This window comes from Ruegeria marisflavi (assembly GCF_025673445.1).
GTDB classification, from domain to species: domain Bacteria; phylum Pseudomonadota; class Alphaproteobacteria; order Rhodobacterales; family Rhodobacteraceae; genus Ruegeria_B; species Ruegeria_B marisflavi.
Map to the genome: position 1 here is coordinate 1 of NZ_JAOVQN010000011.1, position 54,414 is coordinate 54,414.

The 54,414-nt window shown below is 60.4% G+C and carries 56 protein-coding genes, 1 tRNA gene and 2 pseudogenes (1 of these 59 only partly in view); 26 read left to right on the plus strand and 33 right to left on the minus strand.

What is annotated here, in order from left to right; genetic code table 11:
* Positions 1-415 (plus strand): hypothetical protein (locus tag OEZ49_RS11730; protein ID WP_263388487.1); only part of this gene is annotated, 415 nt, incomplete at its 5' end.
* Between the two features lie 14 nt (positions 416-429).
* The gene (locus OEZ49_RS11735; protein ID WP_263388488.1) at positions 430-951 is read left to right on the plus strand and encodes a cyclin-dependent kinase inhibitor 3 family protein; all 522 of its coding nucleotides are present in this window, start codon (positions 430-432) and stop codon (positions 949-951) included.
* A gap of 31 nt (positions 952-982) precedes the next feature.
* Here the strand turns inward: OEZ49_RS11735 and OEZ49_RS11740 are convergent.
* From OEZ49_RS11740 to OEZ49_RS11775, 8 genes and pseudogenes are all read right to left on the minus strand, one after another.
* Positions 983-1,687 (minus strand): annotated as a pseudogene (locus tag OEZ49_RS11740) (IS6 family transposase).
* A gap of 9 nt (positions 1,688-1,696) precedes the next feature.
* A pseudogene (locus OEZ49_RS11745) lies at positions 1,697-2,278 on the minus strand (transglutaminase N-terminal domain-containing protein).
* Between the two features lie 260 nt (positions 2,279-2,538).
* On the minus strand, positions 2,539-3,072 hold the full coding sequence (locus tag OEZ49_RS11750; protein ID WP_263388489.1) for a hypothetical protein: 534 nt from the start codon (positions 3,070-3,072) through the stop codon (positions 2,539-2,541).
* Positions 3,073-3,148: 76 nt separating this feature from the next.
* Positions 3,149-3,286, minus strand: a complete 138-nt coding sequence (locus OEZ49_RS11755) for a hypothetical protein (protein WP_263388490.1) — start codon at positions 3,284-3,286, stop codon at positions 3,149-3,151.
* A 128-nt stretch (positions 3,287-3,414) separates the two neighbouring features.
* On the minus strand, positions 3,415-4,215 hold the full coding sequence (locus tag OEZ49_RS11760; protein ID WP_263388614.1) for a transglutaminase-like domain-containing protein: 801 nt from the start codon (positions 4,213-4,215) through the stop codon (positions 3,415-3,417).
* Positions 4,216-4,255: 40 nt separating this feature from the next.
* Positions 4,256-5,065, minus strand: coding sequence for a hypothetical protein (locus tag OEZ49_RS11765; RefSeq protein ID WP_263388491.1), 810 nt, complete (start codon positions 5,063-5,065; stop codon positions 4,256-4,258).
* Positions 5,062-5,448: a hypothetical protein gene (locus tag OEZ49_RS11770; RefSeq protein WP_263388492.1), complete on the minus strand. Its 387-nt coding sequence runs from the start codon at positions 5,446-5,448 to the stop codon at positions 5,062-5,064. Before OEZ49_RS11770 ends, OEZ49_RS11765 begins: the two co-directional genes overlap by 4 nt.
* Entirely contained in the window at positions 5,445-5,732 is a 288-nt protein-coding gene (locus tag OEZ49_RS11775) for a hypothetical protein (RefSeq protein ID WP_263388493.1), read from the minus strand. Before OEZ49_RS11775 ends, OEZ49_RS11770 begins: the two co-directional genes overlap by 4 nt.
* A gap of 299 nt (positions 5,733-6,031) precedes the next feature.
* Here OEZ49_RS11775 and OEZ49_RS11780 point away from each other — a divergent pair, with 299 nt between their 5' ends.
* The 3 genes from OEZ49_RS11780 (at position 6,032) to OEZ49_RS11790 (ending at position 7,272) form a co-directional block, all read left to right on the plus strand.
* Complete coding sequence (locus tag OEZ49_RS11780; RefSeq protein ID WP_263388494.1) at positions 6,032-6,457, plus strand: hypothetical protein; 426 nt, start codon at positions 6,032-6,034, stop codon at positions 6,455-6,457.
* Positions 6,454-6,867 carry a hypothetical protein gene (locus OEZ49_RS11785; protein WP_263388495.1) on the plus strand — a complete coding sequence of 138 codons (414 nt, stop codon included), beginning with the start codon at positions 6,454-6,456 and terminating at the stop codon, positions 6,865-6,867. The genes OEZ49_RS11780 and OEZ49_RS11785 overlap by 4 nt, the downstream gene beginning before the upstream one ends.
* A gap of 216 nt (positions 6,868-7,083) precedes the next feature.
* Positions 7,084-7,272 (plus strand): hypothetical protein, encoded by a 189-nt coding sequence (locus OEZ49_RS11790; protein ID WP_263388496.1) that lies wholly within the window; start codon positions 7,084-7,086, stop codon positions 7,270-7,272.
* A gap of 58 nt (positions 7,273-7,330) precedes the next feature.
* Here the strand turns inward: OEZ49_RS11790 and OEZ49_RS11795 are convergent, their stop codons facing one another.
* Complete coding sequence (locus OEZ49_RS11795) at positions 7,331-8,065, minus strand: Crp/Fnr family transcriptional regulator (protein ID WP_263388497.1); 735 nt, start codon at positions 8,063-8,065, stop codon at positions 7,331-7,333.
* Between the two features lie 133 nt (positions 8,066-8,198).
* On the opposite strand from OEZ49_RS11795, the gene OEZ49_RS11800 reads away from it, so the two are divergent.
* The 3 genes from OEZ49_RS11800 (at position 8,199) to OEZ49_RS11810 (ending at position 10,173) form a co-directional block, all read left to right on the plus strand.
* On the plus strand, positions 8,199-8,462 hold the full coding sequence (locus OEZ49_RS11800; protein WP_263388498.1) for a hypothetical protein: 264 nt from the start codon (positions 8,199-8,201) through the stop codon (positions 8,460-8,462).
* A gap of 95 nt (positions 8,463-8,557) precedes the next feature.
* Positions 8,558-9,730 carry a fatty acid desaturase gene (locus tag OEZ49_RS11805; protein WP_263388499.1) on the plus strand — a complete coding sequence of 391 codons (1,173 nt, stop codon included), beginning with the start codon at positions 8,558-8,560 and terminating at the stop codon, positions 9,728-9,730.
* 104 nt (positions 9,731-9,834) lie between these two features.
* Positions 9,835-10,173: a Na+/H+ antiporter NhaA gene (locus OEZ49_RS11810; RefSeq protein ID WP_263388500.1), complete on the plus strand. Its 339-nt coding sequence runs from the start codon at positions 9,835-9,837 to the stop codon at positions 10,171-10,173.
* Between the two features lie 84 nt (positions 10,174-10,257).
* Here OEZ49_RS11810 and OEZ49_RS11815 read toward each other — a convergent pair whose 3' ends face one another.
* Positions 10,258-10,965 carry an IS6 family transposase gene (locus OEZ49_RS11815; RefSeq protein ID WP_263388501.1) on the minus strand — a complete coding sequence of 236 codons (708 nt, stop codon included), beginning with the start codon at positions 10,963-10,965 and terminating at the stop codon, positions 10,258-10,260.
* On the opposite strand from OEZ49_RS11815, the gene OEZ49_RS11820 reads away from it, so the two are divergent.
* Both OEZ49_RS11820 and OEZ49_RS11825 read left to right on the plus strand, forming a co-directional pair.
* Positions 10,964-11,230, plus strand: coding sequence for a hypothetical protein (locus OEZ49_RS11820; RefSeq protein ID WP_263388502.1), 267 nt, complete (start codon positions 10,964-10,966; stop codon positions 11,228-11,230). The genes OEZ49_RS11815 and OEZ49_RS11820 overlap by 2 nt on opposite strands.
* 91 nt (positions 11,231-11,321) lie before the next feature.
* A complete protein-coding gene (locus tag OEZ49_RS11825) occupies positions 11,322-11,696 on the plus strand; it encodes a nuclear transport factor 2 family protein (protein WP_263388503.1) in 375 nt (124 codons plus the stop codon).
* On the opposite strand, the gene OEZ49_RS11830 is transcribed toward OEZ49_RS11825, so the two are convergent.
* The gene (locus tag OEZ49_RS11830; RefSeq protein WP_263388504.1) at positions 11,693-14,959 is read right to left on the minus strand and encodes an adenylate/guanylate cyclase domain-containing protein; all 3,267 of its coding nucleotides are present in this window, start codon (positions 14,957-14,959) and stop codon (positions 11,693-11,695) included. The genes OEZ49_RS11825 and OEZ49_RS11830 overlap by 4 nt on opposite strands.
* Before the next feature lie 396 nt (positions 14,960-15,355).
* Here OEZ49_RS11830 and OEZ49_RS11835 point away from each other — a divergent pair, with 396 nt between their 5' ends.
* On the plus strand, positions 15,356-15,988 hold the full coding sequence (locus tag OEZ49_RS11835) for a tyrosine-type recombinase/integrase (RefSeq protein WP_263388505.1): 633 nt from the start codon (positions 15,356-15,358) through the stop codon (positions 15,986-15,988).
* 202 nt (positions 15,989-16,190) lie between these two features.
* Here the strand turns inward: OEZ49_RS11835 and OEZ49_RS11840 are convergent, their stop codons facing one another.
* Positions 16,191-17,900 carry a winged helix-turn-helix domain-containing tetratricopeptide repeat protein gene (locus OEZ49_RS11840; protein ID WP_263388506.1) on the minus strand — a complete coding sequence of 570 codons (1,710 nt, stop codon included), beginning with the start codon at positions 17,898-17,900 and terminating at the stop codon, positions 16,191-16,193.
* A gap of 89 nt (positions 17,901-17,989) precedes the next feature.
* On the opposite strand from OEZ49_RS11840, the gene OEZ49_RS11845 reads away from it, so the two are divergent.
* Positions 17,990-18,547 carry a hypothetical protein gene (locus OEZ49_RS11845; protein WP_263388507.1) on the plus strand — a complete coding sequence of 186 codons (558 nt, stop codon included), beginning with the start codon at positions 17,990-17,992 and terminating at the stop codon, positions 18,545-18,547.
* 678 nt (positions 18,548-19,225) lie between these two features.
* Positions 19,226-20,686 (plus strand): ADP-ribosylglycohydrolase family protein, encoded by a 1,461-nt coding sequence (locus tag OEZ49_RS11850; RefSeq protein ID WP_263388508.1) that lies wholly within the window; start codon positions 19,226-19,228, stop codon positions 20,684-20,686.
* 15 nt (positions 20,687-20,701) lie between these two features.
* Here OEZ49_RS11850 and OEZ49_RS11855 read toward each other — a convergent pair whose 3' ends face one another.
* The gene (locus tag OEZ49_RS11855; RefSeq protein WP_263388509.1) at positions 20,702-21,433 is read right to left on the minus strand and encodes a DUF5681 domain-containing protein; all 732 of its coding nucleotides are present in this window, start codon (positions 21,431-21,433) and stop codon (positions 20,702-20,704) included.
* Entirely contained in the window at positions 21,430-22,731 is a 1,302-nt protein-coding gene (locus OEZ49_RS11860) for a site-specific DNA-methyltransferase (RefSeq protein ID WP_263388510.1), read from the minus strand. The genes OEZ49_RS11855 and OEZ49_RS11860 overlap by 4 nt, the downstream gene beginning before the upstream one ends.
* A 397-nt stretch (positions 22,732-23,128) precedes the next feature.
* On the opposite strand from OEZ49_RS11860, the gene OEZ49_RS11865 reads away from it, so the two are divergent.
* Together OEZ49_RS11865 and OEZ49_RS11870 are read left to right on the plus strand one after the other, a co-directional pair.
* A complete protein-coding gene (locus OEZ49_RS11865; RefSeq protein WP_263388511.1) occupies positions 23,129-23,635 on the plus strand; it encodes a DUF2924 domain-containing protein in 507 nt (168 codons plus the stop codon).
* Positions 23,632-25,311 carry a recombinase family protein gene (locus tag OEZ49_RS11870; RefSeq protein ID WP_263388512.1) on the plus strand — a complete coding sequence of 560 codons (1,680 nt, stop codon included), beginning with the start codon at positions 23,632-23,634 and terminating at the stop codon, positions 25,309-25,311. Before OEZ49_RS11865 ends, OEZ49_RS11870 begins: the two co-directional genes overlap by 4 nt.
* Before the next feature lie 305 nt (positions 25,312-25,616).
* On the opposite strand, the gene OEZ49_RS11875 is transcribed toward OEZ49_RS11870, so the two are convergent.
* Positions 25,617-25,706: transfer RNA gene (locus tag OEZ49_RS11875), tRNA-Ser, on the minus strand.
* Positions 25,707-25,913: 207 nt separating this feature from the next.
* Between OEZ49_RS11875 and OEZ49_RS11880 the strand changes: the two genes are divergently transcribed.
* The 8 genes from OEZ49_RS11880 (at position 25,914) to OEZ49_RS11915 (ending at position 33,090) form a co-directional block, all read left to right on the plus strand.
* A complete protein-coding gene (locus tag OEZ49_RS11880) occupies positions 25,914-26,783 on the plus strand; it encodes an SPOR domain-containing protein (RefSeq protein ID WP_263388513.1) in 870 nt (289 codons plus the stop codon).
* A 17-nt stretch (positions 26,784-26,800) separates the two neighbouring features.
* Positions 26,801-27,967: a D-alanyl-D-alanine carboxypeptidase family protein gene (locus OEZ49_RS11885; protein WP_263388514.1), complete on the plus strand. Its 1,167-nt coding sequence runs from the start codon at positions 26,801-26,803 to the stop codon at positions 27,965-27,967.
* Entirely contained in the window at positions 27,964-28,599 is a 636-nt protein-coding gene (gene tmk, locus OEZ49_RS11890) for a dTMP kinase (protein WP_263388515.1), read from the plus strand. The genes OEZ49_RS11885 and tmk overlap by 4 nt, the downstream gene beginning before the upstream one ends.
* Positions 28,596-29,717, plus strand: coding sequence for a DNA polymerase III subunit delta' (locus tag OEZ49_RS11895; protein WP_263388516.1), 1,122 nt, complete (start codon positions 28,596-28,598; stop codon positions 29,715-29,717). The genes tmk and OEZ49_RS11895 overlap by 4 nt, the downstream gene beginning before the upstream one ends.
* Positions 29,714-30,529 (plus strand): TatD family hydrolase, encoded by an 816-nt coding sequence (locus OEZ49_RS11900; protein ID WP_263388517.1) that lies wholly within the window; start codon positions 29,714-29,716, stop codon positions 30,527-30,529. The genes OEZ49_RS11895 and OEZ49_RS11900 overlap by 4 nt, the downstream gene beginning before the upstream one ends.
* On the plus strand, positions 30,526-31,326 hold the full coding sequence (locus OEZ49_RS11905) for an MBL fold metallo-hydrolase (RefSeq protein WP_263388518.1): 801 nt from the start codon (positions 30,526-30,528) through the stop codon (positions 31,324-31,326). The genes OEZ49_RS11900 and OEZ49_RS11905 overlap by 4 nt, the downstream gene beginning before the upstream one ends.
* 71 nt (positions 31,327-31,397) lie before the next feature.
* Entirely contained in the window at positions 31,398-32,342 is a 945-nt protein-coding gene (locus tag OEZ49_RS11910) for an AEC family transporter (RefSeq protein WP_263388519.1), read from the plus strand.
* A 103-nt stretch (positions 32,343-32,445) separates the two neighbouring features.
* Entirely contained in the window at positions 32,446-33,090 is a 645-nt protein-coding gene (locus OEZ49_RS11915; protein WP_263388520.1) for a CbiX/SirB N-terminal domain-containing protein, read from the plus strand.
* A gap of 20 nt (positions 33,091-33,110) precedes the next feature.
* On the opposite strand, the gene OEZ49_RS11920 is transcribed toward OEZ49_RS11915, so the two are convergent.
* The 7 genes from OEZ49_RS11920 to OEZ49_RS11950 all read right to left on the minus strand — a co-directional run bounded on the left by OEZ49_RS11920 (position 33,111) and on the right by OEZ49_RS11950 (position 41,213).
* Complete coding sequence (locus OEZ49_RS11920; protein ID WP_263388521.1) at positions 33,111-34,388, minus strand: peptidoglycan-binding domain-containing protein; 1,278 nt, start codon at positions 34,386-34,388, stop codon at positions 33,111-33,113.
* Between the two features lie 437 nt (positions 34,389-34,825).
* Entirely contained in the window at positions 34,826-35,854 is a 1,029-nt protein-coding gene (locus OEZ49_RS11925) for a GGDEF domain-containing protein (protein ID WP_263388522.1), read from the minus strand.
* The gene (locus OEZ49_RS11930; protein ID WP_263388523.1) at positions 35,851-36,438 is read right to left on the minus strand and encodes a heme NO-binding domain-containing protein; all 588 of its coding nucleotides are present in this window, start codon (positions 36,436-36,438) and stop codon (positions 35,851-35,853) included. The genes OEZ49_RS11925 and OEZ49_RS11930 overlap by 4 nt, the downstream gene beginning before the upstream one ends.
* 86 nt (positions 36,439-36,524) lie before the next feature.
* Positions 36,525-38,303 (minus strand): DUF4153 domain-containing protein, encoded by a 1,779-nt coding sequence (locus OEZ49_RS11935; protein WP_263388524.1) that lies wholly within the window; start codon positions 38,301-38,303, stop codon positions 36,525-36,527.
* Between the two features lie 92 nt (positions 38,304-38,395).
* Positions 38,396-39,955, minus strand: coding sequence for a trimethylamine methyltransferase family protein (locus tag OEZ49_RS11940; RefSeq protein WP_263388525.1), 1,560 nt, complete (start codon positions 39,953-39,955; stop codon positions 38,396-38,398).
* A 118-nt stretch (positions 39,956-40,073) separates the two neighbouring features.
* Complete coding sequence (locus tag OEZ49_RS11945; RefSeq protein WP_263388526.1) at positions 40,074-40,763, minus strand: HAD family hydrolase; 690 nt, start codon at positions 40,761-40,763, stop codon at positions 40,074-40,076.
* Positions 40,764-40,787: 24 nt separating this feature from the next.
* Positions 40,788-41,213 (minus strand): DUF3572 domain-containing protein, encoded by a 426-nt coding sequence (locus OEZ49_RS11950; protein ID WP_397545663.1) that lies wholly within the window; start codon positions 41,211-41,213, stop codon positions 40,788-40,790.
* Here OEZ49_RS11950 and OEZ49_RS11955 point away from each other — a divergent pair.
* The gene (locus tag OEZ49_RS11955; RefSeq protein ID WP_263388527.1) at positions 41,212-42,591 is read left to right on the plus strand and encodes a diguanylate cyclase; all 1,380 of its coding nucleotides are present in this window, start codon (positions 41,212-41,214) and stop codon (positions 42,589-42,591) included. The genes OEZ49_RS11950 and OEZ49_RS11955 overlap by 2 nt on opposite strands.
* Here the strand turns inward: OEZ49_RS11955 and OEZ49_RS11960 are convergent.
* The 4 genes from OEZ49_RS11960 to OEZ49_RS11975 form a co-directional block, all read right to left on the minus strand.
* Positions 42,565-42,969: a periplasmic heavy metal sensor gene (locus OEZ49_RS11960; protein WP_263388528.1), complete on the minus strand. Its 405-nt coding sequence runs from the start codon at positions 42,967-42,969 to the stop codon at positions 42,565-42,567. The two genes, OEZ49_RS11955 and OEZ49_RS11960, sit on opposite strands and share 27 nt — an antisense overlap.
* A gap of 63 nt (positions 42,970-43,032) precedes the next feature.
* Positions 43,033-43,398, minus strand: a complete 366-nt coding sequence (locus OEZ49_RS11965) for a hypothetical protein (protein WP_263388529.1) — start codon at positions 43,396-43,398, stop codon at positions 43,033-43,035.
* A gap of 1 nt (position 43,399) precedes the next feature.
* Complete coding sequence (locus tag OEZ49_RS11970; RefSeq protein WP_263388530.1) at positions 43,400-43,978, minus strand: RNA polymerase sigma factor; 579 nt, start codon at positions 43,976-43,978, stop codon at positions 43,400-43,402.
* 32 nt (positions 43,979-44,010) lie between these two features.
* Entirely contained in the window at positions 44,011-44,481 is a 471-nt protein-coding gene (locus tag OEZ49_RS11975) for an EF-hand domain-containing protein (RefSeq protein WP_263388531.1), read from the minus strand.
* Between the two features lie 224 nt (positions 44,482-44,705).
* Between OEZ49_RS11975 and OEZ49_RS11980 the strand changes: the two genes are divergently transcribed.
* Positions 44,706-45,098 (plus strand): DUF983 domain-containing protein, encoded by a 393-nt coding sequence (locus tag OEZ49_RS11980; RefSeq protein ID WP_263388616.1) that lies wholly within the window; start codon positions 44,706-44,708, stop codon positions 45,096-45,098.
* A gap of 22 nt (positions 45,099-45,120) precedes the next feature.
* Positions 45,121-45,822 (plus strand): NUDIX hydrolase, encoded by a 702-nt coding sequence (locus tag OEZ49_RS11985; protein WP_263388532.1) that lies wholly within the window; start codon positions 45,121-45,123, stop codon positions 45,820-45,822.
* Between the two features lie 82 nt (positions 45,823-45,904).
* Here the strand turns inward: OEZ49_RS11985 and OEZ49_RS11990 are convergent, their stop codons facing one another.
* The 7 genes in view from OEZ49_RS11990 to nuoK are tightly spaced (at most 57 nt apart) and all read right to left on the minus strand, a layout consistent with a single transcriptional unit that may run on beyond the window.
* A complete protein-coding gene (locus OEZ49_RS11990; protein ID WP_263388533.1) occupies positions 45,905-47,572 on the minus strand; it encodes a ribonuclease J in 1,668 nt (555 codons plus the stop codon).
* Complete coding sequence (locus tag OEZ49_RS11995; protein WP_263388534.1) at positions 47,569-48,348, minus strand: type III pantothenate kinase; 780 nt, start codon at positions 48,346-48,348, stop codon at positions 47,569-47,571. Before OEZ49_RS11995 ends, OEZ49_RS11990 begins: the two co-directional genes overlap by 4 nt.
* 13 nt (positions 48,349-48,361) lie before the next feature.
* The gene (locus OEZ49_RS12000) at positions 48,362-49,111 is read right to left on the minus strand and encodes a biotin--[acetyl-CoA-carboxylase] ligase (protein WP_263388535.1); all 750 of its coding nucleotides are present in this window, start codon (positions 49,109-49,111) and stop codon (positions 48,362-48,364) included.
* 57 nt (positions 49,112-49,168) lie between these two features.
* Positions 49,169-50,611: an NADH-quinone oxidoreductase subunit NuoN gene (gene nuoN / locus OEZ49_RS12005; protein ID WP_263388536.1), complete on the minus strand. Its 1,443-nt coding sequence runs from the start codon at positions 50,609-50,611 to the stop codon at positions 49,169-49,171.
* Positions 50,612-50,626: 15 nt separating this feature from the next.
* A complete protein-coding gene (locus OEZ49_RS12010; RefSeq protein ID WP_263388537.1) occupies positions 50,627-52,168 on the minus strand; it encodes an NADH-quinone oxidoreductase subunit M in 1,542 nt (513 codons plus the stop codon).
* The gene (gene nuoL / locus OEZ49_RS12015) at positions 52,168-54,312 is read right to left on the minus strand and encodes an NADH-quinone oxidoreductase subunit L (protein ID WP_263388538.1); all 2,145 of its coding nucleotides are present in this window, start codon (positions 54,310-54,312) and stop codon (positions 52,168-52,170) included. The genes OEZ49_RS12010 and nuoL overlap by 1 nt, the downstream gene beginning before the upstream one ends.
* A gap of 6 nt (positions 54,313-54,318) precedes the next feature.
* Positions 54,319-54,414: the 3' portion of an NADH-quinone oxidoreductase subunit NuoK gene (gene nuoK, locus OEZ49_RS12020; RefSeq protein ID WP_011048465.1), read on the minus strand. 210 nt of this gene lie beyond the right edge of the window; 96 of the gene's 306 nt are visible here — the last part of the coding sequence; its start codon lies off the right edge, out of view; it ends in the stop codon at positions 54,319-54,321.

Consider the following 54,414-nt stretch of genomic DNA (forward strand, 5'->3'; position numbering starts at 1 on the left):
CATTGGTCGCGACGAACTCGCTGAGGGCACCGCTGACGCGGACAGTCATTGTGGTGGTGCGAGGCATGGCGCGCTCCTTGTTTGGCTATGTATTCAAGATAACCAAAATCGAACACAAAACAAGGGCCCGCACACCGTGCAACGCCTCCGCCTATTGACGCTCCCGGTCCTCGACATCCTCCACGACCAGCCGGTCCGCCAGCGCGAGCAGCGCGATCAGCACGGCATTGGAATGCTGCAAGAGCGAAACCAGGAAGGACAGAAACGGATTCGAAATCGAGGGACGGTTTACGGAATCCTAAGAGCTCTGCAAAACTGTCCTAACCCCTTGCATTCCCTTTGTTTCGGAGCATTGCTGTGCTGCTGCGAATTGGGTGAGAAGGACTTCCCGCCTTTCGCGGCCAAGCCGCTTTGAGAGGAACTCTTGCTATGCGCACCAGCCTGACCCATCCGCTTCAGATCGCCACGCCTTGCCCCGATGCAGGGATGGGGCGGATCGGAATGACCTTCTGCCCCGGCAAGGTGCAGGCGGGTGCGATGACCGGCAATTGGAACCGCGATCTTGGGCTCGATCTCGATGCGGTTCGTGATTGGGGCGCGGTCGTGGTCGTGACCCTGATCGAGGATCATGAACTCGAGACCCTTCAGGTCCAGGGAATGGGCGATGCCGTGCGCAAACGGCACATGGACTGGATGCACTTGCCAATCCCGGATGTCTCGGTGCCGGGCCCTAGTTTCGAAAGAGCCTGGACCGACTGTGGTCCCGACCTGCTTGGTCGCCTGCGCTGCGGCTTCGACGTTCTCGTGCACTGCAAGGGCGGGCTTGGCCGGGCCGGCACCATTGCGGCGCGGCTGATGGTTGAACTGGGACATGCGCCGCAGGCGGCCATTGACGCGGTGCGTGCGGCTCGGCCCGGAGCGATCGAAACGGTCCTGTCAGACAGATTCTAACTGTTCTCAGAAATGGCACGATGACTGCCTTTTAGGCCGCGCAGAGACTGCGCCATTCGGCCAGGGCGGCGGCGCGGTTCAGCTTGTAGTTAGCTCTGGAGGAGAGGCTGCGCTCCGAATTGAAGTGGTTAAAGACCGAGGCGTGGACGGCGGCGAACATCTGCAAACTTCGCATCCGCCTGAAGCGCAGCATCGCCCGTTCTCGTCGTCGGAATGGCAGGTGCGAGTTCTCGGCCCGATTGTTCAGCCAGCGACCAGTTTCCTGGCGATGGCTGGCACCGATTTCCCTCAGAGCGGCACCGTAAGACCTGAGCCTGTCGGTTACGATCGATTCCGGGCGACCGTGCTTGCGCATTGCTTTCCTTAGAAATTTCAGCGCGGCTTTCTTGTCCCGCTTCTTCGTGACGAAGCTCTCAAGGACTTCGCCCTCGTGATCTACCGCCTGCCAAAGGTAGTGTCTTTTGCCATTGATCTTCACGAACATCTCGTCGAGATGCCAGCTCCATCGGCTGGATTTCATCCCTGCAATCCTGCGCTTTCGGATTTCAGCGGCGAACATCGGCCCGAACCTGTGCTACCAGAACCGCACCGCTTCGTGGCTCACATCAATGCCGCGCTCGTGGAGCAAATCTTCCACGTTTCGGAGAGACAGTGGAAACCGCACGTACAACATGACCGCCAAGCGGATGATCTCTGGGCTGGTCTTGAAATAGCGAAATGGCGATCGTTTGGGAATGGCTGGACGCTACAAAACCGCCCTGCCCGCCTCAAGCCGGCTTGCTTTGACAGCACCCCATCGCCGGTCAAGAGTCTCGATCGGTGACTGGGTGCCTTCCGTTTCACGGCTCTGGTAGGAAATCTGGGTGAACACACCGTTGCTGATGTCCTTCAGCAGAGACAGAGTGTCGGTTGGACGCGCCATGACGAAGCCCTCGACCCATCGGGAAAGTTGACCGTCCGGGTCGGGGTATTGCGGAACCGTCAACGCGCCGAGATCAGTCCATTCGTCGGCGGCGTAGTCAAAGGGATACTGTGCGGCAGAGGCGGCGATGGCAAAGACCGGCCATGCTGGCGCGGTGAGATCCACTGTAGCACGGCTCTCGATCACCAGATGATCCGTCAGACCGTCAAAGACGGCGGTGGCGACAGCGTTGCCGGCCACGTCATGAGCCCAGGTTACCGTCGCCGTCGGAGAAATGGAGAGGGCGTGCGCAAGTAGTCACAGTTCCCTGGTTTCTCGGGGACGTAGCATCAACCGATGGGGCCCAAGAGGGACCTTTTGACGGTATCTGTAGGTCGTGGTGTGAACGATGTCGAGGCAGGCCAAAATGATGTTCCAGTTAGGATTGAGGAAGACGGCGCGCGGCTGTGGGGATCAGCGGCGGCGAGATGTGCCCGGGCTGACGGGCGCGGCGTTCCGCCAGGCGTTCAACCCTTTGCAGCGCCTGCAAATCCGTTCTCCGAAACCCTCGCTCCAGAACATGGTTTCGCATCGGAGGCATCGGCGTTCTTGCGGGACGTCGCCCAATGCCCTTGCGGTCGCGATGTCGTCTGGCGGTGCACCTTCGGCGGTGGCCTTGTTCGTCATCACGTGCGTCCCGCTGTTTGGCAGGCGCTCAAGGGCGGCACCGGGTCCGGTTTAGGAGGCATGCCTTCGTTTTCGGCGGTCTTGATCGACTCCTCGTCCCGCGCCATTTGGACCGCCGTCTTCGAAGGCCGTGCATCATAGTTGGGATCAGGCCTCCTGCGCCCGGCGTAGAGATGGCGCAGATGTGCCTCAGAGACACCGTCGGCCTTCATCACGAGGCGTATCATCGGGTCAGCCAGCATTTCCTCAAGGAAGAAGTCGGACAAGGCTTTGCCCGTCAGCTTGTCCCTGGCGCGTGCATGGTCGAGGTCGGCAAGGGAAACGGTCAGAGTTCGTGCAAGTCCAGGATGGGATGTCCGGGGATGAAGCTTCACCAGGACGGAAGCTTTCCAGGCTTCGGGATCCTGTTGATCCGGGGGAGAAACCAGCTCCGTTTCGATCTCGTACTCGCCTGCCGGGAGCATCTCGGCAAAGCCTGGAATGGTGAACGGTCGGGAAAAGACCGCAACGGTCTTGCTTGTCAGGTCTTCCATTGGCGTGATCCTATCCCTTGTTGCTGCGGGTGGTCCGCGCCCCTCTTGGGAAAGGGGCGCGTGATCTGTGCACCTTTTAAGAAGTCTTCGATTTCGCGGGCGCTTCCTTGCCGGTGGCCTTGGCTTCGTTCTCCTTGGCAGGGGGCGTTGCGGTCTCTGCAGGCTTCGGCTCCATTGCGGCCGCAGCTCTGGCGGTAAGGTCCTTGAAGGACATGTCATCGATCCTTTGATTGGCCGGTGCCGACTCCTTATCCATTTCGGACCGGGATCCCTGGCATCGGTATCACCTATATGGGGGCTGGCGACCCGATTTACGATGGCACGCCACGAAGAATACCAAGGTCAGTCCAGTTCTTCCGTCCAAACATGGAACTCGGTCAGCATGTTCGGGCCGAACGTCTGCGTCAGAGGCACATCGGCGGCATCCCGACCGCGCGCGATCAAAATCCTCCCCAGGCGCGGGTTATTGTTTCGTGGATCTAAAACCCACCAACGGCCACCTAGAAAGACCTCCATCCAGGCAGCGAAATCGTCTGGCGCATGAGGCTCCGGCTGACCGAATTCGCTCAGGTAGCCGGTGCAGTAGCGGGCGGGGATGTTCATGCAACGGCAGAGGGCGATTGCGAGATGGGTGAAATCCCGGCAAACACCCTGCCGGCCGGCCAACGCTTCGGACGCCGTGCGTGTTGCGCTCGCCTGCATGTAGTTGAACGAAATGGCAGAATGGACGTAGTCGCAGATCGCCTGTACACGCGCCCATCCCGGCGGCGTACTCTCGAACAGGCGCCAAGCGTCTTCCGACAGAAGATCCGTATCGCAGTAGCGACTGCCAAGGAGGTATGCCAGCGTCTCGAACGGTAGATCCACAACCGCATGTTGTCGGGCGTCCGGGGCGGCCGGATCGGGCAGACCGCTATCGCGGAATATCCCGTCCGTGGACAAGGTGAAGTCCCCCGCCGGCGCCACCATCCGCGTGCACCAGTTTCCGAAGCCGTCACGATAGGATTCGAGCGGCACGCTTGGTGAAGTCACCAGCTCGTCGACGTTCTCCAGGTCGCCAAAGCGAGAATAGCGCACGTTCAGCATGGCGACGAGCGGCGTCGGCTGGACCATCCGGTAGAGCAGGCGGCATCCTATCCGCATCCGTTTTCCGAACAGGCCGCCATGGGTGGCTTGTGGCACTCTATCGCCCAAGAACGCACTCCCCGTTGGAGAGCTGAAAACTGCGGTCGCAGCGCCACCTGTTTCCAGATCGATCGAGATGGGCATTTGCCGGCAGGGCGATCGCAACGCAGGTTTTGTCCGTGGCCTCATATGCCCGGTCGCAACGCCATCCAGTTTCTTTTGACTCCGGGTCAAGATACGCGTTTGCCGGAAGTTTCACGGGATCGCAGCGGCCATCGATCTCGAAGAAGCCCCTCTCGCAGATCCATTTGGCGCCATAGACCGCATTGGTGAGATAGCCGTTCTTGGGAACCGCAATGGGAGCGCATGCGTCTGCCGTCGCCCTAAAACCGCGCGCGCAGGCCCACCCCGAACCTGAGGTTTCATCGGTAAGAAATGCATTCTCTGGAAGAGTGATCGAAATACATGCCTTACGATCCAAACGATAACCGCGCTCGCATTGCCAACCGAAACCCGAAGATCGCAAGAACGCGTTCTCGGGCACCGGGATTGCTTCGCAAGTTGAACCACCCTTTTCCTGGTATCCACGTCGGCACGCCCAGCCCGTGCCGAATGAACGGCCAGTTGCATAGGCGTTCTCGGGCAAGTCGATGGCGACGCATTCTGTGTCATCTACCCGGTATCCCAGGTCGCAGTCCCAGCCACCGCCATAGTTCCGGGCCTCTGCATTCTTGGGGACCGGCCCGGTGCCATCCTGCGCAAAAACCGGTAGCGCAGAAAAGGCAATCATGCCGGTCGCGGCGATCACCGCCATACCCAGGCCGAGCTTCGGCATCCATGCTCTGGCCGCCTTGATGAACCGGCTCATCCTTCGTCCACCGTGGTATCCGGCTGCTCGGGTATCGCATCGACATCGAGCGATGCCAGGCAGGCTTTTGCGATGTCGCGATCCGGGGTTTCGGTTCCGGGGACCGTCGCCCAGCCAGCGGCCATGAGGGCGTCGCGTCTCTGATAGGCCGAGGCGGCTCGTATCGTTTCCAGCTTGCTCCTTCGCTGGGGGTCAGTTCGGGCTATGTCGAGGCAAACCGGCACCATTGATGCGACGACATCGTCTCGGGACATCGCCATCGCCCTGTCATATGCAGTTCCGCCGGTCACCCAGCCGCCCCAGGAAAATCCGACGATGCCGACAAAAGCGCCGCCAATCACAGCACCATAGATGCCAGGTTTAAGCCATTCGGGAGTGTTCATGTTCTATCCTCCTGCGGGGAAAGCGCCGCATCGCTGTGTTTGTTTGGTTTGGTCGTGGCCGCATCCCGGCTCAGCGCCTTTTCCAGGTCGCCATCGGAAGTCGCCCACAACTCGGTCCGTCCCGCATGACGGCCCCTTCCGCGCTCCGTCAGATAGGTGGCCGTCCGTCTATATGCCTCGAAGCTCAATCCTTGGAGAAGCTCCTCTTCGACGAGAATTTCGTAGTCGCCCGCAGGCAAATCGCCCGGGTATCCCGGCAAGGTGAACGGGTTCGAAAACGTCATCCTCGATCTGGTCGACCGCATGTTCATCTCTGGTCTCCGCGATGTTGGCAGATCCTTCGCTCACCACTGTTGACGGCCCCTTGGAGTTCGGGACGGACCAGTCGAACGATTTATTCTCTTGTACGCCGTGATCGTTCGACTGGCGCTATCGCATGTTAGTCCCGGGCACCGAACCGGCTGCGACCTCCCCGGGGGCGGTTGCCCGCACTGACCTGTGTAAGGGCGCGGGGACCGACCTGCGCGTATCCTTTGGGAAACAGGGGCGATCTGCGTTCCTGCAACCCTTGAAAGGATTGGCAATGGCCGACCCCAGTGTTCTCAACCCGCACCCGCCCGAGTTCGATCGGTTTCTCCATGCCTCCGTCGGCGAGGACCGGAACGGCTATGCCGTGACCGTGCTCTCCACGCTTGCGCGGCTTGGCCTCGATCCATGGAAGGAAACCGCTGAACTGGTCACGCTGGGGCGCGACGCCGCGCGAGCGCGATTGGGAACGCTGCTTGCCCGGTTTCGGGACGTTCCTGCGCTCGCCAGCGATCACGGTAAGGTCGCACGAGACTTGAGCCAGCTGCTCCCCGAAGACCGGGCGTCAGGTAGTCTGAAGCGAGCCGCCTCGACGGTGGCCGGCGGCCGGCCAGGCACAAGCGGAGCGATCTGGGCGGTGCTCGCGATCATCTTTGTACTGTTTCAGATGTTAATGGTTGGCGGGTCGGGGTCAGGCGAATGACCGTCTCAACCGCTACCATGGGCAGACCGGCACATGCGGCACACAAGTCCGGCACGCTATCGCCTCGCGAACAGGGCGTTCTCTGGGACATGGAGGAACACTTCTGGACCAGTGGCGCCGACAACGCGCGGGCAACGACTGCGACTAACGCCGTCATGGTCTTCCCCTATCCGCCCGGCATCCTCCAGGGCGATCAGATCTGGACCCACCTTCGTGAAAGGACCGGCTGGCGCTCCGTTGTCATGGCCGAACGGCGCGTGATGCGGTGTCGTGACATCGCCATTCTCACCTATCGCGTCTCGGCAGAGAAACCCGATGTGCCGATCTACAAGGCGCTCTGCGCCTCAACCTACCTATACGATGATGACACATGGCTGAGGGTTTCCCACCAGCAAACCGTAGTGACGTGAGTGCCATGACGTCAATCGACCTGCGACAGGCGCCGGGACTAACCTGCGTCAGTGCAGGGGACTGGTGATACCGTCTAAGTGAGACGTGCCCGCCGAATATTTGGCGGTGCATTTTTTTCCGAGTACCTGAGAAGCGTGTGGGCGTGCCGATCCCAAGAAAGGTCGGCATGTCTGCACGCTTCTTATTCTCGGATCGTCCATGAAAGGACATTTCCAATGACTCCCGAACAGAACAAGACCGCCGAGAAAATGACATCCGTGAAGGCCGCGTTGGATAAGGCGCCCGCTGGCGCGAAGAAGGACACGGCGCTCAAGCACTACCAGGCCGCCGACAAGGCAAACACGGCCAGGAACGATGCCGAGACAAACAAGGAACTCGATGCGGCGACCCACGCTCTCGCGTGACCTCCAGCATTTGACGTGATCACCGGGGTCGCCTGCCGCGCAGCGGAGGGCGGCCCGCTCATTTCAGGAGCGGCCCGGCCTGGTCCAAATATGCAGGATCGAACTCGGCAAGTTTCACCAGCCCCTCATAGTCGTGAAACGACACGCGGCCGTTCCGAAAGGTTACCAGGGCGTGTTCGCGAAGCTGCCGCAGGACACGGTTCACATGGACCGCGCTCAACCCCAGCGTATCGGCAAGGTGGTACTGCGTCAGCGGGCAGTCGAACCCCTTCTTGCTACCCATGCCGACCAGCGCAAGCCTCGATCCCAGCTCCAGCAGGAAATGCGCCATTCGGGCGCCTGCATCGCGTCGACCGATCCCGACAAGGTGCTCCACCACCATCGCCTCGTCCCTTGACGCAGCCCAGAGAATGGCGGTCGCCAGGCGAGGGGTCTGTGCAAACGCATCAAGAAGATCATGCGCCAGAACCTCGACGGCTTCGATGTCAACAATGGGTTCGAAACTGTGGTCCGAGGTGCGTAACAGCACGCTGCGCAATCCAAGAAAATCCCCGGGCACCTGGAAATCGACGATCTGGCGCGCCCCATCCGGCTGGATCTTGTAGGAACAAACCCAGCCCGCCGACAGGATATAAGCCGTCTGGGCGGATTGCCCCTGATGTACCATGTCCTGTCCAGCAGCGAACGTCCGGCGGCGTCGGTGCAGCCGCGCAAGCACAGCGAGCTCCGATTCCGACAAGACGACGAAAGCCGAAAGCTTGCGAATGAAGGGGCTGTGCGCCTCGCCGGTCATGTACGCCCTCGCAGTATCAGCAGGTTCTGATGGAGGCAGTCGCGAAAAATTTGGCCTAGCCACTGCTTCAGATCAGTTCACCCTAGCACATTTCCTGCAAGAAAGGAGCGGACCACTCTGGCGCGCCACAGTCATGCACGCCAATTCACAGCGAGGAGCGCCCACGTTGCCAGACAAAACAGATCATGCCGGCATGGCGGCCCTGTCGATCTGCGAAGCGCTTCTGCTGGCGATGAAAGACCGCAAACTGCTACCAGAGCACGAGATCATCGGGGTTCTCCGCGATGCCGCGGCAACCCACGAGAACGACACCGGCCCGAACGCGGAAATGCACCAAGCTGTTGCGGCTCTCATCAACCGAATCATCGCTGGTGAAAACTCCGTACGCAGGCCTTGACCCGAACACTTTCCACCAAAGAGGACCCCAGATTGCCCCTCCGATCTAATTCCCCATTGCCCCACCTGCTGCTTCAACCGCCCGACGATCGGGACATGCCTCCCAGCAACGACGGGCTTGATGGCGATGTGCGCTCCGCCCAGTGGGATGATGAACGGCGTCCGGGCGCATTGCCGGGTCAAGCCCACGCGCCGGAGGGTCCATCCGCAGGTGTCTCCCCGGATGCCGGCATCCCCTCGTGTATCAACGTTCCAGTACGGGACAATACGCACCTAAGCGCGTCGGACTGGACGAGGACGCTGGCGAGATACCGCCAGCCGCGTCCCTCCCGAAGCGTTTTCGAACTTGCAGTCACCCTCGTGCCGTTCGTCGCATTATGGGCAGCGGCCTGGTGGATGCTGACGATCAGCACCGCCATCGCCCTAGCTCTGGCCTTGGCGAATGCTGCTTTCCTCGTCCGTCTGTTCATTATTCAGCACGATTGCGGGCACGGATCCCTGTTCCGCGACCGGCGCCTTTGCGACTGGATCGGCCGGGTGCTTGGTGTCGTCACACTCACACCCTACGACGTCTGGCGACGGACTCATGCGATTCATCATGCCTCGGCCGGCAATCTCGACCGGAGGGGTGTCGGAGACATCCCGACCCTGACGGTGACTGAGTATCAGCAGAAAGGATGGCTTGGCCAGGCCCTCTATCGAACTATCCGCAATCCAATCTTTCTGTTCGCGGTGGTGCCGTTCTATACCTTCTTCTTTCAGAACCGGCTGCCCGTTCACCTGATGCGATCCGGTTGGCGCTATTGGATGAGCGCGATGGCGACGAATGCAGCCATTGCCCTCATCTTGACTACTGTTGTCTGGCTGGGCGGCTGGGACGTGCTGCTGTTCGTGTTCCTGCCCACGATGTTTCTGGCCGCTATCGCCGGCATGTGGTTCTTCTACGTCCAGCACCAGTTCGAAGAAACCAGCTGGCAGCACGAGGATTCCTGGAACATCCACGAGGCAGCCCTTCACGGCAGTTCGTACTACGACCTTCCCAGAATCTTGCGATGGATCACGGGCAATATCGGCGTCCACCACGTGCATCACTTGGCCAGCCGGATCCCATTCTACCGCTTGCCCGAGGTGATCGCGGATCACGCGATCCTGGCACAGACGAGGCACATTACACTTTGGGAAAGCTTCCATTGCGCACGACTGCACCTATGGGACGAGAAGCACCGGAAACTTCTTTCATTCGCGGAGGCCCGGACGCTTGCCGCCTGAGCCGTCCCGGACGCGGCTGAGGCGCCGGCAACTGCTTCTGGTGGTCAGCTCAGCCGCGTTGCGATGGCACAGCCTCTCTCGACCCGAAAAGGTATACTTCTCCCGTGATCGATTCTCATCAAGGCCTGCCCCATGAGGCCGCCGACAGCATAACGAAACCATTCGCACGCTTCCTGAAGATCGAAGCGGCAGCTGGTGGTCTCCTGCTAGCGGCTGTTATGCTGGCTTTGGGGCTGGCCAACTCGCCGTGGCAAGAAGGCTTTCTTCGTTTCTGGGAGACCCCCATCGGTCTCACATTCGGCTCGTTGGATTTCACCCGCTCTCTGCGGCACTGGATCAACGACGGTCTGATGACCCTTTTCTTCTTCGTGCTTTCTCTGGAACTCAAGCGCGAGTTGGTTCTGGGCGAATTGTCTTACGTCAGCGCCCATGGGACAGTTTAGGCATATTGCGGAACGGAGGGTGTTGTCAGAAAGGTGCTGACGACGAATTCGAACTCGTCTCCGAAAGGGCAGGATGACTGCCTTTTAGGCCGCGCAGAGACTGCGCCACTCGGCGAGAGCAGCGGCGCGGTTGAGCTTGAAATTCTGTCGGCTGGTGAGGCTACGCTCCGAGTTGAAATGGTTGCAGACAGAGGCGTGGACGGAAGCAAATTTCTGCAGACTTCGCATCCTGCGAAAACGGAGCATCGCCCGCTCTCGTCGTCGGAATGACAGGTGTGAATTCTCCGCTCGATTATTCATCCAGCGGTCGATTTCCTGTCGATCGGCGTTGCCGATGTCGTTCATCGCCGCGCCGTAGGACCGGAGCTGGTCAGTCACCAAGATATGCGGCCGTCCATGGCACTTCATCGTTTTCTTCAGGAATTTCAATGCCGCCTTCTTGTCCCGCGTCTTCGTCACGAAGCTTTCCAGCACCTCGCCCTCATGATCGACGGCCCGCCACAGGTAATGACGTTCCCCATTGAGCTTCACGAACATCTCATCCAGATGCCACCGCCATTGCGGCCAGGCGCGCATCCGCTCAACGCGTTTCTTGCGGATCTCGGACGCAAACATCGGACCAAACCTTTGCCACCAGAACCGAATCGTTTCGTGGCTGACATCGATACCGCGCTCGTGAAGCAGATCCTCAACATTGCGCAGTGACAGCGGAAATCTGACGTACAGCATCACCGCCAGACGAATGATCTCTGGGCTGCTATGGAAGTATTTGAACGGATCACGTTTCGGCATGCCGAGAAGCTACGAGACCGCCCTGCCCGCCTCAACCGGATTCCTTCTGACACCGCCCGACATATCGCTGGTGACGACGTGCATGGACCTCGGCCGCCGCGCCGCCGAGGCGCAGGCGGATGACGCGACGGCGCGGCTCTGCGTTCGCATCGCCAATGATTGCCAATTGATCTCCGACATGAAGATGGATCAGACGTTCCCTGCGCAGTTTGGCCGAAGCCAGGTATTCGAAAGCTTTGCAGCGACCCGCGAGCGTCACCTTTGATGGCGCGCAATCATCTCTTCCATATCTGTGCCGAGCCTGACCGTGATAGCATTCGCGATCGGAGATCGATTCTGAGAGAGGGAGCATTCCAATGTCGGCAGATAAACAGCTGGAAGACCTGAAGGCTTCCTGGGCGGCGCTTGCGGATGGAGACATGGACAAGCTTGCCGGTTTTTACGCGGAAGACATGATCTTCGTGCTGCCCGGCCAGGACGATGTCCTGATGGGCCGCACCGCATTCAGGGCAGCATTGGACGGCATCGGGGAGGCCCTGCCGCCCGGCTTTGACATCAAGGATTTGCGCTATTGCCCCGGTGACAACGAGATCGTGAACATCGTGGAGTTCACCACGGACAAGCTGCCGGGCGGCTCGCAATGTGCGGTTTTGTTCAGGTTCGGCGCCGACGGTCTGGTGATCGAGGAACGCTGGTTCGTCGATACCGAGCAGTGGAAGGCTGCGTTTTAGAGGGCTGCATCGATCCGTGCGACGGCATGGGTAAATCCTATGGCGAGCGCCTCGGCACGTATCGCCTGCAGGCGTGCCTTCACATCCTCACCGCACCCGTTGCGGGCGAGCGCGCGGCCACGTTCGCAGAAGAACCGGCTCCACGGCAGCGGCTCGCCGCTGGTGTTTTTCTCTAGCTGTTCGGCGTACCGGTCGGCTTCGTCCCAATCCCCGAGATCGAGGGACACCTCGATGGCGTCGCGGTAGAACCAGAGCAGATTGTGCGCACCGACGCCTTGCGCGATGAGTTCCTCTCCCTCCGCCAGAAACTCTCGCCGACGGTCACCGTCGCGGGTGACGAGCGCGAGGCTGCCAAGCGCCCGCCCGCCGAGGAAGCGCATGCTGGACTCCGATTGCCGAAATACCTCGACCGCGCTCGCGACCAGGCGCTCTGCCTTAGCATGGTCGCCCTCGAGCGCAGTGGCGCGGCCGAGATACTCGCGGCCAATATTCTCGAAATTTACCGAGCCGATTCGTCTTGCGGCATCGATGCTGGTCAGCGCCCAGTCCCTGGTTGCCGCGAAGTCAAAGAGTTCCAGCGTGTAGATACCGACCAACAAGGCAACAACCTCGGCGCGCGGATTGAAGTGCGATCTTGCCAGCTGCAGCGCTTCCTCGCAGTCCGCGAGGGCCTCCCCTGTACGGCAGAGATAGAGCAACGTCTGACCGCGCATCGCAAGATTTGCTGCAATAGCGTCGTCGAGGCCATGCTCACGGCCAAGCGAAACACACTCATCGAACCGTGCGTGGGCCGAGATCATCTGCGCTGCGGCAAACTCGGCGTCACCCAGATTGCCTTGCGCCTGTGCCTCCAGTTCCCGGGACCCCGCTTGCCGGGCGAGATCCAGTGATCGGCGGTTCTCGGCAAGGCCGGCCGCGGTGTCGCCGCGCACGAAATGCACGCCTGCCTGAAGTTGGCAGATCCGGGCGCGCTCACTCAGAAGAGGCGCGTCGTCTGCCTCGCGAAGTGCGTTTGAAAGCGTGTCGAGCACGTCGTCATAGGCCTCAGCGACGCGTTGCGCCTCGGCGACCCCGATCAGCGCCCTGCACCGTTCTGCCCCGTCATCTGTGGCAGCATTGGCGGCGCGATAGGCTTCGATCATCCTGTCGGTCTTGCCGAGGCGCCTCGATAGATCGCCCAGCAGCATCTGCAGATCGTACAGTTCTGGGCCCGATGCGATCTCGCTGCCGCGCGTCGCAAGCTGCAGGGCAGTCTCGTAACGGACCCGGGCCGCCTGGTCCCGCGCCGCCGCCAATGCGGCGGCCGCGGCCCCTGGTGCACCTGCGCGGTCGAGATGCTGCGCATGCAGCATCAGGTTGCGGTCCCGATAGTGCTCGGCCGCCACCAGATGTAGCTCGTGACGCCGATCGCGCAGGATCGATGCATGCACTCCTTCTCGGATCAGAGAGTGAGCAAAGACATGTTCCTCGCCTTCGATCCGGACAAGCCGATGCTGGATGAGCGTTTCGCAATCGTAGGCAGGTTTTCCTGTCAGATCGCGCAGCGCTGGCAGATCAAAGCGATTGCCGAGGACCGATGCCGCCATGATCGCCTCGCGATCGCTAACCGGAAGCCGGTCGATCCGCGCCAGCACCAGGCCGTGGATCGTGTCCGGCAATTCAGTGCTCCGGTCGTCGGACAAATTGCGCATCATCTGTTCGAGGAACAGCGGATTCCCGTCGGCCCGCTCGATCAGCCGCCCAAGGTCAAGCGAAATCCCCTCGGCAAGGGTTTCGGCCAGGCGAAGCGCCTCGGTCTCGCGCAGTGGCTGCAACTCGATGGTCGTGATCGGGCAGCCCCGGAAGGGCGCGGCGAAATCGTGGGACAGGGTCCATCCCTCGACCCGGCTGGTCAGCAGCAGAACTGCGGAAACGTCGGGCAGGTCCGCTGCCAGTCCCGAGAGCACGTCGAGCGTCGCCGGTTCCGCCCAGTGGATGTCTTCAATCACAATCAGCCGCGGCGTCGCTGCCGCCAGCGCTGCGACCAGCGCACCGAGCGTTGCGCCGATGCCAGCGAGACGCTCCTCGCTCTGCATCATGGCATAGCCGCGCTGCAGGTGATCAGGCTGCGGCAAATTTAGCAGGTCGTTGAGGAAGACGGCATTCCCCTCGGCAACGATCCCATCCGCGAGAAGCCGGCAAACAGCCGCGTTACGTTCTGCCGTTTCTGCCCGGAGCGGGAGATCCAGCAGGGTCGAGACCAGGTCGTGCAGAACGCGCGGGCCGCGGGCCGCGCCGAAATCGACAATGTGCACGCGGTGCGCCGCGAAACCCTGCGATCCGGCGATTCCGATGAATTCACCGGTCAGGCGCGTCTTGCCGATCCCGGCCTCGCCGCGCAACAATACGATGTGTCCGGAACGCTCGGCTCGAACACTCTCGGCGATTGAGGCGAGCTGGCGCAGTTCTGCGGTGCGGCCAACAAAGACTGCGGCCTGATCCGTTAGCGCAGCCTCGCGAAAACACTCGAACGCCCAGATCGGCACCGCCGCATCCAGCCCCTGCACCGATGCCTCGCCGCAGGGCGAAAAATCAGCGATCCGCGAGACCACTCGGTAGACCGCTTCTGAAACCAAAGTCTGTTCCGGCCCCGCCATGTCGTCCAGACGTGAGGCCAGGTTCACGGTATCGCCGGTCACTGTGTACTCGACATGATGCTCGCTGCCGGTCCGGCTGGCGACGACCTGGCCAGACGCAATCCCGATATGGGCGCTGAGATCGACACTCAGTCGGGCTGTCAGGTCGCGCATTGCGTCGTGAATTTCGGACGCAGCACGCAGGGCCCGCTCCGGATCGTCAGAATGGGCCACCGGCGCACCGAATACGGCCATGACACAATCGCCGATATGCTTGTCGACCCGCCCGCCATAGCTCTCGATGATCGCGTCCGCGGCGGCAAAGTAGCTGTTCAGGAGCCTGTGCGTCTCCTCCGGATCGAGGCGTGCCGAGAGCCGCGTGTAGCCCGTCAGATCGGCGAACAGAACCGTCACCTGCCGCCTTTGGCCTGTGACTGTGTCGGCTGGCGCGGGCATGGCCACGGCCGATACTGGTCCAGATTTGCTGATCGCTTTAAGGATTTTCTTTCGATGGCCGAGCAAAACGCCGATCAACGTGAGGTCTGCGTCGGTCAGTTCGGGCAATGTCTCCATATCGATCGCGTTCTCCTCGAAGACCGCGACGTACCTATCCAGACCAAGCTCTTCGAGCCATTCGGCGATGGACATCTAGAAAACACCCGAGCATCAACGTCGACGCAACGATAGCAGATGGTCGAAAAGATGTCGTCACCTCCCGCCGGCGTCGAGACATGCGCCGAGCGAATACTCATGCGTTGCGCTTGACAGGGCATGCGCGTCTCTTGTGGTCCGCTTTGCGCTTTGCGCTTTGCGCGTTGCGAGCCGGGCCGCTCGCTTACGCAGCGAACGACTGCTTTCGACCTTTCGAACCGGATCCCGCGTCACTCTCGATCGGCAGCTAAGGGCTCGAAGCGGACTACTGCGCCGCAGAAATGCTGGTCGAGCCTTTGGTTCCCAAAGCGGTCCTTGGTCGAGAGACGGTAGATTGTCGACGTCGGCGCGGTGCTGACGCCAGGAGCGGGAGGGCTGGATGGAGACCCCATCATGTCCAGAATCCAGCTCCCGGCAACGCGACCCGTACGTCCGGCATGGAACAAGGGCCGACTTATCGGCCAGAAGCGACCGCTCCTGCCCAAACAGGTTTGGGCCATTCGAGCCAGGCTTGAACTTGCCAATAACCTACGGGACGTGGCGCTGTTCAACCTTGCTATCGACAGCAAGCTCCGCGGGTGTGACCTCGTTCGTCTGCGCGTCAGTGACCTCGTCGTTGGCGGCTCAGTCCGCGACCGCGTGTCGGTCATACAGAGTAAGACGGGCAGGCCCGTTCAGTTCGAAGTCTCCGAGAATACGCGAAGCTCGGTTCTTGAATGGGTCATGTCGCCCCCGATGATCGGTTGCGGCGTCCTGTTTCCGAGCAGGTTCCACGGCTCGCCCCATCTCTCCACTCGACAGTACGCCCGTCTTGTGAGGGACTGGGTGTCTGCGATCGGTCTCGATCCAAATGCCTATGGGACGCATTCCCTGCGGAGGACAAAGGCCGCGTTGATCTACCGGAAGACAGGTAACTTGCGCGCGGTCCAGCTTCTGCTCGGTCACACCAAGGTGGACAGCACGGTCAGGTACCTCGGCGTCGAACTCGACGACGCGCTGAGCATCGCAGAGAAAATCGAAATCTGAGGAAGTGGCGGGCGGCAGCGGTCGTCCGCCATTTCAAACCGGACTGCGATCACCTCTGGCGGGAGCGGCGGCTCCGAGCCCCTAACGAGAATGCTGCACTCTGCATGAACGACCGTCATGCACGCATTGCCGCAGTTCCCAAACCAAGTTTTCTGATCACTGTCTGATCCGCCGATCTCGCGGCAGAGCATCGCATTCGATTTCAGTCCGGCATCCCAGCGGCTCGTAAGTCATCTAGCCACATTGAGTGCAACGCAGAATCACGCATTGGGGATAAAGCCTCAGCCTCGTCGCTCAGAGTGTGTGCAGGCGATTTCGCCATGTAACGTCTCACGTCCGACCGCGCTTCGGCGGTACGTCCAAGGCGCTGGTAAATCACCGCACGCGTCAGAAGGGCACGGTCGGGTATGTAGGTCAGCCGTTCGAAAGCCGTGAGGCCAGCGGCGGGATCGTTCGCAAAATAATAGGCCCATGCAAGGTTCCAGTCATACCAATATGGATGCAGAGGGTTACGCTGGGTTGCCTCATGTAGTCGCTTGATGGCTTCTGAGGTTTCGCCTGCATAGACAAGCGCCACTGACATGTCGGCCATAACGTCTGCTGCGTTGGGGTTGAGCTCCAATGATCGCTGGAAGTCTGACAACGCTGCCTCAAGATCGCCCGAGCGCATGCGAACTGTCGCCCTTGTCCAAAGCACGCGATAGTCAAATGGTGCTAGCGCGATTGCTCTGGCCACGGCTACGTGAGCTGCGGCAAGCGCAGATTCCCGCGGCTTGTTCCAGCTATACCGGTGCTCGTTGATGTGCACCCATGCCAATGAGCGATACGCGCTCGCATAGCCTGGATCGAGCTCTATCGCTTGGCTGTACATCTGTTCTGCCTTGGCGTTGGCTTCGGCAGTCCACTTTAGCCACTCGGCTCGGCCCAGTTGAACGAGTTCGTAGGCTTCGGGGTTGGCAATGTCGCTGTAGGATATGCGTTCAAGCTCACTTGAATCGACACGCCCACCGAGTGTTGAAACAATCTCTTGGGTTACTTCTGCCGGTAGCCGATAGAGTCCGTCTGGAAGAGCAGAAAAGGTCTTTGCCCAAACATGCCTTCCGGTTTCCGTTTCGACCAGCCGCGCGGTCATCTCAAATTCCAACCCAGAGTGCCGCAATCCACCCTCCACAACATATCGGGCGCCAAGTGCCCGACCAACCTCCCGAATGTCTTGGGCTTTGTCTCGATATGAAAAACTTGAATTGCGCGCTATTACGAAAAAGTCGCTGAACTGGGAAAGGTCAGCGATGATTTCATCGGCCAGCGCGTCACTCCAGAGCGTTTGTTTCTGATCGCCCGTGTAATTTTCAAAAGGCAAAACCGCGATGCTCGGTTTGCCATTGATCTGTTCATCTCCCCAAATGAATGGCGCGAGAACAGAAGAATAGCCAAGCCATCCCCCAAAGCCCATCAGAGCAACAAGAGTCCCAACCCACAACCAGAGCTTTCTTTGGCGTCCAGGAGCAATCCTCTGGGTATCAACCTCGGCAGGAGCTACGAGAGCAATCATGCGATAACCGATCTTGGGAACAGTCTCGACATGGGTGGGATGGGACGGGTCATCTTCCAGCGCAGCACGCAGTTTGCTGATGGCTCCCGCAAGTGCATCGTACCCAACAGTGACGCCGGGCCAGACCTCGTCTTCGAGTTCAGCTCGTTCTCTTGTCACATCCGGCCTCCGAGAGAGGGAAACCAGAAGGGCCATGACCCTTGGTTCCAGGCGTTTTTGAACTCTACCTTGTGAGATGCACAATTTGGACGGTTCCACATACCAGTTGCCGAGCTTGAACGGCTTCGCGCCGTATTTGGTTGCTTCGGTTTTATCCGCCATGCGCTTTGTTCCGAAAATCGTGCCCTTTTTTTCTTCCACCAAATTATCATCAGGAAAATATTAGGTTTCGTCCAAGTCTTTTTTTCAGCAAGGCGATAGCCATGGGCCGTCACAAAAAGGAGGTAGACATGACCCGTTCGAAAAAAATGCGTTTCGCGGTCCCGTTGATAGTCGCATTTGCCATATTGCCTGCAACCCTGCCTGCGCAGGAGCAATCGCAAAAGGACCGGATCACGACAATGGCCACGGAATACGCCATTTCCAGCTTCTACAACGACCTTGACTACAAGGTTGCTGAACTCCTCCAGATGCAGGCTCTTGCCATCTTGGAAGGCTACGCGGAACGCGAGCAGGACGACGGAGCCTATCGTTCAGACGCCTACAAACTCAACGAATGGATGCCGCACTATAAAGGCCAGATGGCCCGGCTGATTGCGGCGGCGAACCGGCAAGAGATGATGGCAGATTCCGACAGGGACCGGTTCATAGCGGAAGTAGCACGATTTTCCGACCTCATCTTGGCCGGAGACGCGATCGTTGAAGCGCTGACCAGTGGCGATCTCAATGCAGCCCACGACATCTTCCGCACGCAGTCTGTTACTATCGCAAAAGAGATTCGTGGCGGAATGTATACTTTGGCATCCGACTCCGGAAAACGTTTTGTGGCGGCAACACGTGGCCATTGAGACTTCTACCTACTCAGCTCCACCTGTTGTTGCCCTAAATCTTAATGCTCCTGCGACAAAGGGCTCCACGCGGCGACGTTTTGTACAAAAACCTTCCGTTCAGCACTCGTTGATCAGTGGTCACTTCGTCCGCAACCCGGCCGCTCGGGCCGGCTGCGTTGAATGGCGGCTTCCGGATGAGGTTCGTCATGCATGGCGCCGACCGCAAAGTTCATCCGCGCTCGTGGAGTGTGGCGAACGTTCGATTTATGTTCCTTTTCGTCGAGCGCCACTGGCATCGAAGTGTTCAGGCTGCGCTGAAAGTTTCTTTAATGCTTACAGTGGTTTGCAAGCAATTCACCAAATCAGCACAGTCATCAGGTTCAGAGAATTTTGGCCTGAGAGAACGGTTTCCGACCCTTTTCCGCCGACCGAGGTGAATAGCTCAATTGCTACAACCCTCTAAAACAAAAAGAAATTCCGGAGATGACAGTGAGCGGAGAAACAGTTGGTGAGGGCAAGTGGCGGACAGAAACGGATTCGAAATCGAGGGACGGTTTACGGAATCCTAAGAGCTCTGCAAAGCTGTCCTAACCCCTTGCATTCCCTTTGTTTCGGAGCATTGCTGTGCTGCCGCGAATTGGGTGAGAAGGACTTCCCGCCTTTCGCGGCCAAGCCGCTTTGAGAGGAATTCTTGCGATGCGCACCAGCCTGACCCATCCGCTTCAGATCGCCACGCTTTGCCCCGGTACAGGGATGGGGCGGATCGGAATTACTTTCTGCCCCGGCAAGGTGCAGGCCGGTGCGATGACCGGCAGTTGGAACCGCGATCTTGGGCTCGATCTCGATGCGGTTCGTGATTGGGGCGCGGTCGTGGTCGTGACCCTGATCGAGGATCATGAACTCGAGACCCTTCAGATCCAGGGAATGGGCGATGCCGTGCGCAAACGGCACATGGACTGGATGCACTTGCCAATCCCGGATGTCTCGGTGCCGGGCCCTAGTTTCGAAAGAGCCTGGACCGACTGTGGTCCCGACCTGCTTGGTCGCCTGCGCTGCGGCTTCGACGTTCTCGTGCACTGCAAAGGCGGGCTTGGCCGGGCCGGCACCATTGTGGCGCGGCTGATGGTTGAACTGGGACATGCGCCGCAGGCGGCCATTGACGCGGTGCGTGCGGCTCGGCCCGGAGCGATCGAAACAGTTGAGCAGGAGAGATACGTCCGCACGCTCACCCCTTTGCCCGAGGCAACACCCGCCACGACCGAGGCAGCGATCCGTGACCGGGCAGTGGGTGCCCTGCTCGGTCTTGCGGTTGGAGATGCCATCGGTACCACCCTCGAGTTTCGTAGCCGGGACAGCTATGCCCCGCTGACGGATATGGTGGGTGGAGGGCCCTTCGGATTGAAACCGGGGGAATGGACTGATGACACGGCCATGGCACTGGCGCTCGCAGACAGCCTCGTCGAGGCGCCGGTCCTCGATGAACGAGACCTGATGCAGCGCTTCGTCGACTGGCACGAGAAGGGCACTTATTCCTGCACCGGCCACTGCTTTGACATCGGCATGACCACGCGGCAGGCGCTGGCGCGCTGGAAGCGCAGCGGCGACCCGATGGCGGGATCCACGGACCCCATGAGTGCGGGCAATGGCAGCCTGATGCGCCTCGCCCCGGCCGCGATCCGGCATTGGCGCGACCGGGCGCGCCTGCGCGATGTCGCGGCCCGGCAGAGCCGGACCACCCACGCAGCGCCTGAAGCGGTGGATGCCTGCGTGACATGGGCGGAGCTGCTCGCCGACGCGATCGAGGGCCAGCCCCGCAGCGCCGTTCTGCGCAACCGCCCCGGCGGATATACCGGCGTGATCGACGGGATCATGGCAGGCAGCTGGCGCAGCAAGCCGCGCCATGCGATCCGGGCCACAGGCTATGTCGCCCATTCGCTCGAGGCCTCCCTCTGGAGCATTGGGGCCTCGGGCGACTTCGCATCGGCGGTGCTGCGGGCGGCCAATCTCGGCGAGGATGCCGACACCACCGCCGCCATCGCAGGGCAGTTGGCCGGCGCGCTTTACGGCGCTGCCGCAATTCCGGTGCAATGGTGGCAGCGTTTGGCCTGGGCGGATCGCATCGAAGTGAAGGCCGAACGGCTCTGTGAGGCATTCTGAGAAGGACCGATCCGATCAAGTCCGGCCCGACAATGGGGGCTCCAAGCCCAAGGTGGCGCGTGCCTCGTTATATTTCTCGGTGATCCCCCGGCGAAGCTCCTGAGCAATCAGTCGCGTTTTTTCGTCCTCTGTCCCTGCTTCGAGAGTATCGACTTCGCTCATCCGGTCCTCAAACCATTGTTCCAGGTCTTCACGTAGCCGGTCGCGCTCAGCCTTCTCCTTCTCGGTCATCGGGCCATTTAGACTGACGACCCCAGTCTCAAAATCGATCTCGATATCGTCTGGGTGTGGGACCAGGTCAGGAAGATTTGTGATCCCAAGGCGTTCACGCCTTGCGAGTTCTTTCTCACCGCCAACCTTGTACTCGATGAAGGTTTGTTGAATTTGCTCAAACAACTCACGGTCCCGTTTTTCAATAATAGCCATGTACCTGAACAACAGTTCAGCGTGTCGGGCGCTGCCCTGGATCGCCTTCAAGATAAGGGTTTTGACTACCGCTTCCGACATCGTCATCGTTACCACCGCGCCCCCATCCCGGACCGTGATCGTTTGTGCAGACAACTTTCGAAAGGCATCAAACGTCCGTTCTTCCGCCCCGGTATAACGGCGGCTGAAGGCCCCCACCGGCCTGCCTTTTGGGTTGCCGGACTGACCCTTGCGGAACCGCTTGTCCCGCGGAGGCTTGCCATAGCCGACCTCGTAATGCGGCGACGGCAGGAACGGGGGCTTGTCATCATCCTTGCTCATTCTGCGGCCTCCACTGCCTGAGCCTCGCTGTCCCGCCCAGGGAACAGACGAACGGCCCTGTCCTTGGCATAGGTCTCCCACCGCGCGAGGATCCGATCACAATAGACGGGATCAATCTCGCAGAGCCGGGCCCGTCGGCCGGTCTTTTCCGCCGCGATCAACGTCGAGCCCGAGCCACCAAACAGATCGAGCACGATCTCGCCCCGGCCCGAGACATCCCGGATCGCATCCGCGATCATCTGCACCGGCTTCACCGTCGGATGCAGGGCAAGCTCGTCCATTCGCCCAGCCTTGCGCGTGTTCACCCCGCGATATTCCCAGACATTGGTGCGGTACCGGCCGTGCTGCCCCAACTCGAAGCTGTTCACATGCGGCGCCGTGCCGTGCTTGAACGCCAGGATCATCTCGTGGCGCGAGCGGTAGAACGTGCCCATGCCGCCATTGTCCTTGACCCAGACGATCAGGTTCTTCAGCTCGGAATAGACCTGTCCTCCCGCCGCTTGCACCTCGCCCAGGTGACGCCAGTCCATGCAGATGAAGTGGATGGACCCATCCAGGCTGTGTCCGGCGAAGTTGTGGAACGCCCCCGCAAGGAAAGTGGTGAATGCTTCCGGGCTCATCTCGTCCGCGGCCATCGCAAACTCCCGGTGCCGGGTGCGACCGGAATTGCCCGCATGACCAGCGATCGGCACGTTGTAGGGCGGATCGGTGAAGACCATCCGGGCTTTCTCGCCGTCCATCAGGCTCCCGGCCCCTGCGGGATCAAGCGCATCGCCGCAAATCAGGCGGTGCTCTCCCAGTTGCCAGATATCTCCCGGGCGACAGCGCGACGGCACGTCATTGGGCACGAGGTCGTCGGCAGGATCGTTCGGTTCCACTGGCGCCGCCCCGTCGATGATCATGTCCAGTTCCGGGATCGAGAAACCGATTGCCTCGATATCGAAGCTGAGATCGGGTGAGGCCAGCAAGGCTTCAAGTTCCTCGGCCAGCAGGTCCTCGTCCCAACCCGCATTCAGCGCCAACTGGTTGTCGGCGAAGACGAAGGCCCGCGCCTCCTCCTCGCTCATATGTTCAAGCCGCAGACAGGGAACCGTGTCCCGTCCCAGGTGGCGGGCCGCCGCAACCCGGCCGTGACCGGCCAGGATGCGATCCTGCGCATCGATCAGCACTGGCGTGTTGAAGCCGAAGGCCTCGATGCTCGCTGCAATTTGCAGGATCTGTTTCTTGGGGTGTTTGCGCGCATTGCGCTTCCACGGCGTCAGGGACGCGATCGGGAGGTGTTCGATCTGGGCCGTCATGGCTCAGCATGCTCCTATAACGGGGATGGATCATGACCATCCCGGGAACAGACAGCCGTCCTCGGTTAACGGCGTGTCTGCAGTCGAGAGCCCAAGGCAGCAGCGGCTCGGCGATCTGGGATCGGCGGGTTTTCCCGAAAGGAATCATCGCCAGCACCCAAGAAAAATACTGAGTGAGCTCCCGAGGCAGATAAACATACTTTTAAACATTATTTCAAATACTTAGTATCATCAACTTGACAAAATCTTGATGAAATACTGTCGAAATTTTCGACCAGAAAGCACTGGACTTCGCCGCCCGACAGAGCGTCACTGGCCCCATGCCCGGCCGAGCCCGGGCCTCTCCCGGTACCGGCTGATCCCAACGGATCTGCCCAACAAGAAGGAGAGACCATCGATGAAAGACCTTACCAACGTCGCGCGCACGGAAACAGGCAAGGCGCACCCGATCCCCCTGCCATCGCTTGCCACGCTCGAGACCGCGGGTCGCGAGACCCTGCTCGATCACTGGCGTGATATCTTCGCGGCCCCGCCTCCCAAGGGCCTGAGCCAGGTCTTTCTGCGGCGCTTCCTCGCCTTCGAGGTGCAGGCCCGGCAGCAGGGTGGCCTGCCCAAGGACCTGGTCGAGCGGATTGCCCGGGAAGCGGCCGGCGAGACGCGTAAGGTGACGCCTGCGCTGCGCCCCGGTGGTCGGCTGCTGCGGGAGTGGAACGGTGTCACCCATGTGGTGGATATTCTCGAGGCGGGTTGCCTCTGGCAGGGCAAGACCTATCCCTCGCTCTCCGCGGTCGCCCGCGCCATCACCGGCGCACGCTGGTCCGGGCCGCGCTTTTTCGGGCTCACCACCGCCTCGGAGACACCGAGCGCCCGTCGGGGCACCAATGGCAAAGGCGCCAAACGATGAAGTCCGGGCAGAAGACCATCCGCTGCGCGGTCTACACCCGCAAGTCCTCCGAGGAGGGACTCGAACAGGCGTTCAACTCGCTCGACGCCCAGCATGAGGCCTGTGCTGCCTACATCGCCAGCCAGAAACACGAAGGCTGGAAGCTTGTCCCTGCCCGCTACGATGATGGTGGCCTCTCGGGCGGCATGCTCGAACGTCCTGCCCTGCAGCGCCTGCTCGATCACGTCGAAGCCGGACGGGTCGACATGATCGTGGTCTACAAGATCGATCGCCTGACCCGGTCGCTGATGGATTTTGCCAGGCTGGTCGACCGGTTCGAGGTCGCAGGCTGCTCCTTCGTCTCGGTCACCCAGGCCTTCAACACCTCCTCGTCCATGGGGCGTTTAACCCTCAACGTGCTTCTGTCCTTCGCCCAGTTCGAGCGTGAGGTCACCGCCGAGCGGATCCGCGACAAGATCACCGCCTCCAAGAAGAAGGGCTTCTGGATGGGGGGCAACCTGCCATTGGGCTATGACCGCCACCCCGACCCGGAGAAACGCACCCTCGTGATCAACCCCCCGGAAGCAGAAACGGTGACCACCCTGTTCAAGCTCTATGACGATCTCGGCGCGCTTGGGGCCGTGGCCCGCGAAGCGGACCGGCTTGGCCTGCGCTCAAAGCTCCGCACCAACAAGGCCGGTCAAACCAGCGGTGGCTCCCGGCTCAGCAACGGACAGATCCAGCACCTGCTGCGCAACCCGGTCTACATCGGGCAGATCCGCCACAAGGATAAGGTCTGGCCGGGCATGCATGACCCGATCCTCGACCCCGATCTCTGGGCCCGGGTCCAAGCCCGGCTCGATGCCGCCGCGCGGCGTGGTCGAGGGAGCAAGACGTTGCAAAACGGCACCGCCGCCAACGCGGCCCTCACCGGAAAGCTCCGGGAAGACACCGGCGACCGCCTTACGCCGACTCACACGGTGAAGGCCGGACGGTGTCACCGCTACTATGTCTCCAATCGCCTGATCGCCGGTGGTCCCGATCCGTCCGGTTGGCGCCTGCCCGCGGCCGCGTTCGAGCGGGTCGTGGCCGTCGGTCTCGCGGAGCACCTCGAGGCGATGGTCAAGTCGCACCGTCTGCTTGCCATCCCGGATGCAAGCGATGCCGATGCTCTTCTGGCGCGGGTCGAGACCTTGAGCAAGGCGCTCCGCGCCCGCCCGGCGGAGGCCGCTCCGCTGATAATGGAGGCCCGTCTTGCACGTTCCTCCCTCACTCTCACCTGCGATCCATTGGCGATAGCAAACTGCCTAAGCCTTTCCGCTGACACCTTCGCGCCGGAGGTGCTCTCCTTCATACTGCCGCTTACCCTGCGCCGCCGCGGCGTCGAAACCCGGATCGTGACCGGCACGCGCGCGCCCATGCCTGACCCGGTGCTGCTGAGGAACCTCGCCCAGGCGCATGACTGGACCCGTGACCTGCGCGGCGGTATCCCGATGTCTGGGGTCATCAACAAGAGCGGTCAATCCGAATCTTTCGTCCGCACCCGCTCGCAACTGGCCTTCCTGTCGCCCCGGCTTCAGGCCGCCATTCTCGCCGGAACCCTGCCGCCCGAGATGACCGCCCGGCGCCTCCTCTCCAATCCGATTCCCCTCAATTGGGCGGAGCAGGAACAACTCTACGGTCTGCCCAAGGCCTGATGCCCCTTCAATCGCTCAACTCCCGGGCCGGTCTCTGCGCCAGAGATCGGCCCGATCGCATTCACGCGTGTCGCCGCAAGAGCGGCGCGGCGCCGCCCGTTGCGTTTTTCCCTGTAAATTCCCTGTTAATCGCTCCCCGAAACGAAAAACCGCACCGCCCAAATGGCCCGCAGAGACTGCGCCCGAAATCCCGCTCTTCCGCAGCGCTCCAATACGTCTCTGTAGGCCAACACACCGCGCAACCGCCCGGAATACCCGGCAGAAATCGCATCTACTTCGTTGTAGGGGGAGTACCCGAAGGTGGCTGGCGGGGAGACAGGGATTCGAACCCTGGGATGGCTCTCACCATCAACGGTTTTCAAGACCGCCGCATTCGACCGCTCTGCCACCTCCCCGTAAAGTTGACGTCTAAGATCTCCGAAAAGCAGAGGCAAGCCCCTCTAATAGTGAAAACTTGCCGAGCGCGCTGCTGCGGGCTTTCAAAGGCAAGGCCCGCAGGTTATGATTCGCGCGACGCGGGGCCTCGCCCCGCAGTAGCGCAATGACCGGCAAACCGGCACCGGGACGAGAATTGTCCTGAAACAGGCAAGGATGTAATCGACATGCACGTTGAAATGGCGAAGGCAGGCCCCCGTATTCGGATTCTCGCTCTGGGTTTCAGCCTTGCCTTTCTGGCAGCATGCGAAGAAGGTGCAGGTGTGCCTTTTTTTCAGCCGAAGGAAACAGAGGCCACAACCGAGGCACGCAGCACCAAGCTGGTTGAACGCGATGTTGAGGCGCCGGATGTGTTCCAGGTGACCGAGGCCGGGCTTTGGGATGGTCGCCCGTCCCTGGGCGGCGTGTGGGTCGCGCATCCGGATGTCAAGGAGCCCGAACGCGTTATCATTCGGAACGCCAGCAACGACAAATTCGTAATCGGCGCCCTGTTTCGGCGTGAGCGCGACATCCCCGGACCGAGAATCCAAGCCTCTTCCGACGCCGCGGCAGCCCTTGGGATGCTCGCCGGCGCCCCGGTACAGCTAAACGTGACAGCCTTGCGCCGCGAAGAAGTTCAGGAAGAGCCCGCGATTGACGCAGCAACGGCTGACACCGCATCGCTTGAAGAATCGCCGGAGGTTTCGGAAACGCCGCTTGACCCGGTCGCCGGCGCCGCTGCCGCGATCGAAGCTTCTGCACCGACAGCACAGCAGCCTGCTACGCCCGCACCATCCGAGACACCCAAGCCAAAGACTTCGAGCCTCGACAAACCCTATATCCAGATCGGTATCTTCAGTGTCGAGGAGAATGCCAATCGCGCCGCAGACCAGATGCGTGCGGCGGGCATGGTGCCGACAGTCCGGCAGGAAACCACGAATGGCAAACCATTCTGGCGTGTCGTTGTTGGCCCTGCCCAATCCAAATCCGAGCGCACCGCATTGTTGGATCAGGTCAAGTCCACCGGGTTCTCCGATGCCTATGCGGTCAAAAAGTAGAACGGAGGTTCATTCTGGTGTTGAACTCGTTTCGTTACGCAACCCTGGCGTTTGTAGTTGCGCTGACCGCCATACCGGCAAACGCATTCGATACGTCCGCCCGCGCGGCCTATGTGCTGGATCAGAGCACGGCAACCGTGCTGTTGGCCAAGAACGCCGACGAGGCGCTACCGCCTGCGTCCATGTCAAAGCTGATGACGCTCTATGTCGCTTTTGAGGCTCTGCGAGACGGGCGCCTCTCCCTAGACGAACGCCTGCCGGTGTCGCAGCACGCGATGAGTTATGGCGGCTCGACCATGTTCCTAAACACGACCGACCGGGTTCGGGTTGAAGACTTGTTGCGGGGCATCATCGTGTTGAGCGGCAATGACGCCTGTGCGGTGATCGCTGAGGCGCTTAGTCCTGACGGCACCGAGGCCGGGTTTGCTCGTTTCATGACCAAGCGTGCCGAGCTAATGGGCATGACCCAATCAACCTTCGCCAATTCCAACGGCTGGCCAGCGGCGGGGCACCTGATGTCGGTCCATGACCTGGCCATTCTCGCCAGTCGGCTGATTGCCGACTTCCCCGAGTACTACCCCTTGTTCGCCGAAACCGAATACACTTTTGACGGACGGGCGCCATCAAATACACGCAACCGTAATCCACTACTGCGCCTTGATATCGGGGCCGATGGGTTGAAGACCGGACATACCGCCGAGGCGGGCTATGGTCTGGTGGGGTCGGCCAAACAGGGGGATCGCCGGGTGATCTTCGTCGTCACCGGACTTGAAAGTGAAACCCGCCGAGCAGAGGAGGCCGAAGCAATCGTGAACTGGTCCTTTCGCCACTTTGCCACCAAAACCATTGCCCGAGCCAACGCACCGGTCGCCAAAGCCGAAGTCTGGATGGGAGCGAAACAATCGGTAGGACTGGTTCCAGCCGAAGACCTGAACCTTTTGCTGCCGGTGCTGTCGGACAAGCGCATCAAGGCCGAAGTTGTCTATGACGGCCCTATCAACGCCCCGATTGCCAAGGGCCAGAAGATCGCCGAACTGGTTATCAAACCGGATGAGCTGCCCGAGATCCGCCGCCCATTGGTGGCAGCCGAAGGTGTGGCCATTGGCGGGTTTGTGGTGCGGATGAAAACGGCTGCAACAATGTTGCTGGAACAGTTCGGCACCGGCGCGCCGGAGGCAATGTGACAGGCAAGGGGCTGTTCCTGACGTTTGAAGGGATCGACGGCTCGGGGAAATCCACCCAGGCGAGGCGCTTGGCCGAAGCTCTGACCGAGCTTGGACACCAGGTTATTCTGACCCGTGAACCGGGCGGTTCGCCCGGCGCCGAGGAAATCCGGCGTCTTGTACTTGAAGGCGAGCCGGATCGCTGGTCGGCAGAGACTGAGATTTTGCTTTTTACCGCCGCCCGTCGCGACCATCTGGAACGCACGATCCTGCCGGCGCTGGAGGCGGGCAAGATCGTCATCTGTGATCGGTTCGCCGACAGCACCCGCATGTACCAGGGGCTTTCACGCGGCGATCTTCGACAACTGGTCGACCAGTTGCACAAGCTGATGATCGGGCGTGAACCCGATATCACCTTGTTGATCGACATGGATCCCGAGACCGGCCTGTCCCGCGCCAAGGGGCGCCAGGGAACCGAGGAAAGGTTCGAGGATTTCGGACCAGAGTTGCAACGGAAAATGCGCGCCGGGTTCCTGGAACTTGCGCAGGAGTTCCCGGACCGGTTTCATGTCGTGGACGGCAATCGTGACGCGGACAGGGTCGCCCAGGACGTATCGGACATCGTTCTGCGCGAACTGCGGTCGATGCCATGAGCGACGAGGTTCCAGCCCCGGATCAGGTTCCCGGCGCCCCACACCCGCGTGAGACGGCGCGCCTGTTCGGGCAAGAAGCGGCCGAGCGAGCTTTTCTGGACGCCCATTGTTCTGGTCGGCTGCACCACGGCTGGCTGCTGACTGGTCCGCAAGGGGTTGGCAAGGCAACCTTGGCCTGGCGCATTGCCCGGTTCCTGCTGGCAACCCCTCCATTGACGGACGGTGGATTGTTCGGCGCACCGCCCCCGCCCGACACGCTGGACATCGCGCCGGACCACCCTGTATCGCACCGCATTTTGGCGGGGGCAGAGCCCGGACTGGCGGCGATCACCCGGTCGGTGAACGATCAGGGACGGCTGCGATCAGAGATCGTGGTCGATGATGTCCGCAAGCTTGGCCGGTTCTTTGGCCTTAGCGCAGCAGATGGCGGACGCCGTGTCGTCATTGTCGACAGCGCGGACGAGATGAACACCAGCGCGGCCAACGCACTCTTGAAGATGCTCGAAGAGCCGCCCGCGCGAACCACTCTGCTGTTGGTCTCGCATCAACCCTCGCGCCTGTTGCCAACGATCCGGTCCCGCTGTCGGACCCTTCGGCTGTCGCCGCTGAAACCCGAAGCGTTGCAAACGGCCCTGGATCAGGCAGGCGCGGGAATGCCAGAAGAGATTGAAAACCTGGCCGTCCTGGCCAGCGGCTCGGTCGGCGCGGCACTGCGGCTGATCGAACTGGACGGTCTCAAACTTTATGGTGAGCTCCTTGCAATTCTGGCCAGCCTGCCCCGGCTGGATCGGCAGCGCGCCCTTGCTCTGGCCGAAGCAGCGGCGGGCCGGGACGCTTCGCAACGGTTCGATCTTTTGTTGAAGCTGATCGAAATCGTGCTGGCGAGGCTGGCCCGCACAGGTGCGACCGGACGGCCGCCGGAACCAGAGGCTAGACAGGGTGAGGCAAAAGTACTGGCGAGTCTCGCCCCCGATCCCGAAAGCGGTCGGTGCTGGGCCGAAATCGCCGCGACGATCTCTGCCCGCGCCCGCCATGGTCAGGCGGTCAACCTTGACCCCGCTGCGCTTGTCCTAGATACGGTATTCAAAATGCAGGATACCGCCAGTTGGAGCCAATGAGCGCAACCGAAACGACACCGGAAATCACCGACAGCCATTGCCACCTCGACTTTCCCGATTTCGAAGGGCAACTCGATGATATCGTGGCCCGCGCGTGTCGCGCGGGTGTGACGCGAATGGTGACGATCTGTACCCGTCTCAGGAATGAACCGGCTGTTCGTGCCATCGCGGAAGCCCATCCACCGGTTTTCTATGCGGCCGGCACCCACCCGATGAGCGCCGCAGCAGAACCCATGACCACGGTCGAGGAACTGACCGCGCTCAGCAAGCATCCGAAGTTCGTGGGCATTGGCGAGACCGGGCTGGACTATCACTATACTGCCGACAGCGCCGAGGTTCAGAAACAATCCTTGCGTATCCACATCCAGGCCGCGCAGACAACCGGGCTTCCGCTGATCGTGCATGCCCGCGCGGCAGATGACGATATGGCCCGTATCCTGTCGGAAGAGTATCGCAACGCTCCCTACTCCTGCGTGATGCATTGTTTCTCTTCGTCGGCAGAACTGGCCCGAGCCGCATTGGATTTAGGGTTTTATCTTTCCATGTCGGGGATTGCGGCCTTTCCCAAAAGCCAGGACCTGAGAGACATTTTTGCCGCCGCGCCTCTGGAACGCATTCTTGTGGAGACCGACGCACCCTATCTTGCCCCGCCCCCGCATCGCGGCAAACGGAATGAACCCGCGTATACCGCGCACACCGCCCGAAAGGGCGCCGAAGTCTTTGGCATCGACTACTCTGAATTTGCGGCGCAAACACAAGCCAACTTCGACCGGCTGTTCGCCAAGGTCGCTCGTTTCAGGGCTGCGGCATGACGATGGAACTGCGTTTCACCATACTGGGCTGCGGGTCTTCCGGCGGTGTGCCGCGATTGGGTGGGCATTGGGGCGATTGCGATCCGTCAAATCCCAAGAACCGCCGCCAGCGGTGTTCAATGCTGGTCGAGCGCGAAGGCCCGGATGGGACCACAACGGTTCTGATCGACACCACGCCGGACATGCGCAACCAGCTTCTGGAGGCGGGAACAGGGCGTCTGGATGCTGTTGTCTACACCCATTCCCATGCCGACCATGTGCACGGGATCGACGATCTTCGCATGATCGTTTTCAACATGCGGGCGCGGGTTCCGGTGTGGGCCGATGGCGACACTCAAAACGCATTGCTGTCCCGGTTTGGCTACGCTTTTGTCCAACCCGAGGGCTCTCCTTACCCGCCCATCCTGGAAATGAAGACCATCTCCGGGCCATTCGAGATCGACGGCCCCGGCGGCCCCATTCCCTTTCGTCCTTTTCGGGTTGGCCACGGTTCTATCGACAGTTTGGGATTCCGGATTCACGATCTGGCTTACCTGCCGGATGTGGCCGAGATTTACGAAGAGTCCTGGCAAGTCTTGCACGGACTGGATTGCTGGATTCTGGATGCTTTGCGGCGCACGCCGCATCCAACACACGCGCACTTGGAAAAATCCCTCGACTGGATCAACAAGGCCGCCCCCCGTCGCGCGGTGCTGACTAACATGCATATCGACCTTGATCATGCCACCGTTTCGGCAGAAACGCCGGACCATATTGAACCTGCCTATGACGGCATGGTCATAAGGTATCCGCTTTGACAGATGAGAGTTGTGCTTGCGGATATCCCGATTGACTGCTTCATAACACGTCGAAACGGATAAATTCGCACATGTTTCAAGCCTTGATCGACGTCGTCTTACCTGTTTTTCTGGTCATTGGCGCAGGGTACGCAGCCACCCTTGCGGGCTATTTCAAGCCCGAACACATCGACGGGCTGATGCGGTTTACCCAAGGCTTTGCAATACCTTGCCTGTTATTTCGCGCGATTGCCCATCTTGACCTGAACGCCAGTTTCGACCCCGCACTGCTCGGCAGCTTTTACGCCGGTGCCACACTTTGTTTTGCGGCGGGGCTCTTTGGTGCCCGATACATCTTTGGGCGCGACTGGGAAGACAGCGTTGTGATCGGGTTCTGCTGCCTCTTCTCCAACTCGGTCCTGTTGGGACTGGCCATCACCGAACGCGCCTACGGGCCCGAGAATTTGACCGGGAACTATGCGATCATCGCGATCCACTCGCCGTTCTGTTACGGCCTCGGGATCACCGTGATGGAGGTGATCCGCAACCGCGGCCGGGGCGGACTGAAGATGGCCAGTTCGGTTCTTTCGGCCATGTTTCGAAATGTGCTGATCCTGGGCATCGCTATGGGCTTTGCTGTAAACCTCAGCGGTCTAGGACTGCCACAGATTCTGGACGACGGGTTGTCTCTGATCACTCGCGCCGCCCTGCCCGGCGCTCTGTTCGCCTTGGGCGGCGTTCTGGTGCAGTACCGGCCCGAAGGGGATCTGCGGGTCATTGCATATGTGTGCGTGATATCCCTTATGGCCCATCCGGCGCTGGTCTGGCTTTTCGGATCGGCCCTGGCGGTGGAACAGGGTCTGTTTCGGTCCGGCGTATTGAATGCGGCTATGGCCCCCGGATTCAACGCCTATATCTTTGCCAATATCTACGGCCGGGCCAAGCGCGTTGCGGCCTCTTCAGTTCTCATTGCAACCGGGGCGTCCATTTTTACCGTTTGGGCATGGCTAACCCTTTTGGGCAGTGCGGCACCTTGACTTGAGTTTCAGCCGCAACACAACTCTATGCATGAGCAATTCAAAACACGCCTTATTGGTGGCCCATGGGCAACCCTCTGACCCGAAACCCGCCGAGGATGACTTGGCGGAGATCGCAAACCAGATTCAAGCCGATGTCCCAGAAGTGACGGTGCATTCGGCAACACTGGCCTCTCCCGGGTATCTGGAAATCGTTTTGGATCGGCTGCCGGCCTCGACCCCGGTTTATCCGCTGTTCACCTCCGATGGCTGGTTTGTCACCAACGCCTTGCCACGCAGGCTCGGGTCCCGGGCGAATTCGATCATGCCACCTATGGGCATCGACCCGGATTTGCCACAGGCGGTTGCACAGCATTTGCACGATGCCCTGAATGCGCGGGGCTGGCACGCCGGGGACACTGAACTGGTGGTAGCAGCACATGGATCGGGGCGCAGCCGCAATCCGGCGGTCGCAGCGCAACGTTTTGCGGATGCCCTTCAGACATTGGCTGGTTTCGCCAAGATCAATGTTGGCTATGTCGAACAAGAACCGTCAATTGCCGACGCAGCCCGGCACTGCGGCAGCCAAGCTATGTGCTTGCCATTCTTCGCCTGTGCAGGCGGACATGTTCAAGACGACATACCAATGGCCCTGACCGAAGCGAGTTTCAAAGGGGACACGCTGCCGGTCCTGGGCCTTCTGCCGTCTGTTACGTCTTTGATTGCCCGCAGGATACTCGAGCATTCAATTCCCACGGCGGGTGGTTGACCCGCTGCAGCAAACGACATTCAGTTTCCGCTGGTTGAGACCGAGAAAACCGGAAGACCGGGCGTCGCCGGAGCGGTAGATGCCTCGGAAAGAACCGCAATCCGCTCTGCATTCTGACCAAGTACGCTGGAACCACTTTGCGCGGCATTCAGTGCCAACCGCATCCATTCACCGGACCGTGCCATTCCGACGGGCGCGCCGAACCCTTGCCGCAACTGATGGCTAATCACCTCGCCGTAGCCAAGCTGCCCCGCTGATGCCAGTAGTGTCGCCGATGCCAGGGCCATTTCGGCATTGTCGGTCCGATACCCTACCCCAAGGCATACCTTGCCACCTGAGATCAAGCTCGGCATCGGTTGGCCCGAGTTTTGCAGGAACGTAGACGTCGCCGTCACCACCTCGGATGGAGCTTTGGTATCGATGCCCACCATCTGCGCTGCCATCGCTTGTGTCAGACCTTCGCATTGTTGTTCGATCTGAACCGATGTCATGTTCGGGATCGTAACCTCGATCTGGCTTGCTTCGACCATCGCCTCACCGCGCGCCTGACAGAATTGCTCGTTTAGCGCGAACACCGGCTCGCGGATCTGCCCTGAACGGCTGAGGCCGCCATTCGAGGTGGTCAACAAGTTGACTTCGTTGCAATGTGCATTGATCGATTTCGAGCCCTGTTGTGCAAATCCGAAGCTAGGCAGCGCAGTCCCGGTGTCTGCACGTGCAGTCACAGTGGGCGCGGTTGTCAGTGCTTGCGATGTTGCCGCCATATGGGTCTGGGGCTGAATCGGCTGCACGGCCTGCGGAGTCTGAATGCCCAGTTGTTCATTCCGGTAGGTGCGCAGCAGACCTGCCTGCCCTTGGCTTGCCAGAATCTGGTTGTACGGCGCCACATGGGCGCTTGCCAAGGCACGCTGGTGCGACGTCAGCAAGAACCCCAGCTCGTGCTGATCAAGGTAGCCATCGGTCACGTAGCCCATATCCGCCTGATATTGGGCAATCGCGCTACGGCTACGTCGCCCAAGCGATCCATCAACCGTACCGGCGTTGTAACCGAAATAATTGAGAGCCGACTGGACTTCGCGGTTTTCCTGCCGCTGAGCAGAGGAGGTACCGGAACGCCTGGTTGTGTTCCGTGAGGCCTGCTGCTGGCGCTGCTTGTTCTTGTGAACTTCGTTGACGATCAGTCCACCCAGCAGCGCACCGCCAATCAAGGCTGCCGCTTCATCGGCCATGGCCCTTTGTATGGGCATCACAACTATGCTAGCCGCAACGAACGCGGCACAAAGGCGTGCTTTTTTCATCTCAATCACCTTTCTCCATGGCATCCCGGCGTCAAAACTACGCAAGAATACCGGCTACGAAAATGCAATAATCTAGATCAAATGGCACCAAACCGACGGGTCTTTGTCAAGGTCATTAGAGGTTATCGGAAAAGCACCCATTTTCTGCGAACGAACGCCTGGGACATACAGAAAAAAACCGGTAGCCGATCAGCCAGAAAACTCTATCGAAGCGGCAGTGGTTTACCGCTTGCCGGAACTCGGAGTTGTGGCGTCAAACCCTGCCCAAACCATTCGACCGTGAGGTATTCGGTCTAATAAAATTTAGGAGTCTTACTCACCACCAATCCGGAATGCGGCCTGCGGGCAGTCAAACTTGTGCTCTCTATATGCGATGCCTTTCCTGTCCCTGTGGCGCGTCCGGTCCGGGGCGCTGTTCGGTTAACTCCCCAAAATCGTCACCCACTTCTTTGCTGACTGCCGGGGCTTTCTGCGTTCGCCACAGGAAGTGTCAGGTTTCTATTGTAAAACCTGTACGTCGCCCGGCCTTTTCGTTTTGCAGAATACAATGCCAAATCGGCGGCATGGATCAACTTAGGTGCTTCAGGGCAGGTAAATTGCGTAGACAGAACGATTCCAATGCTTGCCGAGATTTGGCATGTCTCTCCATTGAACAGAATAGGTTCTTCCAAGCGGTCGATCAAACGGCGGGCAATACTTTCAAGCTTTTCCTTGTCCTGCAAATGATTGAAAATTAAAATGAACTCATCACCACCAATGCGCGCGACAGTGTCGTCGCCTCGGGTCTCTTCAACCGTTATCCTGGCGACTTGCTGCAACACGTGATCGCCTGCAGCATGCCCCAACGTATCGTTGACGGACTTGAAGTAATCGAGATCCAAATGCATCAAGCTGAAAGGCGTCACACCGTTGATCAGCCGGGCCAGAATGTGATCCATTGCGCGACGGTTCTTCAAGCCGGTCAATGTGTCGGTATAGGCCTGTTCTTCGGCTGCGATCATCGCCCCCTGAAGACGAAGGTTCAATGTGCGCGAAGCTTCCATAGCGGCTGATTTCGCTTCCACCAAATAGAGCAGTTCGATGGCCAGGTCGGTCCCCGAGAAATCGGCACTTGTCAAAGCGTAGTCGCGTACCGCATCCAGGATCGATATCCCGAACGAAAGGTTGATGACAGCGCCTTCGTCGTCGGGGAGTGGAACGATAACACCCTTCAAGGCCGTTCGGGGGTTATCCCTGAATCGAAGATGCAGTTTTGCACCGGACCTCGCGATAACTTGCATCGTTGCCACGGACCGTGGTCGCAACAACTCGAAAACGTCCAAGAAAGATCTTCCGACCATCTCCATTTCAGGACGAAGCTTCTGCAAGGTCGGACCAGCACTGGCTATCCTGCCCGCCGCATCTAGCAGAACAAACATCGGGCACAGCTTTTCCAGTAGATAAGAAAAATTTTCCTTGTCTTTCATCTGGCTCGGGCCCCGAGCTCAAAAATGCGGCCTTCGGCAAAGTCCGTTTCGATCAACGTGATCTCTATCAGTTCATATTCGCTGACCTGGCCTGCGTGCTCCAACATCACAAGTGCCCCATAGTCATCTGCCATAGCACGAAGAATCCCCAGCAGCACATAGGAAAACCCTGGCAACCCTCTTTGGCATGCCAGGGTGAACCGACCCCCTGTTGATTCTGTCAACTCAAGCGCCGGCAAGTCCAAATCGGATACCGCCAAACGTGCACGGTCTGGGAGATCATCCAGCGAATGCAAGAATTCAACATAGCTCACCCCACCAAAACGGAGCAGCCTTCGCAAGGCTTCGGTATTGGGATTGGAAACCAGATATGTCCCGAGATCCTCGAGTATTTCCCGTTCTGGTCGACCCAATTCACTGCACAAGTCGTCCAGCACCCTGCGAGACGCATCGTTGTCATAGACAAGCATCGCCTCGAACTCGACAAACCCCAGATGTGCCGCCTCTGTCACGCGGATCCAGCGGCTCTTGCCATAGGTATTGCATACAAACGACTGTATTGCCTTGTTGATGAGGCCATGCATGAAGGATCCTCGTTACGTTCACCACAGTCTCACACCGGAAACGTTAACAAAGCTCCAACGAGGGAACAGAGATTGATCAAAAGCTCCTATTCCTTGGGGGCAATCACCTTTCCCGCGACGTCTAGGGCCTTTTGACCTGAAGGAACGATTGCAAATCGCCCACTATGCGCCTGCATCAAGACCTCAACCGGAAACACTTCGGTTTCGTTTTCCGCAAGGGCCGCCGCTGCCCGAAGACGCAAATCGCCATTAGAATTGCGTAACAGGTGGGTGACATGCACAAATCCATCCGAATCCAGAAACAACACAAAGGCTTGCCCATCGGCGTTTGCGACCGGACTGAAGGCGCCACGCAGGAAAAGACAGCCCGGACGACCGTTCGGCAAGACCCGCTGGCATCCGTCGTGCCAGGTTTCAAGCTGGTGTGCTGGGACACCCGTCAGATCAGAGGCATCCAATGGCGTCCCCTCTCCTGCCACCGGCATTTTTGCCAAAAGCTCTGGTACAATCTCTTCGGACGGCAGAAAGAATTCGGGTTCGCTGAACTGATATCGGCTCTCGATCCGTCGGGCCCGGTCGATGATGCTCAACAGCTCCTGGTCACCGCGAACCCGTGCCATTTTTGCCAGTTGCTCGAGCCCCTGGTCCCCGGCCTTTCCCCAATAATGCGCCATTTCCCAGATCGGAAGTTCGTCAGGGCCAGCGGTAGCGGCATCGTAGCGCGACACCTGGCTCGCCGTCGAAATGCGATATCCATCCAGCACTGGTGTCAGCCAGATAGCCGCCAGACCGACAAGCAGGATCGCAAAGCCCACGTTGGATCGCCGCAAACGGCTTTTCCAGTTCTCACCGACCAAAGCCAATCCAGCATAACCGGTTGCGTAGACCGCGAGAAGCCCGGCAATCATCGCAGCTAGCATCCGGTCTGGTGTCCAACCGTAGCTTGAGACACGAACCGCCAAAGCCCAGACGGCCAGGCCGACCAGAGTTGGCAGTAACATGGCCAACATACGGGTCGCCCGTACGATTCCAGCGGTCTGAATGGCCTGCGCATCGTCACGATCGACCGCCGTGGAAATGAGCGTGATTGCCGCAGAAGCCGTCATCATCAGAATTGCGGCGGACGAAAGATCGCCAAACAACCCTGTCAAACCGCGCATAGGAAGGGCTAACAAGAAAATAGAAACGACCCCCAGCATCACCGGCACCAGCAGACGAAGCAACCGAAGCAGAGGAAACGGCGCCACTTTTTCCCTGACTTCGTGAATAACCGCCAGGCCGAAGCCAACAACCGCCCCGCTCAGTCCAAAAGCCAACCAACTGGTCCGCATGACGATATCGACCAATCCGATTTTGACCAGATCAAGCAGGGCATCGGACAGAAACAGAACCACCCATACCATGGCCAGGAACAGCCAGACCAATACAAAACGGGTCGTGATCTCCCAGGCGGTCTCAAACAGAAGGCTGTAGTCGTTCCAGCGCTTTGGGTCCTTCAACCAGACAGCCAGGTATGGGGTCGCGACAAAGACCAGCGTGCTCATTGCCGAAACCAGGTTCGGGTGGTCGAGCGCATTGGTGGCCACATCGAACCGTGAGCCAACAGACAGAGCCAAAGCCGTGGCAGGGACCGAGATCAGGAAAGCCCCGACCAGAGACCGCAGCAAATCCACAGTTCCCGACATGGCCAGTGATACGCCCGCGTGCACCAAAACAAATGTCAGCAGCCCAAGCCGTGCCATATCAGGAACAGTTGAAACAGACCAAGTCTCTGCCAAAGCCCACAGCGCCAGCGCGGCCAAGAAACCGGCAACGGCCTGACTCAGCCGGGCGCGGATTTCAGGCGTAAGGCGATTGTCGGGCATGGTGTCTTCCCTGCTCAGTCCATATTCAAATGAGCCTAACCGCCAAGGCGACGGGACTCCATGGGGAGCAGCACACTGTGCCCGGTCCCGTGTTAGAAATCAGTGGGTGCGCCCCCTTCGGATTTGCGTCTGGAGACAAAATCGGCCAGCTCTTCCCGGATCGCTTCGTCGAGCAGGGGGGCTTCGAAACTGCCGATGATTTCCTTGAACATGTGATGCGCGCGTTCCGGCGTCCAGACGGCACCCGCTGCCTCCCAGCCCTCGTAATTCTTCCAGTCGCTCAGGAACGGCTGGTAGAACGCGGTAGTATAGCGGTCCTGGGTGTGCTGGATGCCAAAGAAATGTCCGTCATTGCCCACCGCGCGGATCGCGTCCAACGCGATGTCGTCTGGCGTGGTGGCATAGGTGGCAGGCTCCATGTAGCGCTGGATCTGCTGGAGCACCTCACAATCCATAATGAACTTCTCGGGGCTTGCGATCAGCCCGCCCTCCAGCCATCCGGCGGCGTGATAGACCATGTTGGTGCCCGACTGCACCGCCGCCCAGAGCGAGTTCGACGTCTCCCACATGGCCTGGCCATCGGGCACGTTGGCGGCACAGACCCCAGACGAGCGTACAGGCAGACCATAGAACCGCGCCATCTGGCCGGTCATCTGGGTGGCGCGCATGTATTCCGGCGTGCCAAAGGCGGGCGCGCCCGATTTCATGTCCACATTCGAGGTAAACGTGCCGATCACACAGGGAATGCCGGGCCGGACATATTGGAACAGCGCAATGGCGCACAGCGCCTCGGCCAGCGATTGCGCCACCGCACCCGCCATGGTCACCGGCGCCATTGCGCCCGCCAGCGTAAAGGGCGTCACCACGATCGCCTGCCCGCGCCGGGCCAGCCGCAGGCAGCCGTCGATCATCGGATGGTCGTGTTTCAGCGGCGAGGTCGAGTTGATGTTAGTATACATCCGCGGCGTCGCCTCGAACTCCTCGTCACTGAGGCCCCCAGCGATGCGCACCATCTCCATCACGTCCTCGACCCGCTCCTTGCCCAGGCTATAGGCATGCATGACCTTGTCCGAGATCGTGAGCTTGTCATAAAGCACGTCGAGATGCCGGACCGAAGCATGGATATCCACAGGTTCCACCGGATAGCCGCCGGCGAAATGGATGCAGTTGAAATACTGGGTCAGTTTCAGCAGGTTCCGGCATTGCTCGCGATTGCCCGGCACCTTGCGGCCGATCTCCATATCCCAATAGTTTGGCGGCGAAGAGACATTGCCGAACAGGATCACATTGCCGCCGATCTTGAGCGTTCTTTCAGGGTTCCGAGGTGTGATTGTGAATTCACGGGGCGCTTTGGATACCATCTCCATGACCCAGTCGCGCCCCATGCGCACCACGTCACCATCCACCTTGCACCCGGCTTGCCGGAACAAGGCCAGCGCTTCTTCGTTGAAAAAGGCGATACCGATCTCTTCGAGAATGCGCATGGCGCCGTCGTGAATGGCCTCGACACCCTCCTGATCCAGCGGTTCGGTCGGTCTGTCGACGTTCACGGGCAAGCGCCATGGCATTTGCTCGATAACAGCCTTGCCTCTGCGGGCGGCGGCACCAGCCCGGCCACCGCCACGACGTTTGCGGGTATCAGTGTCAGCCATGGAACCCTCCTGATCTGGACGGTTCAAAACTCTCATGTCTTGGGGACCATGCCGCCCTGACACCGACACCATATGTCGTTTTTTTCTGTTTTACTGCCGCCCTAACCGATTTTTGTGGTCAAGAGGCCAGCCAATCCCGGATATGGCCAATGTTAGGCAGGACGACATCCGCATGCGGGGCCAGTTCGTCATGTTTTGCAAGGCCGGTCAGAACGGCAACCGTTACCATCCCTGCGGCACGCCCTGCCAGCATGTCATGCGTGCTGTCGCCCACCATGACAACTTGCGCCGGGTCCATGTCAAATGTCTTGGCAAAGGCCAACATCTGGCCCGGTCCGGGTTTGGCGCCGTGGCCGGTGTCGAAACCCGCGATGAAATCGAACTTGTCAGCCACCCCGACAGATCCCAGATGCGCCCGCGCCGGGGCCTCGCCATCATTGGTGGCAACACCCAGCTTAAGACCCCGACCGCGCATTTCATCCAGAAATCCGGCCAGCGGCACCGCCTGAACCTGTGGAGCGCGGGCGCTTTCCTCGTTGATCATCGCGACCAGTTCCGCATGAGCGAAGCCGCTCAGCTCTGGCAGCAGGGCCTCGGCGATCTCGCCCGGAGTACCCGCAATCACGATACTGTCGCGCGCATACTGCCCTTGGTCAAAATCAAATCCGATCATGGCCCCCAGGTGCGCCGCACGCCCTGCGTCGCCGCCGCCGACACGGGTCAAAAATGACCGGCCGAACGCACCCCAAGTCGCCGCAAAATCGAACAAGGTTCCATCCTTATCGAACAACAAGGCGTCAATTGGCATCTGTTATGGCTCCGGTTTGAAATGTCAGGTCCAGTGCACCTTGGCTCCGGCCAGTGCAGTAAGTGCCTGCATAGGATAGTCATACGCCAAGCCCTCTGCATCGCAAAACGCGACAACCCAAACGTCATCCATGGTGAGAAACTCCAATACGGACGCCAGAAAAGCGCGCTCGGTTGCGCGTTCCTTCATTTCGGCGGGATCAGCACCTGTCGAACCCAGAAAAACCGGCAATAGATCATCATTCCCCAACAGCCAGACCAGAGCTTTCAGGGCGATAGTTTCGGCGGCATCGGCGGAAATCGGCATAGCCATCGGGGCGGTAACGTTCGGAAAGGGTTTGTTAACCAGTCTCATAAACACTTTGACAAGAATTGAAAGCAATAGTCGAAGGACTGGTGCGGTGCATGGAACGATATTGATACTGGACGGCGTGTCCACGAACCGGATCATGCTCAAGGTCCAGTTGTCGGCGGCATGGTATCACGTTGTACAGAGCGACCGGTTGGACGGGGTGCTCGGGATCTTACGCAGGGTCCGGCCAGACCTTATCCTGTGCGCATATTCGCTACCGGACGGGAATGCGCTGGATCTCAAAAGATGTCTGACCGGTACTCCGGATTGCGCCGACATCCCCTTGATCGCGATTGCAACGCAGAATGACCATTCGACGCGCCGCAAGGCGTTGGCCGCTGGCATTGATGACGTACTGAGCCAACCATGCGGCGATGTCATTTTGCTGGCCCGGATCCGGAGTCTGATCCGCGCACACTCCAGAGCGCTGGAGCTGCGCGAACAAAGTGGATCACATATTATGGAACTCGATGAAAGCCCAGTCGAATACATCGGGCCGCGTCGCTTGCCCGACATCGCTGTTGTAACCCAGACGCCGGGAACCGGAGCAATCTGGCGCTCCCGGCTCATGGGCCAAATAGCCTGCAACTTGGATCTGCATCGTATCGAAGACGCCCAGAACCTGCTCAATGAACGGGCACCGGATGCAATCGTGGTCGAATTGAACGATGGGACGACCGGCATGCGCCTGCTCGCCGACTTGCGGGCCAGGACCAGCACCCGAAATGCGGCGATCCTTGGTGTTCCGAATCCAACCAACCCTCACTTGGCCGCCGATGCCCTGGACCGGGGGGCAGACGATGTTATGCCGGCCGGATTCGAAGTATACGAACTGGCATTGCGTCTCGAAACTCAACTCAAGCGCAAGGCGCGGGCAGACAAATATCGCCACTCCCTTCGCGCCCGCGTCGAGGCCGCGATGTTTGATCCGATGACCGGCCTTTATAACAGGCGATTTGCCATGCCCGAATTGCAGAGGTTAGCTGGACTGACCGCCGATACGGGCAACCCCCTTGCTGTCTTGCTGGCGGATCTCGATCACTTCAAGACAATCAACGACCGATACGGCCACCCCGCCGGCGACGCGGTTCTGATCGAAACGGCGATACGGCTCAAATCCCAACTTCGCCCGACTGACTTGTTGGCGCGTATAGGTGGCGAAGAATTCCTGATCGTGTTGCCAGGAACAAGAGAAGACGAAGCCCTACAAGTGGCAAACAGGCTATGTGCGCATATCAGCCGTTCCACTTTCGCGATTTCAGACAATGGCAGACATGTATCGGCAAGTCTTAGCATTGGCCTGTTTGCCGCAACGGCATCGGACTTGCGCGGTTTCCAGCGCGATCAACTTGCAACCAAAATGATCGACCGAGCCGACCAAGCGCTTTATGCCGCCAAGGAAGAGGGTCGCAACCGGGTCTCGGCAGCGACCGTACCCCCGCTGCCCCTGTCAGTCCCGCCAGGGTTTGTGGCGTGATTTCCTGGCAAGCGATGTAAGCCGATCCGCATATTCAGTGCGCTCGTCTTCGCTCATCGCCGCGATACGGCTCAACATCTCTTGCTGCATCCTGGCCAACCTTTGCCCGCGCATTGCTTCTTGTGCCTGCAGGTGAGCCGCAAAACGATCAGGATCGAACGGGCGGGCTTTCAGCAACTGAACAATGTCCGAGGTGGAATGGTTGTCACGTTCCCCTGCCTCTCTTGTGCCTTGATGGGAAACGTCTCGCAGGATTTTGCGATCCTGTTCCGGCAAGGCAAGGAAAAGGGCAATTGCCGTCGGCGGCGGTCTGTGATCCCGCCCCGGCCCGTGCCGCCAGGCAATACCGACCCCTAGCCCGATCACCAGCAGGTTCAAGGCAAGGGACGTCACCAGCAAGACCCGGATGGGCCACCCGATTTTCTTTGTCTTCTCGTTCATTTACCCATCCCCACCCAAGACATCGACCAACCCGTAATAGCCCAGCAATTCGCCATCGCTTTGCGTTTGAAAAACCAGGTCGGATGGATCTGGCAGGATATCCGGCGGGAACATCCCGATCCAGACTCCGGTGGCACACGCAGCGGCCATTCCGCCCAACCCCGGCCAACCGCCGAGACTGTTCAATAGTTGCCGCCAAAGACCAGGTTCCCGTCTTTCTGCAACGGCGCGCGGACCGGCATATCTGTTCGTCTGAATCCGATCGGCGTCTGTCAGAATGCGCCCGACAAGGTCATCCGGGATGTCCTGCCGGGAGAACCGCGCGGCCACCAACAATTCGTCCAGTCTCGTCGTTTCATCCGCCATCTTAATATCCCAATTCATCTTTTCGATCAGCGAGAACAGCGGTAAGTGCCCGTTTACCGCGCGCGGTCAGGCTTTCAACCGCTTCCACTCCGATTTCCATGATCCCGGCAATCTCTGGGTTTGAAAGCTCTTCGATATGACGAAGCACCACGGCCTGCCGCTGCCGGACCGGTAATCTCATCAAAGCATCCTGAAGCGCGTCGACGCGTGCCACATGAAGCAAGCGGTCCATTGCCTCCGGCTTGTCGTCTTCTGGTTCTGGAATGTCGTCGAGATCTAATGTTTGCCTGCGCCGGCGCAGATCTAGACACAGATTCATCACAACCCGATAGAGCCAAGTGCTGACCTTTGCCTGGCCACTCTGCCACTCTGGCGCGATTCGCCACAGGCGCAGCATCGCTTCTTGCGTGACATCTTCAGCCTCGGCCCGGTTGCCTAGAACCCGCAAGGCCACGGAGTAAGCCCGTGGGCCAAGCCGCCCGACCAGTTCACGCGCGGCCCCTGAATCCCCATTGGCATAGAGGCGGAGAAGCGTCTCCTCCGCCACAGGTTCCGCGGCAGAAGTTCCGCCGCGGTCCATTGAGCCTCTGGAGGCCAAGTCCTTCATCCTGATCAGTGCTTCTTTTTCTCGCCAAAGCCGTGATGCCCCTGACGCTCTGACTTCCGCTGCTGCATCTGCGCAAACTCCTCTTCCGAGATCGCGCCGTCACCATCCGCGTCCATCCGGCCAAAGAAACGTCCCATATTCTTGCGCGGCTCGGGCATTTCATCCTGACTCAACTGGCCGTCCTTGTTGCTGTCAAGGCGCTCAAGCATACGGCTGACATGTTCGGACGCGCGCGCTTGCGCTTCGGCCTCCAGCTCGGACCGGCTCAGCATTCCGTTTCCATCGGTGTCAACGCCTGAGAAGCGCGCGGCCCGGTGCCCCTGCATTTCCTCCATCGTAATCTTGCCATCGCCATTGACATCCAGTTCCGAGAAGCTGTGACGCGGTCCCGCGCCCGGCCCCATGGCCCAAACCGTAGAAGCGTTTGCCGCAGCCGTTACCAGTACAAGTCCCGCGACCAAGCCTGCAAGTTTCATGTCGGTCATCCTTTACCTTCGGCGGCACCGTACCGCCGTTCATGATACTCAAACGCGGCAACCGCGCTTGTCCGTCGCAGGTTTCGACATTTCCTGTGGCGCTTCACGAATTGGTGAGGGCGGGATGCTTTTTTTTGCGACATCCGGACGCAAGACCGCTCAGCACCCTTTCCGTCGTCGGCAAAGACAGTCACATTGGCGCAAACACATGGATGAAAAAAAGCATGACCGATCAGACCGCCTGCGCAGGCACCGACCGCCCGACATGGCCCGCCCTCTTTGCCGGGTTCCGCGGCAAGTGCCCCAATTGCGGCGAAGGCAAGCTGCTGCATTCCTACCTCAAGGTAAACGACTGCTGCGCAAACTGCGGAGAAGAATTCTCTCATCACCGTGCGGACGACGGCCCGGCCTATCTGACCATTTTGTTTGTCGGGCACCTGATGGCCCCCTTGCTGCTTGTGGTTTTTGAAACCTGGCGACCCAGCCCGATGACCCTGTTCAGCGTCTTTGCCCTTGGCTGCGTTGCCTTATCGCTCTACCTTCTGCCGCGATTGAAGGGGAGCGTCGTAGCCTACCAATGGGCGCGACGCATGCATGGATTTGACAGTTCCATCTGACCCTGGAATGGCAGGAGGGGACATGGAGCAGGACAAAACGGCAATTCGCAACGCTGCCACGGTGATCGTCTTGCGTGACCGGGCAAGCGATCCGGCGATCCTCATGGGGCAACGGGGCGCCAAGGCGGCATTCATGCCGAACAAGTTCGTCTTTCCGGGCGGGGCCGTGGACAAGGCTGACGCAGGCATTCCGCTGGCGGCCCCCTTGCCGCAGGTCTGTGCCGATCGTCTGACCGAGCAGGCTGCCGAAGACCTGGGGCATGCTCTGGCGGTGGCTGCCGTGCGCGAGCTTTGGGAAGAGACCGGGCTGATCCTGGGCAAGCCAGGACACTGGCCCGGCGCGGTGCCCGACGATTGGACAAGCTTCGCGGCCACGGGACATCTGCCAGCGGCCGATGCCTTGCAGTTTGTTTTCCGTGCGCTCACACCTCCCGGGCGGCCCCGTCGCTTCGATGCCAGGTTCTTCTTGGTCGACGCCGTCGAGATCTCGGGCGATCTCGACGACTTCACCCATGCCTCTGATGAGCTGTCGCATTTGCAGTGGATCCCGCTCAAAGATGCACGCCGGTTCGACCTGCCGTTTATCACCGAGGTCGTATTGGCCGAAGTCGCGGGCAGGGTCGATGACCCAACGCCCCCGGAGTCGGTGCCCTATTTTCACAACAATGACGAAGCAAGCCTGTTTCTGCGATTGCGCGGCTATCCGATGCCTGAGGCAGGCTGACCCGGCCGGGGGAGCGCGCAACAAGATTTGAACTCAAATCTTGTCCACAAGGTCTTTCTCAAGACCTTGTCCAGCGCCCGGTTCAACGCATCCGGCTGATCACCACCGTCACCTCGGGCTTCTTGCCGATCTCTGTTTGGGCCGATTGTCGGGCAATGCGGCGCAGCGCTTCCTCCAGCCGGTCATCATCGCGCAACGTTTTCTGATTCGAGCGCATGAGAAACTGGTTCAGGTCCTCTTCCAGCACATCGACCAGCGGTGCCTTGGATGTGCCGATCTCGGGCAGGCCGATGATGTCGCACCAGGGTTCACCCAGCGGTTCATCCTCTTCGTCCATAATCACAGTGACCGTCACATGCCCGTTCAGGGCCATCCGGATCCGGTTGCGGATCACCCCGTCCAGCGCCCCAACCTGCACCGTGCCGTCCAGATAGGTACGTCCGGTCTCGACATGAGCGGCCACCACCGGTGCGTTTCCGCTGAGGTCCAGCATGGTACCGTTCACCGCCACCACGCCCTGGCGCCCCCCTGCCTCGGCCACGCGCGCATGTTCGCGCAAATGCCGGTGCTCGCCATGCATCGGGATCACTATCTGCGGGTCGATCAGCGCATGTACCCGCTCCAGGTCGGGACGGTTGGCATGGCCCGAGACGTGATACCGGCCCGAACTGTCGTCGACCACGTCCACGCCCTTTTCGCTGAGCTGGTTGATGATGCGGATGACTTCCTTTTCATTGCCCGGGATGGTTTTGGACGAGAACAGGAACAGATCGCCCTCGGCCAGTTCCAGACCGCGATACTTGCCGCGCGCCAGTTGGGCGCTGGCGGCGCGGCGTTCGCCCTGGCTGCCGGTCACGATCAGCATCAGGTGATCGCGCGGGATGTCCTGCGCCTCTTCCGGGCTGATCACGGGCGGAAACTCGGACAACACGCCGGTCTCCATCGACGCCTCGATCATCCGCCGCATGGCGCGGCCCAGCAGAACCACCGACCGCCCGGCGCGGGCGCCTGCTTCGGCTAGAGTCCGCACCCGCGCCACGTTCGACGCGAAAGTGGTTGCCACCACCATGCCGGTGGCGCCCGCAACCAGTTTCTCGATCTCGGGGCCGACCTCGGATTCCGAGCGGCCCGGATTGGGCGAGAACACATTGGTCGAGTCGCAGACCAGCGCCCGCACCCCGCTCTTGCCGACCGAGCCCCACAGCTCGGGGTCAAAGGCCTCGCCTACAACCGGGTTGGGGTCGAGCTTGAAATCACCGCTATGCACGATCCGCCCCCCCGGCGTGTCGATGACCAATGCGGCGCTTTCCGGGATCGAGTGCGATACCGGCAGGAATCCCACGGTAAAGGGACCGGCCTGCACCTGCTCGGGCCAGGCGGAAACCGTCTGCACCGCATCCTCGGGCAGGCCCAGTTCGGCCATCTTGCGCCGGGCGATATTGGCGGTAAAGGCGCGCGCATAGATCGGCTTGCGCAGCTGATCATAGGTATGGGCAACCGCGCCCACGTGATCCTCATGCGCATGGGTGATGAACACCGCCTCAAGCCGGTCGACATTCTCGCGCAGCCACGAGATGTCGGCCCAGATCAGATCCACCCCCGGCGTCGTATCCATGTCCGAGAAGGCCACGCCGATATCGACCAGGATCAGCCGTTCCTTGCCCGGCAGGCCATAGCCATAAACATAGGCGTTCATGCCGATCTCGCCGGCGCCCCCCAATGGAAGGTAGATCAATCTCTCGCGGCTCATACGGTCCCGTTTTCCTTGTTATATCGATGGATCACGGTCAGCCCGTGCATCGTAAGATCGTCTTCGAAGATATCGAACAGAATTTCGCTTTGCTGGAACAATGCAGCCAGCCCGCCGGTGGCGATCACCTGCATGTCACGGTCGCGTTCCGCCTTGATACGGGCGCAGATCTCCTTGACCAGCCCGACATAGCCCCAGAACACGCCAGACTGCATGCAGGCCACGGTATTGGTGCCGATCACCGCCTGCGGCTTGGCGATATCCACATGCGGCAGCGCTGCCGCCGCCATGTGCAGCGCCTCGAGGCTCAGGTTTACACCGGGCGCGATCACGCCGCCAACATAGGCGCCGTCGTCATCGACCACGTCGAAGGTGGTGGCGGTGCCGAAATCGACCACGATCTTGTTGCCGCCATGACGATCATAGGCACCGGCGGCATTGACAAGACGGTCGGGGCCGACGGCGGTGCCCGTATCGACGCGCGGCAGAACCGGCAACAGACAGTCGGGCTTGCCCACCACCAGCGGACGGCAGCCAAAGAACCGGTCGGCAAAGACACGCAGGTTGAACACCACGCGCGGCACCGTCGACGAGATGATCACATCGGTAATGTCGGTCTCGATCCCGTAATGTTTGATCAGGGTCGAATACCAGGTGAAATAGGCATCCGCCGTGCGCGCGTGATGGGTCGAGGTCCTGAGCGTGCACAGGAATTTCTCACCATCCCAGATCGAGAAGACGGTATTGGTGTTGCCGCAGTCAATGGCCAGAAGCATGGCCCTGTCTCCCCTAGAAATAGACCTCTGCCGCCGGGATGCTGACCCGGCCCTGGGCGGTGTTTAGGACAAGGTTGCCCTCGGCGTCCACCGTTTCAAAGGTACCCACAGTTTCAGACGTTGCGGTACGGGCGGTGATCACTTCGCCCAGGCGCGCGGCGCGGGCCAGCCAGGCACTGCGGATCGGGGCGAAGCCATAGGTCAGGAACTGCGTCTCATATCGGGCAAAAGCGGCGGCCAGTTCGGTCAGAAACAGCTCCGGCTCCACCCGCGCGCCGGTCTCCGAGACTAGCGAGACCGGTCGCACCGCGCCCGGCTCGACCGCGTCGGCGCCGGGGGCATCGGCCAGGTTCACACCGATGCCAATGGCCAGATGGGCCACCCCGCCGCCATGGCCGGTGCTTTCCAGCAGGATACCGGCCAGCTTGCCGCCGTTCAGCAACACGTCATTGGGCCATTTCAGCGCCAGCCCCTCGGCCCGTCCGGTCACCGCGACACAAGCATCGAACAGTGCCAGCGCGGCGACAAAGCTGCGCAGCGCGGCCTGTTTCGCCTCGCCCACCGGGCGCATCACCAGCGTTGCTGCCAGATTGCCCTCGGGCTGGGCCCAGGCCCGGCCGCGCCGCCCGCGCGCAGCGGTCTGGCGCCGCGCCATGATCCATTCCGGACCCGACAGCGTGGGTGCGATCCGGGATGCCTCGTTCAGGGTGCTGTCGACCTCGTCCAGCACCCGCTTGCCATAGCCTTGGGGCCAATCACTCATTGCGCAAAAAGGCCCGGTCCTAGGACCGAGCCCCCCTTTTTTGGTTGTGAACCGGGATCAGTTGACAAGCGTCGCCGCCGCCGCGGCGGCTGCCCCCTCGACCCCGAACTGATAGAACAGCCCGACCAGCATCATAGCCGCCGATCCCATCAGCGCCACCCACAGCACGGGCGAGGAGCGGGTGTCGATCGGCTCTTCGTTCTCGGCCCCGAAATACATGTAGAACACGATGCGCAGATAGTAGAAGGCACCGATGACCGAGGCGATGGCCGAGGCCACGACCAGCCCCATCAGCCCGGCGTCGATACCGGCCTGCCACACGCCCAGCTTGGCGAAGAAGCCCAGCATCGGCGGCACGCCCGCAAGGCTGAACATCAGGATCAGCACCGCCAGCGCCTTGCCCGGATCGCGGCGCGAGAACTGGCGCAGGGCGTCGATATCCACCACCGGCTGGCCGTCCCGCTCCATCATCAGGATAAAGGCGAAGGTGCCCACGTTCATGGTGACGTAGATCGCCAGATAGATCAGCATCGCCTGCACGCCCGCCTGGGTACCAGCCGCGAGGCCGATCAGGGCATAGCCCATATGCGCGATGGACGAGAACGCCATCAGCCGCTTGATGTTGCGCTGGCCAATCGCGGCCACCGCGCCCAGGAACATGCTGAGCACCGACAGGACCACCAGAACCTGTTGCCAGTCGCTGACCGCGTTGCCGAAAGCATCGAACATCAACCGGGCAAAGAGACCCATCGCTGCCACTTTCGGCGCAGTGGCAAAAAAGGCGGTTATCGGCGTGGGTGAGCCTTCGTAAACGTCCGGCGTCCACATGTGGAACGGCACCGCCGAGACCTTGAACGCCAGACCCGAGATCAGGAAGATCAGACCAAAGAGCAGGCCCAGCGAGACCTCGCCATGATGGGCGCTGACCAGGATGCCCGAGAACAGCGTGGTGCCGGTATAGCCGTAGACCAGCGAAGCCCCATAGAGCAGCAGGCCGGAACTCAGCGCGCCCAGCACGAAGTATTTCAGGCCCGCCTCGGTCGATTTCGCACTGTCGCGGCGCAGCGAGGCCACGACATAGAGCGCCAGCGATTGCAGTTCGAGCCCCATGTAGAGAGACATCAGGTCACCAGCGCTGACCATCATCATCATGCCGACGGCGGCCAGTGCCACCAGCAAGGGATATTCGAACCGCAACAGCCCGCGCCGCGCCATGTAATCCTGGCTCATCAGCAGGACGGCACCGGCCGAAAGCAGGATCGCCACCTTTGCAAAGCGGGCGAACGCGTCATCGACGAACATGCCACCAAAAGCCACGCGGGTGCCGCTGTCCTGGGTCGCAATCCAGATCGCCAGCACCGCCATCAGCGCCGCCGTGGCCCAGACCAGGACCGGGCCCAGCCCGTCCTTGGTGGTATAGACCGCCCCCAACAGCGCCGCCATCGCATAGAGCGCCAGAACGATCTCGGGCAGGATAATGTACAGATCAGCCTGGATCATGTTCCCAAAGCTCCCTTAATGCGATGCGACCTGGGTCGCGGTCTCGGCCGCGGCCAGGGCCGTGTCAAAGTTCGAAATCAGCGCAGCGGTCGAGGGCCCGATGATATCGGTGACCAGCGCGGGATAGACCCCCAGCAGGATGGTCATCACGATCAGCGGCGCAAAGATGGCGCGCTCGCGCGTGGTCATGTCGGTGATCGCCTTAAGGCTTTCCTTGATCAGGTCCCCGAATACCACCCGGCGATAGAGCCACAGCGCATAGCCCGCAGAGAAGATCACGCCCGAGGCGGCGACCGCCGCAACCCAGGTGTTCTTCTGGAAGGTGCCCATCAGGGTCAGGAACTCACCGATGAACCCGCTGGTGCCCGGCAGGCCCACATTGGCCATGGTGAACAGCATGAACACACGGGCATAGGTCGGCATCCGGTTCACCAGACCGCCATAGGCATCGATGTCGCGGGTATGCATCCGGTCATAGATCACACCCACACACAGGAACAGCGCCGCCGAGATGAAGCCGTGGCTGAGCATCTGGAAGATCGCCCCGTCGATACCCTGCTGGTTGGCGGCAAAGATGCCCATGGTGACAAAGCCCATATGCGCGACCGAGGAATAGGCGATCAGCTTCTTCATGTCCTCCTGCACCATCGCCACCAGCGAGGTGTAGACAACCGCGATGGCCGAGAGCCACAGGATCAGGTCGGTCATCACCTCGGCCCCCACAGGGAACATCGGCAAGCTGAAGCGCAGGAAGCCGTAACCGCCCATCTTCAACAGGATCGCGGCCAGCACCACCGAACCGGCGGTCGGCGCCTGCACGTGGGCGTCAGGCAACCAGGTATGCACCGGCCACATCGGCATCTTGACCGCGAAGCTGGCGAAGAAGGCCAGGAACATCAGGGTCTGCGCCCCGCCCAGCACATGCACGCCCAGCAGGCTGAAGCTCTCGGACGAGAACTGGTGCTTCAGCAGGAGGGCGATATCGGTGGTGCCGGCATCCGCATACATGGACACCATCGCCACCAGCATCAGCACCGAGCCGAGGAAAGTGTAGAGGAAGAACTTGAAGGAGGCATAGATGCGTTCCTTGCCGCCCCAGATCCCGATGATCAGGAACATCGGGATCAGGCCCGCCTCGAAGAACAGGTAGAACAGCACCAGGTCGAGCGCCATGAACACGCCCAGCATGAGCGTTTCCAGCAGCAGGAAGGCGATCATGTATTCCTTGACGCGGGTCGTGACCTCCCAGCTGGCCAGGATGGTCAGCGGCATGATGAAGGTAGTCAGCAGCACGAAGAGAACGCTGATCCCGTCAACGCCCATCTTGTATTTCAAACCCATCAGCCATTCACCCTCTTCCACCATCTGGAAGCCGGTGTCGGCCGGATCAAAGCCGGTATAGATGCCGATGGACACAAGGAAGGTCACACTGGTCGCAAACAGCGCCACCCATTTGGCATTGCGCTGGGCTGCGGCGTCCTCGCCCCGCAGGAACACGGCCAGGATCGCCGCGGCCAGGGCCGGGATGAAGGTGACAATGGAAAGAATGTTGTCCATCAGTGTGCGCCCCCGCCGATCGACATCCAGGTGACCAGGGCAGCAATGCCCAAGACCATCCAGAAAGCATAAGTAAAGATGTAGCCGGATTGAGCCTTGCCCGCGAGGCGGGTGAAATAGGGCACCACGCCCATGGCCACGCCGTTCAGGAAGCCGTCGATCGTGCCTCCGTCACCGCGTTTCCACAGGAACCGGCCCAGGGCCAGCGCCGGGCGGACAAAAATGGCGTCGTAGATCTCGTCGAAATACCACTTGTTCTTGAAGAACAGGTAGAGCGGACGTTGATTGGCCGCCAGCCGCTTGGGCAGCTCGGGATTGACGATATAGAACAGATAGGCCAGCGCCAGACCCAGCACCATGGCGATGAAGGGCGAGACCTTGACCCATTTCGGGGCCGCGTGGGCATCGTCCAGCACGTGGTTGTCCGGGCCGAAATATAGTGCGCCCTCGCCCGGAGCACCTGCAAAGCCCGCGTGATGCTCTCCCTCGGCCTTGCCATCCGTTGGCTCGGCGCCGTGACCGGTATCGGTGCTGCCATGGCCAGCCTCGCTGGTGGTTAAAGTATCGGTGTCCGTGGCGCCATGGGCCGCGTTCTGACCACCCGCCGCGGCCTCGGCCACCGGGATGCCATAGAACTTACCCACCTGATCGGCGTGGCCAAAGAAGTTGCCGTACCAGATCATGCCCGCAAACACCGCGCCCAGGCTGAGCACGCCCAGCGGCACCAGCATCACCTTGGGGCTTTCATGGGCGTGTTCGTGGGTATGTTTATCGCCCCGCGCCTCGCCGTAGAAGGTCAGGAACATCAGCCGCCAGCTGTAGAACGAAGTCATGAACGCCGCGATCACCAGCAACCAGAATCCGTAGGCGGACCCGCCCGCATAGGCGCTTTCGATGATCGCATCCTTGGACAGGAACCCGGCAAAACCGATGGTGGTCAGCGGGATGCCGACGCCGGTGATGGCCAGCGTGCCGATCATCATCGCCCAAAACGTATAGGGGATCTTTTTCCGCAGCGCGCCATAGTTCATCATATCCTGCTCGTGATGCATCGCATGGATGACCGAACCGGCGCCAAGGAACAAAAGCGCCTTGAAGAAGGCATGCGTGAACAGGTGGAACATCGCCGCCGAATACATGCCCACACCCGCGGCCACGAACATGTAGCCCAGCTGCGAACAGGTCGAATAGGCAATCACCCGCTTGATGTCGGTCTGCACCAGACCCACGGTCGCGGCGAAAAACGCGGTGGTGGCGCCCAGCACGGTTATGAACCCGGCCGCACCCGGCGCAAATTCATAGAGTGGCGACATACGGCAAACCAGGAACACGCCCGCGGTCACCATGGTGGCCGCGTGGATCAGCGCCGACACCGGGGTCGGGCCTTCCATCGCGTCGGGCAGCCAGGTGTGCAGGATCAGCTGCGCCGACTTGCCCATCGCGCCGATGAAGAGCAGAACGCCGATCACCTCGGCCGCGTTCCAATCGCGCCACAGGAAGGTCAGCTGCGTTTCGGCCAGCGTCGGCACGGCGGCGAAGATGTCAGAGAAGTTGATGCTGTCGACCAGGAAGAACAGGGCAAAGATACCCAGCGCAAAGCCGAAGTCGCCCACCCGGTTGACGATGAAGGCCTTCATCGCGGCCGCATTGGCGCTGGGTTTGCGATAGTAGAACCCGATCAACAGATACGAGGCGACGCCCACGCCCTCCCAGCCAAAGAACATCTGCACCAGGTTGTCCGCCGTCACCAGCATCAGCATGGCGAAGGTGAAGAAGGACAGATAGGCAAAGAAACGCGGCTTGTAGCTTTCGCCGGTACGCCATTGCGGGTCGTGATCCATGTAGCCGAAGCTGTAAAGGTGTACGAGCGCCGAGACGGTGGTGACCACGATCAGCATGATCGCGGTCAACCGGTCCAAACGGATCGACCACGAGGTCGAGAGCGAGCCGCTCTCGATCCAGCGCAGGATCTCGATCTGCTGGGTATGGCCGTCAAAGCCCAGGAACACGATCCAGCTGAGCGCACAGGCCAGGAACAACAGGCCCGTGGCGGTCCACATGGCGGCTTTCTCGCCGATGAACTTCCAGCCGAACCCGCACAGGATGGCGCCCACAAGCGGGGCAAAGAGGATGGTTGTTTCCATGATCCCTTACCCCTTCATCACGTTGACGTCTTCGACGTCGATGGTGCCGCGGTTGCGGAAGAAACAGACGAGGATGGCGAGGCCAATGGCGGCCTCGGCGGC

Excerpts from the sequence above, each read along its gene's own strand:
- OEZ49_RS11870 (WP_263388512.1), top strand. The coding sequence starts at position 23,632 with ATGAAGTCCGGGCAGAAGACCATCCGCTGCGCGGTCTACACCCGCAAG.
- OEZ49_RS11830 (WP_263388504.1), bottom strand. The coding sequence starts at position 14,959 with ATGTCCATCGCCGAATGGCTCGAAGAGCTTGGTCTGGATAGGTACGTC.
- OEZ49_RS11925 (WP_263388522.1), bottom strand. The coding sequence starts at position 35,854 with ATGAAAGACAAGGAAAATTTTTCTTATCTACTGGAAAAGCTGTGCCCG.
- OEZ49_RS11735 (WP_263388488.1), top strand. The coding sequence starts at position 430 with ATGCGCACCAGCCTGACCCATCCGCTTCAGATCGCCACGCCTTGCCCC.
- OEZ49_RS11865 (WP_263388511.1), top strand. The coding sequence starts at position 23,129 with ATGAAAGACCTTACCAACGTCGCGCGCACGGAAACAGGCAAGGCGCAC.
- OEZ49_RS11975 (WP_263388531.1), bottom strand. The coding sequence starts at position 44,481 with ATGAAACTTGCAGGCTTGGTCGCGGGACTTGTACTGGTAACGGCTGCG.
- OEZ49_RS11815 (WP_263388501.1), bottom strand. The coding sequence starts at position 10,965 with ATGCCGAAACGTGATCCGTTCAAATACTTCCATAGCAGCCCAGAGATC.
- OEZ49_RS11860 (WP_263388510.1), bottom strand. The coding sequence starts at position 22,731 with ATGACGGCCCAGATCGAACACCTCCCGATCGCGTCCCTGACGCCGTGG.
- OEZ49_RS11990 (WP_263388533.1), bottom strand. The coding sequence starts at position 47,572 with ATGAGCCGCGAGAGATTGATCTACCTTCCATTGGGGGGCGCCGGCGAG.
- OEZ49_RS12000 (WP_263388535.1), bottom strand. The coding sequence starts at position 49,111 with ATGAGTGATTGGCCCCAAGGCTATGGCAAGCGGGTGCTGGACGAGGTC.
- OEZ49_RS11770 (WP_263388492.1), bottom strand. The coding sequence starts at position 5,448 with ATGAACACTCCCGAATGGCTTAAACCTGGCATCTATGGTGCTGTGATT.
- OEZ49_RS11980 (WP_263388616.1), top strand. The coding sequence starts at position 44,706 with ATGACCGATCAGACCGCCTGCGCAGGCACCGACCGCCCGACATGGCCC.
- OEZ49_RS11935 (WP_263388524.1), bottom strand. The coding sequence starts at position 38,303 with ATGCCCGACAATCGCCTTACGCCTGAAATCCGCGCCCGGCTGAGTCAG.
- OEZ49_RS11820 (WP_263388502.1), top strand. The coding sequence starts at position 10,964 with ATGCCGAGAAGCTACGAGACCGCCCTGCCCGCCTCAACCGGATTCCTT.
- OEZ49_RS11845 (WP_263388507.1), top strand. The coding sequence starts at position 17,990 with ATGACCCGTTCGAAAAAAATGCGTTTCGCGGTCCCGTTGATAGTCGCA.
- OEZ49_RS11755 (WP_263388490.1), bottom strand. The coding sequence starts at position 3,286 with ATGTCCTTCAAGGACCTTACCGCCAGAGCTGCGGCCGCAATGGAGCCG.
- OEZ49_RS11920 (WP_263388521.1), bottom strand. The coding sequence starts at position 34,388 with ATGAAAAAAGCACGCCTTTGTGCCGCGTTCGTTGCGGCTAGCATAGTT.
- OEZ49_RS11790 (WP_263388496.1), top strand. The coding sequence starts at position 7,084 with ATGACTCCCGAACAGAACAAGACCGCCGAGAAAATGACATCCGTGAAG.
- OEZ49_RS11750 (WP_263388489.1), bottom strand. The coding sequence starts at position 3,072 with ATGGAAGACCTGACAAGCAAGACCGTTGCGGTCTTTTCCCGACCGTTC.
- OEZ49_RS11785 (WP_263388495.1), top strand. The coding sequence starts at position 6,454 with ATGACCGTCTCAACCGCTACCATGGGCAGACCGGCACATGCGGCACAC.
- OEZ49_RS11895 (WP_263388516.1), top strand. The coding sequence starts at position 28,596 with ATGAGCGACGAGGTTCCAGCCCCGGATCAGGTTCCCGGCGCCCCACAC.
- OEZ49_RS11800 (WP_263388498.1), top strand. The coding sequence starts at position 8,199 with ATGCACGCCAATTCACAGCGAGGAGCGCCCACGTTGCCAGACAAAACA.
- OEZ49_RS11835 (WP_263388505.1), top strand. The coding sequence starts at position 15,356 with ATGTCCAGAATCCAGCTCCCGGCAACGCGACCCGTACGTCCGGCATGG.
- OEZ49_RS11780 (WP_263388494.1), top strand. The coding sequence starts at position 6,032 with ATGGCCGACCCCAGTGTTCTCAACCCGCACCCGCCCGAGTTCGATCGG.
- OEZ49_RS11995 (WP_263388534.1), bottom strand. The coding sequence starts at position 48,348 with ATGCTTCTGGCCATTGACTGCGGCAACACCAATACCGTCTTCTCGATC.
- OEZ49_RS11760 (WP_263388614.1), bottom strand. The coding sequence starts at position 4,215 with ATGCGGATAGGATGCCGCCTGCTCTACCGGATGGTCCAGCCGACGCCG.
- OEZ49_RS11955 (WP_263388527.1), top strand. The coding sequence starts at position 41,212 with ATGCTCAAGGTCCAGTTGTCGGCGGCATGGTATCACGTTGTACAGAGC.
- OEZ49_RS11940 (WP_263388525.1), bottom strand. The coding sequence starts at position 39,955 with ATGGCTGACACTGATACCCGCAAACGTCGTGGCGGTGGCCGGGCTGGT.
- OEZ49_RS11805 (WP_263388499.1), top strand. The coding sequence starts at position 8,558 with ATGCCTCCCAGCAACGACGGGCTTGATGGCGATGTGCGCTCCGCCCAG.
- OEZ49_RS11910 (WP_263388519.1), top strand. The coding sequence starts at position 31,398 with ATGTTTCAAGCCTTGATCGACGTCGTCTTACCTGTTTTTCTGGTCATT.
- nuoL (WP_263388538.1), bottom strand. The coding sequence starts at position 54,312 with ATGGAAACAACCATCCTCTTTGCCCCGCTTGTGGGCGCCATCCTGTGC.
- OEZ49_RS11855 (WP_263388509.1), bottom strand. The coding sequence starts at position 21,433 with ATGAGCAAGGATGATGACAAGCCCCCGTTCCTGCCGTCGCCGCATTAC.
- OEZ49_RS11950 (WP_397545663.1), bottom strand. The coding sequence starts at position 41,213 with ATGATCCGGTTCGTGGACACGCCGTCCAGTATCAATATCGTTCCATGC.
- OEZ49_RS11795 (WP_263388497.1), bottom strand. The coding sequence starts at position 8,065 with ATGACCGGCGAGGCGCACAGCCCCTTCATTCGCAAGCTTTCGGCTTTC.
- OEZ49_RS11850 (WP_263388508.1), top strand. The coding sequence starts at position 19,226 with ATGCGCACCAGCCTGACCCATCCGCTTCAGATCGCCACGCTTTGCCCC.
- OEZ49_RS11880 (WP_263388513.1), top strand. The coding sequence starts at position 25,914 with ATGCACGTTGAAATGGCGAAGGCAGGCCCCCGTATTCGGATTCTCGCT.
- OEZ49_RS11905 (WP_263388518.1), top strand. The coding sequence starts at position 30,526 with ATGACGATGGAACTGCGTTTCACCATACTGGGCTGCGGGTCTTCCGGC.
- OEZ49_RS11825 (WP_263388503.1), top strand. The coding sequence starts at position 11,322 with ATGTCGGCAGATAAACAGCTGGAAGACCTGAAGGCTTCCTGGGCGGCG.
- nuoN (WP_263388536.1), bottom strand. The coding sequence starts at position 50,611 with ATGATCCAGGCTGATCTGTACATTATCCTGCCCGAGATCGTTCTGGCG.
- OEZ49_RS11965 (WP_263388529.1), bottom strand. The coding sequence starts at position 43,398 with ATGGCGGATGAAACGACGAGACTGGACGAATTGTTGGTGGCCGCGCGG.
- OEZ49_RS11900 (WP_263388517.1), top strand. The coding sequence starts at position 29,714 with ATGAGCGCAACCGAAACGACACCGGAAATCACCGACAGCCATTGCCAC.
- OEZ49_RS12010 (WP_263388537.1), bottom strand. The coding sequence starts at position 52,168 with ATGGACAACATTCTTTCCATTGTCACCTTCATCCCGGCCCTGGCCGCG.
- OEZ49_RS11970 (WP_263388530.1), bottom strand. The coding sequence starts at position 43,978 with ATGGACCGCGGCGGAACTTCTGCCGCGGAACCTGTGGCGGAGGAGACG.
- OEZ49_RS11765 (WP_263388491.1), bottom strand. The coding sequence starts at position 5,065 with ATGAGCCGGTTCATCAAGGCGGCCAGAGCATGGATGCCGAAGCTCGGC.
- OEZ49_RS11945 (WP_263388526.1), bottom strand. The coding sequence starts at position 40,763 with ATGCCAATTGACGCCTTGTTGTTCGATAAGGATGGAACCTTGTTCGAT.
- OEZ49_RS11775 (WP_263388493.1), bottom strand. The coding sequence starts at position 5,732 with ATGACGTTTTCGAACCCGTTCACCTTGCCGGGATACCCGGGCGATTTG.
- OEZ49_RS11930 (WP_263388523.1), bottom strand. The coding sequence starts at position 36,438 with ATGCATGGCCTCATCAACAAGGCAATACAGTCGTTTGTATGCAATACC.
- OEZ49_RS11985 (WP_263388532.1), top strand. The coding sequence starts at position 45,121 with ATGGAGCAGGACAAAACGGCAATTCGCAACGCTGCCACGGTGATCGTC.